Annotated in this window: 21 protein-coding genes (2 of these 21 only partly in view); 15 read left to right on the top strand and 6 right to left on the bottom strand. The window is 70.0% G+C overall.

The annotated features are described in order from the left end of the window. The 8 genes from IG04_RS42330 to IG04_RS0107740 form a co-directional block, all read left to right on the top strand. Window positions 1–26,259, top strand: the 3' portion of a protein-coding gene (locus IG04_RS42330; protein WP_036014069.1) for a non-ribosomal peptide synthase/polyketide synthase. 4,614 nt of this gene lie to the left of the window's left edge; only the last 26,259 of its 30,873 coding nucleotides appear in the window; its start codon lies beyond the left edge, outside the window; the stop codon is at window positions 26,257–26,259. A gap of 212 nt (window positions 26,260–26,471) precedes the next feature. Then, window positions 26,472–38,435: a non-ribosomal peptide synthetase gene (locus tag IG04_RS0107770; protein WP_159460410.1), complete on the top strand. Its 11,964-nt coding sequence runs from the start codon at window positions 26,472–26,474 to the stop codon at window positions 38,433–38,435. A gap of 13 nt (window positions 38,436–38,448) precedes the next feature. Next, a complete protein-coding gene (gene gntD, locus IG04_RS0107765) occupies window positions 38,449–39,459 on the top strand; it encodes a guanitoxin biosynthesis L-enduracididine beta-hydroxylase GntD (RefSeq protein WP_036014068.1) in 1,011 nt (336 codons plus the stop codon). Window positions 39,460–39,473: 14 nt separating this feature from the next. Then, window positions 39,474–41,324, top strand: a complete 1,851-nt coding sequence (locus IG04_RS0107760; RefSeq protein ID WP_051769181.1) for an ABC transporter ATP-binding protein — start codon at window positions 39,474–39,476, stop codon at window positions 41,322–41,324. Continuing rightward, on the top strand, window positions 41,317–43,101 hold the full coding sequence (locus IG04_RS0107755) for an ABC transporter ATP-binding protein (protein ID WP_030475863.1): 1,785 nt from the start codon (window positions 41,317–41,319) through the stop codon (window positions 43,099–43,101). Before IG04_RS0107760 ends, IG04_RS0107755 begins: the two co-directional genes overlap by 8 nt. Before the next feature lie 14 nt (window positions 43,102–43,115). Next, window positions 43,116–44,234, top strand: a complete 1,119-nt coding sequence (gene vioD, locus IG04_RS0107750) for a capreomycidine synthase (RefSeq protein WP_030475862.1) — start codon at window positions 43,116–43,118, stop codon at window positions 44,232–44,234. After that, a complete protein-coding gene (gene gntD, locus IG04_RS0107745) occupies window positions 44,221–45,249 on the top strand; it encodes a guanitoxin biosynthesis L-enduracididine beta-hydroxylase GntD (RefSeq protein ID WP_030475861.1) in 1,029 nt (342 codons plus the stop codon). Before vioD ends, gntD (IG04_RS0107745) begins: the two co-directional genes overlap by 14 nt. 13 nt (window positions 45,250–45,262) lie before the next feature. Then, window positions 45,263–45,493, top strand: a complete 231-nt coding sequence (locus IG04_RS0107740) for an MbtH family protein (RefSeq protein WP_030475860.1) — start codon at window positions 45,263–45,265, stop codon at window positions 45,491–45,493. Between the two features lie 153 nt (window positions 45,494–45,646). Here IG04_RS0107740 and IG04_RS0107735 read toward each other — a convergent pair whose 3' ends face one another. Beyond that, entirely contained in the window at window positions 45,647–46,372 is a 726-nt protein-coding gene (locus IG04_RS0107735) for an SDR family oxidoreductase (RefSeq protein ID WP_030475859.1), read from the bottom strand. Between the two features lie 80 nt (window positions 46,373–46,452). On the opposite strand from IG04_RS0107735, the gene IG04_RS0107730 reads away from it, so the two are divergent. From IG04_RS0107730 to IG04_RS43790, 6 genes are all read left to right on the top strand, one after another. Then, window positions 46,453–47,301, top strand: a complete 849-nt coding sequence (locus IG04_RS0107730; RefSeq protein WP_030475858.1) for a LysR family transcriptional regulator — start codon at window positions 46,453–46,455, stop codon at window positions 47,299–47,301. Between the two features lie 123 nt (window positions 47,302–47,424). Then, entirely contained in the window at window positions 47,425–48,333 is a 909-nt protein-coding gene (locus tag IG04_RS0107725; protein WP_030475857.1) for a DMT family transporter, read from the top strand. Beyond that, a complete protein-coding gene (gene epsC / locus IG04_RS42325; RefSeq protein ID WP_030475856.1) occupies window positions 48,330–48,971 on the top strand; it encodes a serine O-acetyltransferase EpsC in 642 nt (213 codons plus the stop codon). The genes IG04_RS0107725 and epsC overlap by 4 nt, the downstream gene beginning before the upstream one ends. 22 nt (window positions 48,972–48,993) lie before the next feature. Next, the gene (gene cysK, locus IG04_RS0107715; RefSeq protein ID WP_030475855.1) at window positions 48,994–49,965 is read left to right on the top strand and encodes a cysteine synthase A; all 972 of its coding nucleotides are present in this window, start codon (window positions 48,994–48,996) and stop codon (window positions 49,963–49,965) included. 6 nt (window positions 49,966–49,971) lie between these two features. Further along, on the top strand, window positions 49,972–50,466 hold the full coding sequence (locus IG04_RS0107710; protein ID WP_030475854.1) for a cupin domain-containing protein: 495 nt from the start codon (window positions 49,972–49,974) through the stop codon (window positions 50,464–50,466). A gap of 183 nt (window positions 50,467–50,649) precedes the next feature. Then, window positions 50,650–51,828 carry a serine/threonine-protein kinase gene (locus IG04_RS43790; RefSeq protein WP_051769178.1) on the top strand — a complete coding sequence of 393 codons (1,179 nt, stop codon included), beginning with the start codon at window positions 50,650–50,652 and terminating at the stop codon, window positions 51,826–51,828. Between the two features lie 178 nt (window positions 51,829–52,006). Here the strand turns inward: IG04_RS43790 and IG04_RS0107700 are convergent, their stop codons facing one another. The 5 genes from IG04_RS0107700 to IG04_RS0107680 form a co-directional block, all read right to left on the bottom strand. Next, window positions 52,007–52,888, bottom strand: a complete 882-nt coding sequence (locus tag IG04_RS0107700; protein ID WP_030475852.1) for a hypothetical protein — start codon at window positions 52,886–52,888, stop codon at window positions 52,007–52,009. A gap of 63 nt (window positions 52,889–52,951) precedes the next feature. Further along, window positions 52,952–54,181: a vWA domain-containing protein gene (locus tag IG04_RS0107695; RefSeq protein WP_030475851.1), complete on the bottom strand. Its 1,230-nt coding sequence runs from the start codon at window positions 54,179–54,181 to the stop codon at window positions 52,952–52,954. Beyond that, the gene (locus IG04_RS0107690; RefSeq protein ID WP_030475850.1) at window positions 54,181–55,416 is read right to left on the bottom strand and encodes an AAA family ATPase; all 1,236 of its coding nucleotides are present in this window, start codon (window positions 55,414–55,416) and stop codon (window positions 54,181–54,183) included. The genes IG04_RS0107695 and IG04_RS0107690 overlap by 1 nt, the downstream gene beginning before the upstream one ends. Window positions 55,417–55,480: 64 nt before the next feature. Then, complete coding sequence (locus tag IG04_RS0107685) at window positions 55,481–56,812, bottom strand: hypothetical protein (RefSeq protein WP_030475849.1); 1,332 nt, start codon at window positions 56,810–56,812, stop codon at window positions 55,481–55,483. Between the two features lie 115 nt (window positions 56,813–56,927). Next, window positions 56,928–57,419 carry an SRPBCC family protein gene (locus IG04_RS0107680; RefSeq protein ID WP_245815855.1) on the bottom strand — a complete coding sequence of 164 codons (492 nt, stop codon included), beginning with the start codon at window positions 57,417–57,419 and terminating at the stop codon, window positions 56,928–56,930. Window positions 57,420–57,521: 102 nt separating this feature from the next. On the opposite strand from IG04_RS0107680, the gene IG04_RS0107675 reads away from it, so the two are divergent. Further along, window positions 57,522–57,671, top strand: partial view of a helix-turn-helix domain-containing protein gene (locus tag IG04_RS0107675; RefSeq protein WP_030475847.1) — the 5' end (the start) only. The gene runs 690 nt beyond the window's last position; only the first 150 of its 840 coding nucleotides appear in the window; its start codon is at window positions 57,522–57,524; the stop codon falls past the right edge of the window.

Here is a 57,671-nt window from a genome sequence, read left to right as displayed (position 1 = left end):
TTGCGCAGCGGGTTCGTGTGGGAGGGCGTCAGCGAACCGGTGCAGGTGGTGCTGTCCGATGTGGACGTTCCGCTTCAGGTGCGCGACTGGTCAGGACTCGACGTAGACACCCAGCAGGCCCGGTTGCGGGAGTTGCTGGAGGAGGACCGCGCGCTGGGGTTCGACCTCGCCGCGCCGCCGCTGACGCGTCTGTACCTCGTCGATCGGGGTCTCGGGCAGTTCTGGCTCGTCTGGGGCCTGTACCAGGGTCTGTGCGACGGGTGGAGTCTGCCTGTCGTCATGGACGAGGTGCTGGCCGCCTATGACGGCTCGTCGCCAGGTCCGGTGCGGTCGTACCGTGAGTTCATCTCGTGGCTGGACGGGCGTGACCCCGGCGAGGCCGAGGGCTTCTGGCGGTCCTATTTGGACGGCTTCGAGGCGCCGACGCCGTTGGCGGTGGACCGCTTGGCCACCAGCCACTACGCGCAGGACCGGCGGCGCACGCACCTCGACGCGAGAGTGACCGCCGGCCTGGTCGACCTGGCCCGCCGGGAACGCGTGACGTTGTCGGCGGTGGTGCAGGCCGCGTGGGCCAAGGTGTTGTCGGCGTCGTCCGGTGAGGACGAGGTGGTGTTCGGCCTGACCGTGTCGGGCCGTCCGGCCGAACTGGCCGGGGTCGAGTCGACCGTGGGCCTGTTCATCAACACGCTGCCGGTGCGGGTCGCCGTCCCGGCGGACGTGCCGTTCACGTCATGGCTGCGGGAGTTGCGCGACAACCAGGGTGCGGTGCAGCGGTTCGAGTACACGCCGCTGGTCGACGCGCAGCGCTGGTCGTCCGTGCCCGGTGGCCGCGCGTTGTTCGACAGCATCGTGGTGCTGCGCAACTACCCCGGCGGCCAGAGCCGTGTCGCCGACTTCGAGCTGTCGCCGTTGCTCGACTCGGTGGAGCAGGGCAACTACCCGCTGACCTTCGCCGTGGATGTGGAGGCCGAGCTCAAGATCGAGGCCGAGTTCTCCACCGCCGCGTTCGACGCGGTGACGGTCGAACGGATCCTCGACCAGCTCACAGTCGTGCTGACGGCGGTGACCGAACGGCCGGACCTGGCCGTGCAGGACGTGCCCTTGCAGCGGCCGGAGCAGGCGGCGGCGTTGGTGGCGTGGGGCGAGACCCCCGAGCCCGCCGTCGAGCGGCCGGTGCCGGACCTGATCGACGACTGGGCGCGGATCTCGCCCGAGGTCGCGGTGGTCTGCGGTGCGGAGAGCCTGACGTTCGCCGAGCTGGGTTTCCGGGCCGACGCGCTGGCCGGTCGGCTGCAGCGCGCCGGAGTGGTGGTGGGGTCGCGGGTCGCGGTGCTGGTGCCGCGCGGGATCGATCTCGCCGTCGCCTTCCAGGGCGTGCTGCGCTCCGGTGGCGTCTACGTGCCGGTCAACCCGGGGCTTCCCGCGGAACGGCTGGCGTTCCTGCTGGCCGACGCCGGTGCGACGGTCGCGGTCACGACTCCGGCGCTGGCCGGTGAGGTGGCCGGGCTCGCCGAGGTGCTGGTGCTGGACGAGGACTCTCCGGGATTCGGCGCCCTGCCGGTGCGCATCGATCCCGATGCGTTGGCGTACGTGGCTTACACGTCAGGATCGACCGGACGGCCCAAGGGCGTGGCGGTGTCCCACGGCGCCTTGTCGTCCTACGTGGCGGGATGGCGGGAAGGGCTCGCCGATCTGGGCGGTCCTGGCACGGTGCTGTCCATGTCGGGCCCCGGGTTCGACGTGTCCATCGGCGACATGACACGTGCGTTGGCTTTTGGCCGCACGGTGGTGTTCCTGCCGCACGACGAGCACGTGACGGTGGAGTCGCTGCGCGAGACCTTGGTGGATCACGAGGTCGAGGTCGCGGAGATCGTGCCGGGCATGCTGTTGCGCGACCTGGCGGCGCACTGCCGGGAGGCCGGGCCGGTCAAGTCGTTGCGCCTGGTGATCTCCGGTACGGACATGTGGACGCATGACGCGTTGACCACCGCCGTGGCCGAGGTGGCGCCGAATGCGGTGCCGGGCAACGTGTTCGGTGTGACCGAGGCGGCCATCGACTCGATCTTCCACCCGGTCGGCGAGGACCATCCTGCCGCGGTCGTGCCGATCGGTACGCCGCTGGCCGGTGCCCGTGCCGTCGTGGTGGACAGCAGGATGCGGCCGGCGCCGGTGGGTGTTCCTGGTGAGTTGCTGGTCGGTGGTTCCGGTGTGGCCCAGGGGTATGTGGGCCGGCCTGACCTGACCTCGGAGCGGTTCGTTCCCGATGTGTTCGGTGGGTCCGGCGGGCGGTTGTACCGGACCGGCGACCGGGCGCGGTGGCGTGCGGATGGCACGATCGAGTTCCTGGGTCGTGTCGATGAGCAGGTGAAGATTCGTGGCTACCGGGTTGAGCCCGGTGAGGTCGAGGTCGTCATCGGCGATCACCCTGATGTGCGTGATGTTGTTGTGGTGGCGCGAGATGGTGGCCCCCACGGTGGCAAGCGCCTTGTCGCGTACGTGGTTGCGGAGGGCGAGTTCAGCAGCTCGGTGCTGCGGGCGTGGTTGCGCGAGCGGGTGCCGGACTACCTTGTGCCGTCCGTGTTCGTGGCGCTGGACAGGTTGCCGCTGACGCCGAACGGGAAGGTGGACCGGCGCGGTCTGCCCGAGCCGGAGCTGGAGGCGGTCGCCGAGACCTATGTCGCGCCCCGGACCGCTGCGGAGGAAACTCTCGCGGCGGTGTGGAGTGGCGTGCTCGGCGTTGAACGTGTTGGCATGCATGACAACTTCTTCGAGCTGGGCGGCGACTCGATCCTGAGCCTGCAGATCGTGGCGCGTACTCGTGCCGCCGGTCTGGGTGTGGACGTGGCGGACGTGTTCGCCCACCAGACCGTTGCCGAGCTCGCGCTCGCGGTGCGGGAAGCACCTGCGGTCTCGCTGGCGGAGCAGGGAGTCGTCACCGGACCCGTGCCGTTGACGCCGATCCAGCGGTGGTTCCTGGCGCAGGACATTCCGAACCGGGACCACTGGAACTGGTCGGGTGTGTTCGAACTGGCTCCCGGCACTGACCCGGTCCGGCTGGGTCAGGCGCTCGACGTCCTCGTCGCGCACCACGACGCACTGCGGATCCGGTTCGGTCCGGACGGCCAGCACAACGCGCCGGTCGGGACCGGTGGGTTCCTGCGCGTCGTCGAGGGCGACGAGGCCGTGGTCGCGGAGATGACCGCCGCGCAGACGTCGTTGCGTCTGGCCGATGGCCCGCTGGTGGCCGCGGTGTTCTTCGATCGCGGTGATCAGCCTGCGTGGCTTGGTTTGACCGTGCATCACCTGGTGATGGACGGCGTCTCGTGGAACGTGCTGCTGGAGGACCTCGACACCGCGTACCGCTCGGAGGCGTTGGGGCCCAAGACGACGTCGTTCCAGCAGTGGGCCGAGCACCTGCTGGAGCTGGAGGCCGGCGGCGAGCGGGAGCACTGGGCGGCGGCGACGTCGGATGTGGTCGCGCTCCCCGTGGACGGCGACGGCCCGAACACCGAGGCGTCCGGCGCCGTGGTGCGCACCTGGCTGGACGCGGACACGACCGCTGCGCTGTTCGGCGAGGCACACAAGGCTTATCGGACGCAGGCCAACGACCTGCTGCTCGCCGCACTGGCGAACGTCCTGGGGGAGTGGGCGGGCACCGACCACGTCACGGTCGACCTGGAGAGCCACGGCCGTGAGGGCCTGGACTTGTCGCGCACCGTCGGGTGGTTCACGTCGATCTTCCCCGTGCGGCTGAGCCGGTACGAGGGCGTCGGCGCGACGGTGAAGGCCGTCAAGGAGCAGCTGCGGGCGGTGCCGCGCCGCGGTGTCGGCTACGGCGTGCTGCGATGGGCACAGGGCGAGCTGGCCGGTGCGCCGGACCGGCCGGTGCTGTTCAACTACCTCGGTGCGTTCGACGCCGTGGACTCGGCCGGGCTGATCCGCCGCGAACTCGCCGCCGAGCTGGCCGGCCCGATGGAGGGACCTGGCGGGACGCGGGCCTACCCGTTGCAGCTCGAAGTGGTCCGCGCGGAGGACGGGCGGCTGCGGATCGACTGGCTGCACAGCACCAACCTGCACCTCTCCGAGACCGTGGAACGGGTCGCCGCCCACTACGTCGAGGCGTTGCGCGCACTGGTGGCGCACTGCCGGACAGGGGTCACGGGCTTCACGCCGTCGGACTTCCCGTTGGCGTCGTTGACGCAGGACGAGTTCGACGGGCTTGCTGCGCGTTATCCGGTGGCGGACGTCTACCGGCTGGCGCCGGTGCAGTCGGGCATGTTGTTCGGTGTCGTGGGTTCTCCTGTCGACGGCCTTTACTGGGGGCAGAGCGTCTACGACCTGGCCGGTCCGATCGACGCCGACCGGCTGGCCGGTGCCTGGCGTGCGGTGATCTCCCGGCATGCCGCGTTGCGCAGCGGGTTCGTCTGGGAGGGCGTCAGCGAACCGGTGCAGGTCGTACTGTCCGATGTGGACGTTCCGCTTCAGGTGCACGACTGGTCGGGTCTCGACTGGGACGCCCAGCAGGTGCGGCTGCGCGAACTGCTGGCCGAGGACCGTGCGCTGGGCTTCGACCTGGCGGCGCCGCCGTTGATGCGCCTGTACCTGGTGGATCGCGGCGAGGGCCGGTTGTGGCTGGTGTGGGGCCTGTACCAGGGTCTGTGCGACGGGTGGAGCCTGCCCGTCGTCATGGACGAGGTGCTCGCCGCCTACGACGGCTCGCCGCTGGCTCCGGTGCGGTCGTACCGCGAGTTCATCTCGTGGCTGGACGGGCGTGATCCGGACGAGTCGGAGTCGTTCTGGCGCAGGACGCTGGACGGGTTCGAGGCGCCCACGCCGTTGCCGGTGGATCGGCTGGCGGCCAGCCACTACGCGCAGGACCGCCGCAAGACGATGCTGGACGAGCGCGTCACCACGAAGCTGGTGGAGCTGGCGCGCAAGGAGCGCGTGACGCTGTCGACGGTGGTGCAGGCGGCGTGGGCCAAGGTCCTGTCCGCGTCGTCCGGTGAGGATGACGTGCTGTTCGGGCTCACCGTGTCCGGCCGGCCGGCTGATCTGGCCGGCGTCGAGTCGATCGTCGGCCTGTTCATCAACACGCTGCCGGTGCGGGCCGTCGTGCCCGCGGACGTGCCGTTCACGTCGTGGCTGCGCGAGTTGCAGGACAACCAGGTCGCGGTGCAACGGTTCGAGTACACGCCGTTGGTGGACGTGCAGCGCTGGTCGGCTGTTCCCGGCGGCCGCGCGCTGTTCGACTCCATCGTGGTGTTCGGCAACTACCCCCACCGGGAACTGCCGGACGACCTCGCCGAGATCCCGGACGGGTACGCCTCCGTCGACTCGGTGGAGCAGGGCAACTACCCGCTGACCTTCGCGGTCGACCTGGAACGCTCGCTGCGCATCGAGGCCGAGTTCTCCACGGCCGCGTTCGACGCCGTGACGGTCGAACGCGTCCTCGACCAGCTGGTGGTCGTGCTCACCGCCGTCGCGGAACGGCCTTCGCTGGTCGTCGCGGACGTGCCGTTGCAGCGGCCGGAGCAGGCCGCGGAACTGGTGGCGTGGGGCGAGACCCCTGTGCCGGAGGCCGAGCCGTCCGTGCCCGAGTTGATCCACAGCTGGGCGGACACCGACGCCGTTGCCGTGGTGTGCGGCGATGAGCAGCTCACGTTCGCCGAGCTGGGTGCTCGCGCCGATGGCCTCGCCGTCCGGCTCCAGCAGGCCGGTGTGACGGTGGAGTCGCCGGTCGCCGTGCTGGTGCCGCGTGGTCTTGAGCTGGCCGTGGCGTTCCAGGGCGTGCTGCGCTCCGGTGGCGTGTATTTGCCGATCAACCCTGGGCTTCCCGCCGAACGTCTCGCGTTCCTGCTGGCCGATGCCGGTGCGGACGTGGCGGTCACGACCGCGGCGCTGGCGGGTGAGCTGGATGGGTTCGCCGGGGAAGTGCTGCTGGTGGACGACGTGTCCACAGTCGGCGAGCTTGCCCCGGTCGACCTGAATTCCTTGGCGTACATCGCTTACACGTCGGGCTCCACGGGACGGCCCAAGGGTGTCGCGGTCACGCATGCCGCGCTCTCGTCCTATGTGGCCGGTTGGCGTGACGGGCTGGCCGCGCTGGGCGGACCTGGCCCCGTGCTGTCGATGTCCGGGCCTGGGTTCGACGTGTCGATCGGTGACATGACTCGGGCTTTGGCGTTCGGCCAGACCGTGGTGTTCCTGCCGCACGACGAGCACGTGTCGGTGGAGGCGCTGCACGTGACGTTGGTGGAGCACCGGATCGAGGTCGCCGAGATCGTCCCCGGCATGCTCCTGCGGGATCTGGCGGCACACTGCCGGGTTGCCGGGCCGGTCGAGTCGTTGCGCCTGGTGATCTCCGGTACGGACATGTGGACGCATGACGCGTTGACCGCCGCTGTGCGCGAAGTGGCGCCGAATGCGGTGCCGGGCAACGTTTTCGGTGTGACCGAGGCGGCGATCGACTCGATCTTCCACGCCGTGACGGAAGACCATCCGGCAGCCGTGGTGCCCATCGGCACTCCGCTGGCCGGTGCCCGCGCGGTCGTCGTCGACTCCGCGCTGCGGCCTGTTCCTGTTGGTGTTCCCGGTGAACTGCTGGTCGGTGGCGCCGGTGTGGCGCGTGGCTACCTGGGACGTCCCGACCTGACCTCGGCGCGGTTCGTGCCGGACGTGTTCACCGGTTCTGGCGAGCGTCTTTACCGCACTGGTGACCGGGCTCGGTGGCGTGCGGACGGGACGATCGAGTTCTTGGGTCGTGTCGACGAGCAGGTGAAGATCCGTGGTTACCGGGTCGAGCCTGGTGAGGTCGAGGTCGTCATCGGTGACCACCCGGCTGTGCGTGATGTCGTTGTGGTGGCACGAGATGGTGGGCCTCACGGCGGCAAGCGCCTGGTCGCGTATGTGGTTGCAGAGGGCGAATTCAGTGGTTCGGCTCTGCGGACGTGGTTGCGCGAGCGCGTGCCGGATTACCTTGTGCCGTCCGTGTTCGTGGCGTTGGACCGGTTGCCGCTGACGCCGAACGGGAAGGTGGACCGTCGCGGTCTGCCCGATCCCGAGCCCGAGATGACGGGTGAGGCCTACGTCGCGCCTCGGACCGCGGCCGAGGAGACTCTCGCGGCGGTGTGGAGCGGTGTGCTCGGTGTCGAACGTGTTGGCGTGTATGACAACTTCTTCGAGCTGGGTGGCGACTCGATCCTGAGCCTGCAGATCGTGGCGCGTACTCGTGCCGCTGGTCTTGGTGTGGACGTGGCGGACGTGTTCGCACACCAGACGGTCGCCGCACTGGCCGCCGTCGTGCGTGACACGCCGGCGGTGACCCTGGCCGAGCAGGGCGTGGTCACCGGAGCTGTGCCGCTGACGCCGATCCAGCACTGGTTCCTGGCGCAGGACATCCCGAACCGGGACCACTGGAACTGGTCGGGCATGTTCGAGCTGGCGCCGGGCACCGACCCGGAACGGCTGGGGCGGGCACTCGACGTCCTGGTCTCTCACCACGACGCGCTGCGCATCCGTTTCACGCCGGAACGCCAGTACCAGGCGCCGGTCGACGGCAGCGGGTTGCTGCGGGTGGTCGAGGGCGACGAGGCCGTGGTCGCGGAGATGACCGCCGCGCAGACGTCGTTGCGTCTGGCCGATGGCCCGCTGGTGGCCGCCGTGTTCTTCGACCGTGGTGATCAGCCTGCGTGGCTTGGTTTGACCGTGCATCACCTGGTGATGGACGGCGTGTCGTGGAACGTGTTGCTGGAGGACCTCGACGCGGTCTACGCGGGCCGGGAGCTCGGGCCGAAGACGACGTCGTTCCAGCAGTGGGCCGAGGTGCTGCAGGACCTGGACGCTCAGGGCGAGCGGGAGACCTGGCTGGCGCAGACCGCCGACGTCGTGGAACTGCCGCAGGACCAGGAGGGTCCCAACACCGAGACCTCGGCGGGTGTCGTTCGGTCGTGGCTGGACGCCGCCACGACCGCCGCGTTGCTGGGTGACGCCCACCGCGCCTACCGGACCCAGGCCAACGACCTGCTGCTGACCGCGCTCGCCCAGGCTTTGGGCGAGTGGGCTGGTAGTGGCCACGTGACGGTGGACCTGGAGAGCCACGGCCGCGAGGCGGTGGCGGACGGGGTGGACCTGTCGCGCACCGTCGGGTACTTCACGTCGATCTTCCCGGTGCGGCTCACGCACGAGAGCGATCCGGCGGCGGCGATCAAGGCCGTCAAGGAGGAGCTGCGGGCCGTGCCGCGCCGCGGTGTCGGCTACGGCGCGTTGCGCTGGCTGCAGGGTGATCTGGCCGATGTGCCGGAGCGTCCGGTGTTGTTCAACTACCTGGGTGCGTTCGACGCCGTCGACTCGCTGGGGCTGGTCCGCCGGGAGCTGCCCGCCGAGCTGGCCGGTCCGAGCGAGGGACAGGGCGGGACGCGTTCGCACGTCCTGCAGATCGAGGCGGAGCAGGACGCGGACGGACGCCTGCAGGTCGACTGGCACTTCAGCCACAACCTGCACGACATGGCCACCGTGGAACGTGTCGCCGCGCGCTACGTCGAGGCGTTGCGTCAGCTGGTGGCACACTGCCGGTCCGCCAGTGGGTTCACGCCGTCGGACTTCCCGCTGGCGTCGCTGACCCAGCCCGAGGTCGACCGGCTCGCCGAGCGTTATCCGCTGGTGGACGTGCATCGGCTGGCGCCGGTGCAGTCGGGCATGTTGTTCGGTGTCGCGGGTTCTCCCGTCGACGGCCTCTACTGGGGCCAGGGGGTCTACGACCTGACCGGTCCGCTGGACGCCGACCGGCTGGCTGATGCGTGGCGTCAGGTGATCACCCGGCATGCCGCGTTGCGCAGCGGGTTCGTGTGGGAGGGCGTCAGCGAACCGGTGCAGGTCGTGCTGGCCGATGTCGGCGTTCCGCTCGAGCGGCGGGACTGGTCTCGTCTCGACGACGTCGAGCAGCAGGCGCAGTTGCGGGCGCTGCTGGACGAGGATCGCGCGCTGGGCTTCGACCTCGCCGCGCCGCCGTTGACCCGCCTGTACCTGGTGGACCGCGGCGACGGCCGGTTGTGGCTGGTGTGGGGCCTGTACCAGGGCTTGTGCGACGGGTGGAGTCTGCCTGTCGTCATGGACGAGGTGTCCGCCCTCTACCAGGGCCGGACGCTGGAGCCGGTGCGGTCCTACCGGGACTTCATCGGGTGGCTGGGCCGGCGTGACCCGGCCGAGTCCGAAGGGTTCTGGCGCACGCACCTGAGCGGTTTCGAGGCACCGACGGCACTTCCGGTCGATCGGCTGGCCGCGAGCCACTACGACCAGGACCGGCGTCGCCTGCGCCTCGACGAGACCGTCACGGGCAAGCTGGTCGAGCTGGCCCGTCGCGAGCGCGTGACGTTGTCGACGGTCGTCCAGGCGGCGTGGGCACTGCTGCTGTCGACGTACTCGGGTGACGACGACGTGATCTTCGGCCTGACCGTCTCCGGCCGTCCTGCTGACCTGGCGGGCGTCGAGTCGATGGTCGGCCTGTTCATCAACACGCTGCCGGTCCGGGCCGTGGTGCCGGCGGACACGACGTTCGCCGCGTGGCTGCCCGAGCTGCAGGACAACCAGGTTGCCCTGCAACGGTTCGAGTACACGCCGTTGGTGGACGTGCAGCGGTGGTCTGCAGTGCCGCACGGTCGTGCGTTGTTCGACTCCATCGTGGTGTTCGGCAACTACCCGCAGGAGGAACTGCCGGAGGATCTCGGCGGGGTGCAGGCCGCCGACTCGGTGGAGCAGGGCAACTACCCGCTCACCTTCGCCGTCGACCTGGAGCGCACGCTGCGCGTCGAGGCGGAGTTCTCGACTGCCGCGTTCGACGCCATCACGATCGAACGGATCCTCGACCAGCTCGCTGTCGTGCTGACCGCGGTGGCGGAGCAGCCGGAGCTGGCCGTCCGGGACGTGCCGGTGCAGCGTCCCGGCCAGGCTGCGGAGTTGGTGGCGTGGGGCGCGACCCCCGTACCCTCCGCCGAACTCCCGGTGCCGGACCTGATCGCCGGATGGGTTTCGTCCGAGATCGCTGTGGTGTGCGGTGACGAGCGGCTGACGTTCGCCGAGCTGAACGCTCGTGCCGATTCCCTTGCCACGCGTCTGCGCCGGGCCGGTGTGACTGTGGGATCGCCGGTCGCCGTGCTGGTGCCGCGCGGGATCGAGCTGGCCGTTGCGTTCCAGGGCGTGCTGCGCTCGGGTGGCGTGTACGTGCCGATCAACCCGGGGCTTCCCGCTGAGCGTCTTGCGTTCCTGCTGGCCGACGCCGGTGTGGTCGCGGCCGTCACGACGTCGGCACTGGACGGGTTCGCCGGGGAAGTGCTGCTGGTGGACGACGTGTCCGCGGTCGGCGAGCTCGCTCCGGTCGACCCGAACTCCTTGGCGTACATCGCCTACACCTCGGGTTCGACGGGACGTCCCAAGGGTGTGGCGGTGACCCATGCCGCGCTCTCGTCGTACGTGGCCGGCTGGCGTGACGGGCTTGGCGCCCTGGGCGGTCCAGGAACCGTGTTGTCGATGTCGGGTCCTGGGTTCGACGTGTCGATCGGTGACATGACGCGTGCGTTGGCGTTCGGTCAGCGCGTGGTGTTCCTCCCGCACGACGAGCACGTGACTGTGGAGTCGTTGCACCGCACGCTGGTCGACCACGACGTCGAGGTCGCGGAGATCGTGCCGGGCATGCTGTTGCGTGACCTGGCGGCTTACTCCCGGACGGCTGGGCCGGTCGAGAGTCTGCGGTTGGTGATCTCGGGTACCGATCTGTGGACGCATGACGCGTTGACTTCGGCGGTGGCCGAGGTGGCGCCGAATGCGGTGCCGGGCAACGTGTTCGGTGTGACCGAGGCGGCGATCGACTCGATCTTCCACGCCGTGACCGAGGATCACCCGGCGGCGGTGGTGCCGATCGGTACTCCGCTGGCGGGTGCTCAGGCTTTCGTGGTGGACGGGTCGTTGCGGCCGGCGCCGGTAGGGGTGCCGGGTGAGTTGCTGGTCGGTGGTCCGGGTGTGGCCCAGGGTTATGTGGGCCGGCCTGACCTGACGGCCGAGCGGTTCGTTCCCGATGTGTTCACCGGTTCTGGTGAGCGTCTTTACCGCACCGGTGACCGGGCTCGGTGGCGTGCGGACGGGACGATCGAGTTCCTGGGTCGTGTCGACGAGCAGGTGAAGATCCGTGGCTATCGGGTTGAACCTGGCGAGGTCGAGGTCGTCATCGGCGACCACCCCGATGTGCGTGATGTCGTTGTGGTGGCCCGTGAAGGTGGGCCTCACGGTGGTAAGCGCCTTGTCGCGTACGTCGTTGCGGAAGGGGAGTTCAGCGGTTCGGTTCTGCGGGCATGGCTGCGGGAGCGGGTGCCGGACTACCTCGTACCGTCGGTGTTCGTCGCGCTGGATCGTCTTCCGCTGACGCCGAACGGGAAGGTCGACCGTCGCGGTCTGCCGGACCCGGAGCCCGAGATGACGGGTGAGGCCTACGTCGCGCCTCGGACCGCTGCCGAGGAGACTCTCGCGGCGGTGTGGAGTGGCGTGCTCGGTGTCGAGCGCGTTGGCGTGCAGGACAACTTCTTCGAGCTGGGTGGCGACTCGATCCTGAGTCTGCAGATCGTGGCTCGGGTTCGTGCGGCCGGCCTGGGTGTGGACGTGGCGGACGTGTTCGCGCATCAGACCATCGCCGAACTCGCACTTGCCGTGCGTGACGCTCCGGTGGAGTCGTCGGCCGAGCAAGGCGTTGTCACCGGGCCGATTCCGTTCACGCCGATCCAGCACTGGTTCCTGGCGCAGGACATCCCGAACCGGGACCACTGGAACTGGTCCGGCATGTTCGAGCTGGCGCCGGGCACCGACCCGGAACGGCTCAGGCGGGCACTCGATGCTCTTGTCGCTCACCACGACGCCCTGCGCATCCGGTTTAGCCCCGACGGCCAGCACAACGCCGGCGTCGAGGTCGCCGACGTTCTTCGTGTCGTTGCTGCGGATGACGTGGTCGCGGAGATGACGGCGGCGCAGAAGTCGTTGCGTCTGGCCGATGGTCCGCTACTCGCCGCTGTCTACTTCGATCGAGGCGACCAGCCCGCGTGGCTTGGTCTGACCGTGCATCACCTGGTGATGGACGGGGTGTCGTGGAACGTTCTGCTGGAGGACCTCGACACCGCTTATCAGGGCGGTTCGCTCGCGCCGAAGACGACATCGTTCAAGGCGTGGGCCGAGCAACTCCAGACCATCGATGCCGCAGAGGAGCGCGATCACTGGGCCGCCGCGACGGCGGATGTCACGGTCGTCCCGGTGGACGGTCATGGGCCGAACTCCGAGGAGTGCGGTGCGGTCGTGCAGTCGTGGCTGGATGCCGAGACGACGGCGGCGTTGCTCGGTGATGCGCACCGGGCGTACCGCACGCAGGGCAATGATCTGCTGCTGACCGCTCTCGGGCAGGCTTTGGGCGAGTGGGCCGGCAGTGACCACGTGACGATCGACTTGGAGAGCCACGGCCGTGAAGGCGCGGACTTGTCGCGCACGGTCGGCTGGTTCACGTCGATCTTCCCGGTGCGGCTCACGCACGAGAGTGATCCGGCGGCGGCGATCAAGGCCGTCAAGGAGGAGCTGCGGTCGGTTCCGCGTCGGGGCGTCGGCTATGGCGCATTGCGTTGGCTGCACGGAGAACTGGCCGATGTGCCGGAGCGTCCGGTGTTGTTCAACTACCTCGGTGCGCACGACTCCGCCGACTCGGCGGGGCTGATCCGCCGGGAACTGCCCGCCGACCTGGCGGGGCCCAGTGAGGGTGAGGGCGGAACGCGCTCGCACCTGTTGCAGCTCGAAGTGCAGCAGACTGCTGACGGCCGGTTGTCCATCGAGTGGTTCCACTCGGCCGCTGTGCACGACACCGCGACCGTCGAACGGGTTGCCGCCCGGTACGTCGAGGCCTTGCGCGAACTGGTCGCGCACTGCCGGACCGCCGGTGGGTTCACGCCTTCGGACTTCCCGTTGGCGGCGCTGGCCCAGCCGGAGGTCGACCTGCTGGCGGAGCGCTATCCGCTGGCGGACGTGTACCGGTTGGCGCCGGTGCAGTCCGGCATGTTGTTCGGTGTCGTCGGTTCTCCCGTGGAGGGCCTTTACTGGGCGCAGAACGTCTACGACCTGGCCGGCCCGATCGACGCCGAGCGGCTGGCGGCGGCGTGGCGTGAAGTGATCGGCCGGCACGCGCCGCTGCGGAGCGGGTTCGTGTGGGAGGGCGTCAGCGAACCGGTGCAGGTCGTGCCGGTCGATGTCGAGGTGCCGTTGACGGCCCACGACTGGTCGGACCTTGACGAAGCCGCACAACAGGTTCGGCTCCAGGAACTCCTGGACCACGACCGCGCGCTCGGGTTCGATCTTGCTCACCCGCCGCTCATCCGGCTTTACCTCGTAGACCGGGGCAACGGGCAGAACTGGCTGGTGTGGGGCCTGTACCAGGGTTTGTGCGACGGGTGGAGCCTGCCTGTCGTCATGGACGAGGTGTCGGCGGCCTACCAGCAGCAGGCGTTGCCGCCGGTGCGTCCGTACCGCGACTACATCGCGTGGCTCGGTCAGCGCGACACTGCTGCGACCGAAGGGTTCTGGCGCACGTACCTCGATGGTTTCGAGGCACCGACGGCACTTCCGGTCGATCGCCTGGCCGCGAGCCACTACGCCCAGGACCGGCGACGCACGCATCTGAGCGAGAGCGTCACGGCCGGGCTGGTGGAGTTGGCTCGACGCGAGCGAGTGACGTTGTCGACAGTCGTGCAGGCGGCGTGGGCCAAGGTGTTGTCCGCATCGTCCGGTGAGGACGACGTGGTGTTCGGCCTGACCGTGTCGGGTCGTCCGGCCGATCTGGCCGGCGTGGAGTCGATGGTCGGCCTGTTCATCAACACGCTGCCCGTGCGGGCCGCGGTGCCTGTCGACACGTCGTTCGCCGCGTGGTTGCCCGCACTGCGGGACAACCAGGTTGCGCTGCAACGGTTCGAGTACACGCCGTTGGTGGATGTTCAGCGGTGGTCGGCAGTGCCGCACGGCCGGGCGTTGTTCGACAGCATCGTGGTGTTCGGCAACTTCCCCCAGGAGGAACTGCCGGAGGACCTGGGCGGGGTGCAGGCCACCGAGTCGGTGGAGCAGGGCAACTACCCGCTCACCTTCGCGGTCGACCTGGAGGCCACGCTCAAGATCGAGGCCGAGTTCTCGACGGCGGCGTTCGACGCGGTCACGGTTGAACGGATCCTCGACCAGCTGGTGGTCGTGCTGACCGTTGTCGCGGAACAGCCGGAACTCGCGGTCGGCGACGTGCCGTTGCAGCGGCCCGAGCAGGCGGCGGAGTTGGTGGCGTGGGGGAGGACGCTGGAACCGGCGGCCGAACGGCCGGTGCCCGACCTCGTCGACGGCTGGGCACACGCGACCCCGGATGCCATGGCGGTGGTGTGCGGCGAGGAGAGCCTCACGTTCGACCGGCTGGGCGCTCGGGCCGACGCGCTGGCCGCCCGGCTTCAGCGGGCCGGCGTGGCGGTGGGGTCGCCGGTGGCGGTCCTGGTGCCGCGCGGAATCGAGCTGGCGGTGGCGTTCCAGGGCGTGTTGCGCTCTGGTGGCGTGTACGTGCCGATCAATCCTGGGCTTCCGGCTGAACGGCTGGCGTTCCTGCTGGCCGACGCCGGTGTGGTCGCCGCTGTCACGACTTCGGCCTTGGATGGTTTCACCGGCGAAGTGCTGCTGGTGGACGACGTGTTTGCAGAGCCTGGTGAACCGCTTGCTCCGGTCGACCCGAATGCCTTGGCGTACATCGCTTACACGTCGGGCTCGACGGGCCGCCCCAAGGGCGTGGCGGTGACCCATGCCGCGCTCTCGTCGTACGTGGCGGGGTGGCGTGCCGGACTCGCCGATCTGGGCGGTCCGGGTGCGGTGCTGTCGATGTCGGGGCCCGGTTTCGACGTGTCGATCGGTGACATGACGCGTGCGTTGGCATTCGGTCAGCGCGTGGTGTTCTTGCCGCACGACGAGCACGTGACTGTGGAGTCGTTGCACCGCACGCTGGTCGACCACGACGTCGAGGTCGCGGAGATCGTGCCGGGCATGCTCCTGCGAGACCTGGCGGCCTACTCCCGGACCGCGGGGCCGGTGGAAAGTCTCCGCCTGGTGATCTCCGGTACCGACCTGTGGACGCATGACGCGTTGACGACCGCGGTGGCCGAGGTGGCGCCGAACGCGGTGCCGGGCAACGTGTTCGGTGTGACCGAGGCGGCCATTGACTCGATCTTCCACCCGGTGGGTGAGGATCATCCTGCTGCCGTGGTGCCGATCGGCAGGCCTTTGGCGGGTGCTCAGGCGTACGTGGTGGACGGGTCGTTGCGGCCGGTTCCGGTGGGTGTGCCGGGTGAGTTGCTGGTCGGTGGTTCCGGTGTGGCCCAGGGATATGTGGGGCGTCCGGATCTGACGGCGGAGCGGTTCGTGCCCGATGCGGACGGTGGGCGGTTGTACCGCACCGGTGACCGTGCTCGGTGGCGTGCGGACGGGACGATCGAGTTCCTGGGTCGTGTCGACGAGCAGGTCAAGATCCGCGGCTACCGGGTCGAGCCGGGTGAGGTCGAAGTAGTCATCGGCGATCACCCTGATGTGCGTGATGTTGTTGTGGTGGCACGGGATGGCGGGCCGCACGGCGGTAAGCGCCTCGTTGCGTATGTCGTGGCTGAGGGTGAGTTCAGCGGTTCGGTCCTGCGGGCATGGCTGCGGGAGCGGGTGCCGGATTACCTTGTGCCGTCGGTGTTCGTCGCGCTGGATCGCCTTCCGCTGACGCCGAACGGCAAGGTCGATCGACGTGGTCTGCCCGACCCGGAGCCCGAGACCTCTGGCGAGGCTTACGTCGCGCCCAGGACCGCGGCTGAGGAAGCCCTGGCCGCGGTCTGGTCGAAGGTGCTCGGTGCGGAACGCGTTGGCGTGCATGACAACTTCTTCGAGCTGGGTGGCGACTCGATTCTGAGCCTGCAGATCGTGGCTCGGGTTCGTGCGGCCGGCCTGGGTGTGGACGTGGCGGACGTGTTCGCCCATCAGACCATCGCCGAACTCGCTCTCGCCGTGCGCGACACCCCGGCGGAGTCGTTGGCCGAACAGGGTGTTGTCACGGGCCCGATTCCGTTCACGCCGATCCAGCGCTGGTTCCTGGCGCAGGACATCCCTGACCGGGACCACTGGAACTGGTCGGGCATGTTCGAGCTGGCACCGGGCACCGATCCGGGGCGCCTCGCATTGGCGTTGGACGCGGTGCTGGCGCACCACGACGCGTTGCGCATCCGATTCACCCCCGACGGCCAGTACAACGCGCCGGTGGAGACCGGGTTCCTGCGTGTGGTCGAGGGCGACGATGACGTGGTCGCGGAGATGACCGTGGCGCAGAAGTCGTTGCGACTGGCTGATGGCCCGCTGGTGGCGGCTGTGTTCTTCGATCGTGGTTCGCGGCCTGCGTGGCTCGGGTTGACGGTGCACCACCTGGTGATGGACGGGGTGTCGTGGAACATCCTGTTGGAGGACCTGGACATCGCCTACCGGGGTGGTGTGCCGGCGCCGAAGACGACGTCGTTCAAGGCGTGGGCCGAACAGCTCCAGACCATCGACAACGCCGGCGAACGTGAGCACTGGGTTGCGGCGACCGCGGACGTGGTCACGCTTCCGGCTGACGGCGACGGGACGAACACGGATGCGTCCGAGGCGATCGTGCAGTCGTGGCTGGATGCCGAGACGACGGCGACTCTGCTCGGTGATGCGCACAAGGCATATCGGACGCAGGGCAACGACCTGCTGCTGGCGGCTCTTGCCCAGGCTTTGGGTGAGTGGGCCGGCAGCGATCACGTCACGATCGATCTGGAGAGCCACGGTCGTGAGGGTGCGGATCTGTCGCGCACGGTCGGCTGGTTCACGTCGATCTTCCCTGTGCGGCTGAGCCGTCACGACGAACCTGATGCGGCGATCAAGGCGGTCAAGGAGGAGTTGCGCGCTGTTCCGCGCCTTGGTGTGGGCTTTGGCGCGTTGCAACTGGTTGATGTGCCGGAGCGTCCGGTGTTGTTCAACTACCTCGGCGCGTACGACGGCAACGACGACTCGACTGGCTTGATCCGTCGTGAGCTGGACGGCGATCTCGCCGGCCCGAGCGAAGGTGAGGGTGGAACCCGTTCGCATCTGTTGCAGCTCGAAGTGCAGCAGACTGCCGACGGCCGGTTGTCCATCGAGTGGTTCCACTCGACCAACCGGCACGACACCGCCACCGTCGAACGGGTCGCGGCCCGGTACGTCGAGGCGTTGCGTCAGTTGGCCGAGCACTGCCGTTCGACCGCCGGTGGCTTCACGCCGTCGGACTTCCCGTTGGCGTCGCTGACCCAGCCGGAGGTCGACGGGCTCGCGGTGCGTTATCCGCTGGCCGATGTGTACCGGTTGGCGCCGGTGCAGTCGGGCATGTTGTTCGGTGTCGTGGGTTCACCTGTCGACGGGCTTTACTGGGGACAGAGCGTTTACGACCTCGCGGGCCCGATCGACGTGGAACGGTTCGCGGCGGCGTGGCGTGCGGTGATCGCCCGGCACGCGTCCCTGCGGAGTGGCTTCGTGTGGGAGGGCGTGGCGGAGCCGGTTCAGGTGGTGCTCGGCGATGTCGAGGTGCCGCTGACGACCCGTGACTGGTCGGGTCTTGATGAGGCCGCACAACAGGTGCGGCTGGAGGAGTTGCTGGCCGACGACCGTGCGCTCGGCTTCGACCTGGCCCGGCCGCCGTTGATGCGGCTCTACGTCGTGGACAGGGGCGACGGGCAGAACTGGCTCATCTGGGGTCTGTACCAGGGTTTGTGCGACGGGTGGAGTCTGCCCGTCGTGATGGACGAGGTGTCCGCCGCCTATCAGGGCAGCGCCCTCGAACCGACCCGGCCCTACCGGGACTTCATCGCGTGGCTCGACGGGCGCGACCCGGCCGAGCCGGAAGCGTTCTGGCGCGAGTACCTGGGCGGGTTCGAGGCGCCGACTCCGCTGCCCGCCGATCGGCTGGCCGCGAGCCACTACGCCCAGGACCGCCGGCGCACGCACCTGGACGAGGGCGTGACCGCCGAACTGGTGGCGCTGGCACGACGCGAACGCGTCACGCTGTCGACCGTCGTGCAAGCCGCGTGGGCCAAGGTCCTCGCGGACACCTCGGGTGAGGACGACGTGGTGTTCGGCCTGACCGTGTCGGGTCGTCCGGCCGATCTGGCCGGGGTGGAGTCGATCGTCGGCCTGTTCATCAACACGCTGCCGGTCCGGACGGTCGTGCCCGCGGACGTGCCGTTCACGTCGTGGCTGCACGACCTGCGGGACAACCAGGTCGCGGTGCAACGGTTCGAGTTCACGCCGTTGGTGGACGTGCAGCGGTGGTCCGCCGTGCCGCACGGCCGTGCGTTGTTCGACAGCATCGTGGTGTTCGGCAACTACCCGCAGGAGGAGCTGCCGGAGGATCTGGGCGAGGACTGGTTGCAGGCCACCGAGTCGGTGGAGCAGGGCAACTACCCGCTGACCTTCGCGGTCGACCTGGAGGCCACGCTCAAGATCGAGGCCGAGTTCTCGACGGCGGCGTTCGACGCGGTCACGATCGAACGGATCCTCGACCAGCTGGTGGTCGTGCTGACCGCCGTGGCGCAGCGGCCGGGCCTGCGGGTGCAGGACATTCCGTTGCACCGCCCGGCGCAGGCTGCCGAGATCGTCGAGTGGGGGAGCACGACTCCGCCCGCGGCTGAGCTGCCGGTGCCGGATCTGATCGCCGGGTGGTCCTCTGCCGAGGTCGCGGTGATCTGCGGCGACGAACGGCTCACGTTCGCTGAGCTGGGCGCTCGGGCCGATGCCCTGGCAGCCCGCCTCCAGCGGGCCGGCGTGACAGTCGGATCGCCGGTCGCAGTGGCGGTGCCGCGTGGGATCGACCTCGCGGTGGCCTTCCAGGGCGTGCTGCGTGCCGGTGGTGTCTACGTACCGATCAACCCTGGTCTGCCGGCGGACCGCGTCGCGTTCCTGCTGGCCGACGTCGGCGCCGTTGTCGCCGTCACGACCGGGGCACTGGCCGGGTTCACCGGCGAGGTGCTGGTGCTGGACGACGCGTCGCCGGTCTTCGCCGCGGTGCCGGTCCGCATTGACCCCGGCGCGTTGGCCTACGTGGCTTACACCTCTGGCTCGACGGGCCGCCCGAAGGGGGTGGCGGTGACCCATGGCGCGCTCTCGTCGTACGTGGCCGGGTGGCGTGACGGGCTGCGCGCGTTGGGTGGCCCGGGCCCGGTGTTGTCGATGTCGGGTCCTGGGTTCGACGTGTCCATTGGGGACATGACTCGGGCGTTGGCGTTCGGTCAGACCGTGGTCTTCCTGCCGCACGACGAGCACGTTTCGGTCGAGTCGTTGCACCACACCCTGCGCACGTACGATGTCGCGATCGCCGAGATCGTGCCGGGCATGCTCCTGCGCGACCTGGCGGCGCACTGCCGGACGGCTGGTCCCGTCGGCAGTCTGCGGCTGGTGATCTCGGGTACGGACATGTGGACGCATGACGCGTTGACCACGGCCGTGGCCGAGGTGGCGCCGAATGCGGTGCCGGGCAACGTGTTCGGTGTGACCGAGGCGGCCATCGACTCGATCTTCCACCCGGTGGGTGAGGATCACCCCGCGGCGGTCGTGCCGATCGGCACGCCGTTGGCCGGTGCTCAGGCAATCGTGGTGGACGGGGCGTTGCGGCCGGCGGCCGTGGGTGTGCCGGGTGAGCTGCTGATCGGTGGCGCCGGTGTGGCCCAGGGTTATGTGGGGCGACCGGATCTGACCGCCGAGCGGTTCGTTCCCGATGTGTTCGGTGCCGGTGGCCGGTTGTACCGGACCGGTGACCGGGCGCGGTGGCGTGCGGACGGGACGATCGAGTTCCTGGGTCGTGTCGACGAGCAGGTCAAGATCCGTGGCTACCGGGTCGAGCCCGGTGAGGTCGAGGTCGTCATCGGCGACCACCCCGACGTGCGTGATGTCGTTGTGGTGGCTCGTGATGGCGGGCCGCACGGCGGCAAGCGCCTGGTCGCGTACGTGGTCGCGGAGGGCGAGTTCAGCGGTTCGGTTCTGCGTGCCTGGCTGCGGGAGCGGGTGCCGGATTATCTGGTCCCGTCGGTGTTCGTGGCGCTGGATCGCTTGCCGCTGACGCCGAACGGCAAGGTCGACCGGCGCGGGCTGCCTGATCCGGAACCTGAGTCGGCCGGCGAGCAGTACGTCGCGCCCCGGACCGCGGCCGAGGAAACTCTCGCGGCGGTGTGGAGCGGTGTGCTGGGCGTCGAGCGTGTCGGCGTGCACGACAACTTCTTCGAACTGGGCGGCGACTCGATCCTGAGCCTGCAGATCGTGGCGCGTACTCGTGCCGCCGGACTCGGCATCGACGTGGCGGACGTGTTCGCGCACCAGTCGGTGGCGGAGCTGGCGTCAGCAGTGCGGGACGCTCCGGCGGAGTCGTTGGCCGAGCAGGGCGTGGTGACCGGGCCTGTTCCGTTCACGCCGATTCAGCGGTGGTTCCTGGCTCAGGACATTCCTGACCGCGATCACTGGAACTGGTCGGGGATGTTCGAACTGGCACCCGGTACCGATCCTGAACGGCTGGGCCGGGCGCTCGACGTCCTCGTCGCGCACCACGACGCGCTCCGGATCCGCTTCAGCGCGGATGACCAGTTCAACGCTCCGGTCGACGGCGGCGGGTTCCTGCGCGTCGCCGACGGAGCTGTGGTCGCGGAGATGACCGCGGCGCAGAAGTCGTTGCGACTGGCCGATGGTCCGCTTCTCGCCGCTGTCTACTTCGACCGTGGTGATCAGCCCGCGTGGCTTGGTCTGACCGTGCATCACCTGGTGATGGACGGAGTGTCGTGGAACGTCCTGCTGGAGGATCTGGAAACTGCTTATCAGGGCGGTTCGCTCCCGCCGAAGACGATCTCGTTCCAGCAGTGGGCGCTCCAGTTGCAGGAGGACGATCCCAGCGGTGAACGTGACCACTGGGTTGCGGCGACCGCGGACGTGGTCACCCTTCCGACTGACGCTGATGGCCCGAACAACGATGCGTCCGAGGCGATCGTGCAGTCGTGGCTCGATGCCGAGACGACGGCGGCGCTGCTCGGCGAGGCGCACAAGGCGTACCGCACGCAGGGCAACGACCTGCTGCTGACCGCTCTGGCGCAGGCTTTGGGTGAATGGGCCGGCAGCGATCACGTGACGATCGACTTGGAGAGCCACGGCCGTGAAGGCGCGGACCTGTCTCGCACGGTCGGATGGTTCACGTCGATCTTCCCGGTGCGACTCACGAACCAGGACGATCCGTCGTCGGCGATCAAGGCGGTCAAGGAAGAGCTCCGTGCGGTTCCACGTCGTGGTGTGGGCTATGGCGTGTTGCGCTGGCTGCGGGACGAACTGGCCGGTGTGCCGGATCGTCCGGTGCTGTTCAACTACCTCGGCGCGTACGACGGCAACGACGACTCGGCTGGACTGATCCGTCGTGAGCTGGACGGCGACCTCGCCGGCCCGAGCGAAGGTGAGGGCGGAACCCGGTCGCACCTGTTGCAGCTCGAAGTGCAGCAGACCGCCGACGGACGGTTGTCCATCGAGTGGTTCCACTCGGCCGCTGTGCACGACACCGCGACCGTCGAACGGGTCGCGGCCCGGTACGTCGAGGCATTGCGTGAACTGGTCGCGCACTGCCGTTCGGCCGTCGGTGGGTTCACGCCGTCGGACTTCCCGCTGGCCACCCTCACCCAGGACGAGGTTGACGGGCTCGCCGGACGCTGTCCGTCGCTTGTGGACGTTCATCGGCTCGCGCCGGTGCAGTCGGGCATGTTGTTCGGTGTCGTCGGCGCTCCCGACGAAGGGGACGGGCTCTACTGGGGTCAGGGCGTCTACGACCTGGCCGGCCCGATCGACGCCGAACGGCTGGCCGGTGCCTGGCGTCAGGTGATCTCCCGGCATGCCGCGTTGCGCAGCGGGTTCGTGTGGGAGGGCGTCAGCGAGCCGGTGCAGATCGTGCTGGCCGGCGTCGACGTCCCGCTGACCACCCATGACTGGTCGGATCTCGACGAGGCAGCACAACAGGAGCGGCTGCAGGAGTTGCTGGCCGACGACCGTGCGCTCGGCTTCGACCTGGCCCGGCCGCCGTTGACGCGCCTGTACCTCGTCGACCGGGGCAACGGGCAGAACTGGCTCGTCTGGGGTCTGTACCAAGGACTGTGCGACGGGTGGAGCCTGCCCGTCGTCATGGACGAGGTGTCCGTCGCGTACCAGCGGCAGGCGTTGCCGCCGGTGCGGCCGTACCGCGACTACATCGCGTGGCTCGGTCAGCGCGATCCCGCTGCCACCGAAGGGTTCTGGCGCACCTACCTCAACGGTTTCGAGGCGCCCACCGCACTGCCGGTGGACCGCCTGGCCGCGAGCCACTACGCCCAGGACCGGCGGCGCACGCACCTCGAGGAGAACGTCACCACCAGGCTCGTCGAGCTGGCGCGACGTGAGCGCGTGACGTTGTCGACGGTCGTGCAGGCGGCGTGGGCCAAGGTGTTGTCCGCGTCTTCCGGTGAGGACGACGTGGTGTTCGGCCTGACCGTGTCGGGTCGTCCGGCTGACCTGGCCGGGGTCGAGTCGATGGTCGGCCTGTTCATCAACACGCTGCCCGTGCGGGCCGAGATCCCCGGCCGGACGCCGTTCTCCGCCTGGTTGCACGAGTTGCAGGACAACCAGGTCGCGCTGCAACGGTTCGAGTTCACGCCGCTGGTCGACGTGCAGCGGTGGTCCGCGGTGCCGCACGGCCGCGGGTTGTTCGACAGCATGGTGGTGTTCGGCAACTACCCGCAGGAGGAAGCACCCGCCGACAGCGGCGAGGAGTGGGCGGACGCGGTCGAATCCGTGGAGCAGGGCAACTACCCGCTCACCTTCGCGGTCGACCTGGAGGCCACGCTCAAGATCGAGGCCGAGTTCTCCACGGCGGCCTTCGACGCCGCCACCGTCGAACGTGTTCTCGACCAGCTCGTCGTCGTCCTCACCGCCGTCGCCCACGAGCCGGAACTGGCCGTCGCCGACCTGCCGTTGCAGCGTCCGGAACAGGCCGCGCGGCTCGTGGCGCAGGGTGAGACGGCGGTGCCGATCGCCGAACTGCCGGTGCCCGAGCTGATCCACGGCTGGGCGCACACCGAGGCCGTGGCCGCGAAGTGCGGCGACGAGCGCCTGACGTTCGCCGAACTGGACGCCCGTTCCGCCGGACTGGCGGCACGGCTCCAGCGCGCCGGTGTGACGTCGGAGTCCCCGGTGGCGGTGCTGGTGCCGCGCGGGATCGACCTGGCGATCGCCTTCCAGGGCGTGCTGCGCAGCGGTGGTGTGTACGTGCCCGTCAACCCCGGCCTGCCGCAGGAACGTCTCGCGTTCCTGCTCGCGGACGCCGGTGTGGTCGCGGCGGTCACCACCGAAGGCCTCGCGGGCGAGCTCGCCGGGTTCGCCGGCGAGGTGCTCGTGCTGGACGGCACGGTCGCCGCCGGTCCGCCGGTGCGGATCGACTCGGACGCGTTGGCGTACATCGCCTACACGTCGGGGTCGACCGGGCGGCCGAAGGGTGTGGCCGTGACCCATGGCGCACTCTCGTCGTACGTGGCGGGATGGCGTGACGGACTCGCCGAACTGGGCGGTCCTGGCGCGGTGTTGTCGATGTCGGGCCCCGGTTTCGACGTGTCGATCGGCGACATGACCCGCGCGCTGGCGTTCGGGCAGACGGTGGTGTTCCTGCCGCACGACGAACACGTGTCCGTGGAGTCGTTGCACAGCACGCTTTCCGGTGACGGTGTGGCGATCGCCGAGATCGTCCCGGGCATGCTGCTGCGCGACCTGGCGGCGCACTGCCGGACGGCCGGCCCCGTCGACAGCCTGCGGCTGGTGATCTCGGGTACGGACATGTGGACGCACGACGCGCTCACCACCGCCGTGGCCGAGGTGGCGCCGAACGCGGTGGCGGGCAACGTCTTCGGAGTGACCGAGGCGGCGATCGACTCGATCTTCCACCCGGTCGGCGACGATCATCCGCAGGCCGTGGTGCCCATCGGCACTCCGCTGGCCGGTGCCCGCGCCGTCATCGTCGACGACGCGCTGCGACCGGCTCCCGTCGGCGTTCCCGGTGAGCTGCTGGTCGGTGGTCCGGGTGTGGCCCGTGGCTACGTGAACCGGCCCGACCTGACCGCGGAACGGTTCGTGCCGGACCTCTTCGGCACGGCCGGCGGCCGGCTCTACCGCACCGGCGACCGGGCGCGGTGGCGTGCGGACGGCACGATCGAGTTCCTGGGTCGTGTCGACGAGCAGGTCAAGATCCGCGGCTACCGGGTTGAGCCCGGTGAGGTCGAGGTCGTCATCGGCGACCACCCCGACGTGCGTGATGTCGTCGTGGTGGCACGGGATGGCGGCCCGCACGGCGGCAAGCGCCTGGTCGCGTACGTCGTCGCGGAAGGCGAGTTCAGCTCGAAGGAACTGAGGACCTGGCTGCGCGAGCGCGTGCCGGACTACCTCGTCCCGTCGGTGTTCGTGGCGCTGGAGTCGGTGCCGCTCACGCCGAACGGCAAGGTCGACCGCAAGGGCCTGCCCGACCCCGAGCCGGAGACGACGGCCGAGGTCTTCGAGGCACCGCGGACGTCCGTCGAGGACGTGCTGGCCGAGGTGTGGTCGCAGGTACTGGGCCTCGAACGCGTTGGCGTACACGACAACTTCTTCGAGCTCGGCGGCGACTCGATCCTGAGTCTGCAGATCGTGGCACGCACGCGTGCCGCCGGTCTGGGTGTCGACGTGGCGGACGTGTTCGAACACCAGACCATCGCCGAGCTGGCCCCTGTCGTGCGGGACACCCCGACCGCCATGCTGGCAGAGCAGGGTGTCGTCACCGGTCCCGTCCCGCTCACCCCGATCCAGCACTGGTTCGTCGAGCAGGACATCCCGGACCGCGATCACTGGAACTGGTCCGGTGTGTACGAACTGGCCTCCGGCACCGACCCGGAGAAGCTCGCGCGGGCGCTCGACGCCGTCATCGCCCATCACGACGCCCTGCGCATCAGGTTCCGCCAGGACGGGGACACCTGGGTGCAGGACAACGACGGTGAGCTGACGCAGGTCCTGCGCGTCGTCACCGCCCGGGACGACGACGAGGTCGTCGCCCACATGACCGAGGCGCAGACGTCGTTGAGCCTGGCGGACGGTCCGCTCGTGGCAGCGCTCTACTTCGACCGCGGCGCGGAACCGGCCTGGCTGGGACTCACCGCGCACCACTTCGTCATGGACGGCGTGGCGTGGAACGTCCTGCTGGAGGACCTGGACACCGCTTACCAGGGCGGTCTGCTCGGGCCGAAGACGACGTCGTACCAGCAGTGGGCCGAAGTGCTGCGCGACGACAACCCGGAAGCCGAACGCGCCCACTGGGCCGCGCAGACCGAGCGGGTCATGACGGTGCCCGTCGACGACCACGGTGCCAACACCGAGGCGTCGGGCGACACCGTCCGCACCTGGCTCGACGCGAAGTCCACCGAGGTGTTGCTCGGTGAGGCCCACAAGGCCTACCGCACGCAGATCAACGACCTGCTGCTGGCCGCGCTGGTCAGAACGCTGGGCGAGTGGGCGGGCACCGGCGACGTCACGATCGACCTCGAGAGCCACGGCCGTGAGGCGATCGCCGACGGAGTCGACCTGTCCCGCACCGTCGGGTGGTTCACGTCGATCTTCCCGGTGCGCCTGCGTCACCAGCGTTTCGGTGACGACGGTGAGCTGATCAAGACGGTCAAGGAGCAGCTGCGCACCGTGCCGCGCCGTGGCGTCGGCTACGGAATCCTCCGCTATCTGGAACGCGACGACAATGTTGTCGAAGCGCCTGCGCGGCCTGTTCTGTTCAACTACCTTGGAGCGTTTGACGCAGCAGGCGACGACGCGGTCGGCCTGATTCGCGAAGAACTCTTCGCTGACCTGTGCGGACCGACGGAGAACGAACAAGGGAACCGTTCGCACCTTCTGCACATCGAAGCCGAGCAGACGCCGGACGGACGCCTGCTGGTCGAGTGGTATTTCAGTACCAATGTGCACCGGGAGGCGACCGTGCAGCGGCTCGCGACCCGCTACGTGACCGTGCTGAGGGAGCTGGTCGAGCACTGCCAGTCGGGCGCCGGCGGCGTGACGCCATCCGACTTCCCGCTGGCCAACATCGATCAAGCAAGTCTCGCCGCCGTGCTCAAGCAGATGGGAGGGTGATCAACTCAAGCTGGGCGGCATCCAGCGCACCGCGGTCTGCGCATCTGGGGGAATGAATTACACGGTGATGAACGGTTCTATTCGGCGTGCCGTTTTTAATTGATGACGGCCGCCGAACGACCCTCATGCAAATGTTCTGCGACTCGTCTCGCGAATCGCTTGACCCAGCAAATGACGATTGTGTAAAAATGACGTCAGGGGAGGGCTTATCTGTGATCGAAGATATGTATCCGTTGGCGCCAGTTCAGCAGGGCATGCTGTTCCACGTCCTGGAGGCGCAATCGGACAAGGGCGTCTACTGGGCGCAGGGGCTCTACGAGTTCGACGGGGTGCTTGACCTCGACGCCATGCGGCGCTCGTGGGAACTGGTGGTCGCCCGCCACGCCGTGCTGCGCACCGGATTCGTGTGGGAGGGCGTGCCCGAGCCGCTCCAGGTCGTCATGAGTGATCTCCAGGTGCCGTTCCAGGTGCACGACTGGACCGCCGTGACCGACCAGCAGGCCGCGCTCGACGAGCTGCTCGCCCACGACCGCGCCCAGGGCTTCGACCTCACCAAGCCACCGCTCATGCGCGTGCACGTCATCAACGACGGCACCAGCCACCACCGGATGGTGTGGGCCCTCTACTCCGGGCTGTGCGACGGCTGGAGCGTGCCCGTCGTCCTCGAAGAGGTCGGCGCCACCTACGACGCCCTGTGCCGCGGCACGACCCCCGATCTCGAACCAGTTCGCCCCTACCGCGACTTCATCGCCTGGCTGGGCAAGCGCGACCGCGCGGAGGCGGAAGCCTTCTGGCGCGACTACCTGGCCGGCTTCGACGCCCCGACGGCGTTGCCCGTCGACCACTCGGTCCGCGACCACTGGGCCCAGGGACGCCGCCGCGCCGAGCTGCCGGAGGACCTGACCACCTCGATCATGGACCTCGCCCGGCGCAGGCGCGTCACGCCGTCCACGGTGATCCAGGCGGCGTGGGCACTTCTGCTGTCCGCCTACTCCGGTGACGACGAGGTCGTCTACGGCCTCACCGTGTCCGGCCGCCCGGCCGACCTGCCCGGCGTCGAGTCCATGGTGGGCGTCTTCATCAACACGCTGCCCGTCCGTGTGCGGGTGTCGTGGGAGCGTTCCTTCGCCGACTGGCTGGGGGAACTGCAGGCGAACCAGGTCGCGGTCCAGCGCTACGAGTTCACCGCGCTCTCGGACATCAAGCGGTGGTCGGAACTGCCGCGCGGCAGCGGTGTCTTCGACAGCATCGTGGTGTTCGGCAACTACCCGCAGGCGCTGCTGTCCGAAGAGGACGAAGAGAGCGACGGCGACGAGGACCGCTTCGGCGCCCTCGACTCGATCGAGCAGGTCAACTACCCGATCGCGTTCGCGGTCGACCTGGAGGACACGCTCAAGATCGAGGCCGAGTTCTCCACCGGCGCGTTCGACGAGGCCACCGTCGCCCGGCTGCTCGACCAGCTGCAGGCCCTGCTGGCCGCCGCGGTCGCCGGTCCTGACCGGCCCGTGCGTGAGATGACGCCGACGCCGGCGACCGGCTGGGGCACGGGCCCCGCGTTCGACGAGCCGTACGTCGGCCTGGCCGAGCGGTTCCGTTCGGCTGTCACCGAGTTCGGCGACCGGCCGGCCGTTCGTGCCGCTGACTCCGTGCTGACCTACGCCGAGCTGGGCGAGCGGGTGGCGCGGGTCGCGTCGGGCCTGCGCGCCGCCGGTGTTGGCGCGGAGACGCGGGTCGGCCTGTGGTTCGAGCGATCGGCTGACCTCGTCGTCGCGATCCTGGCTGTGGCGCAGGCAGGCGGAACGTATGTGCCGCTTGATCCCGCGTTGCCGCACGGCCGGCTTCGCGATGTGCAGACCGCCGCCGGCGTCGAGCTGGTGGTGTCCCGTGGCGACTACGCCCTGGACGGTCCGCGCGTCGTCGAGTTCGCCGACCTGGTGACCGGGGCGGCCGAATGGCCGGAACTCGTTGCCACGCCTGATCGTCTGGTCTACACGATGTTCACGTCGGGTTCGACCGGCGTGCCGAAGGGCGTCGAGGTCACCGAGGAAGGCGTCGTGCGGGTCGTTCTCGACCCGGCGGTGACCGCCGAGCCTGGTGACGTGGTCGCGCACATGGCCGCCGTGTCGTTCGACGCGTCGACCTGGGAGATCTGGACCGCGTTGCTGAGCGGCGCAACGCTCGCCGTGGCCTCCGCGAACCTGGCTGAGCGGCTGGACGTCGCCAAGCTCTTCGCTGAGCACGACGTCACGTTGTCGTTCATGACCACGGGTCTGTTCCACCAGCTCGCCGACACCGATCCAGCCGTGTTCTCGGGACACCGCAAGGTTCTCGCCGGTGGCGAGGCGATGTCGCCTCTCCAGGCGCGCAAGGTGCTCGACGCGAACCCAGCCGTGGCTATTTACAACATGTACGGCCCCACCGAGTCCACTGTGTACGCGTCGTTCCACGACATGCACACCGGACGGCTCGGGCCGTCGTCGGTCCCGATCGGCACCGCTTTGCGGGGCCTGCGTTTCTACGTGCTGGACCGCTGGCTCCAGCCGACGCCCGTCGGTGTGCCGGGAGAGTTGTACATCGGCGGAACCGGCCTCGCACGTGGTTATGCGGGCCGGGCGGACCTGGCCGCGGAACGGTTCGTCGCTGACCCGTACGTGCCCGGTGCGCGGATGTACCGCACTGGTGACCTGGTGCGGTGGGGTGCGGATGGCGCGGTCGATTTTGTTGGCCGCACCGACAACCAGGTGAAGATCCGCGGCTTCCGGGTCGAGCCGGGCGAGGTCGAGCACGTGCTCGTCGGTCACCCGGACGTCGCGAACGCCGCCGTGATCGTGACCGACAAGCGCCTGATCGCCTATGTCGTGAGCACCGCCGAGCAGGCAGACCTCCGGCCCTTCCTCGCCGAACGTCTGCCGGAGTTCCTGGTGCCGTCGGCGATCGTGCTGCTCGACGAGTTGCCGTTGAACACCAACGGAAAGCTCGACGTGCGCGCGCTGCCCGACCCCGGCGCACCCGAGAGCACCACCGCGTACGAACCGCCCAGCACCGATGCCGAACGCACGCTCGCCGAGGTGTGGTCGCAGGTCCTCGGCGTCGAACGGGTCGGCGTCCACGACAACTTCTTCGAACTGGGCGGCGACTCGATCGTCAGCCTCCAGATCGTCTCGCGGTCCCGTGCCGCCGGGCTGCGGCTGGAGATCGCCGACCTCTTCACGCACCAGACCGTCCACGAGCTCGCCGCCCGCGTCGGCACCTCCGAGCCCAGCTCGGTCGACCAGGGCACCGTCAGCGGCCCCGTGGCGTTCACGCCCATCCAGAGCTGGTTCCTGCGCGAGAACCTGCCGCAACGCGACCACTTCAACTGGTCCGGCATGTTCGAGCTGGCACCGGGAACCGACGCGGACACGATGCGCGCCGCGCTCGGCACCGTCGTCGCCCACCACGACGCCCTGCGGCTGCGCCTGAACGGCGACACCCAGGAGAACGCTCCCGCCGAGACCGCCGAGCTCGTGACCGTGCTGAGGACGGACCTCGACGGCGCGGCGCTGGACGAGGCCGTCACCGCGGCCATGACCACGGCGCAGACGTCCCTGAGCCTCACGAACGGGCCGCTGCTGCGTGCCGTGTACGTGGATCGCGGCGACAAGCCCGCGTGGTTCGGCCTCACCGTGCACCACTACGTCGTGGACGCGGTCTCCTGGAACGTCCTGCTGGAAGATCTCGACACCGCGTACTCCGCCGGCGCGCTCGCGCCGAAGACCACGTCGTACCAGGACTGGGCCGCCGCACTGGAGGCGTTCGACCCGCGCGACGAGCTGCCCTGGTGGCGTGAGGTCGTCCGGACGACGACTCCTGTGCCCACCGACCTCGACGGCCCCAACACCGAGGACTCGACCGAGTCCGTTCGCGTCGCCCTCGACGCGGATCGCACTTCAATGCTGCTCACCCACGCCCACCGCGCCTACCGCACCCAGGGCCACGAACTGCTTCTGGCCGCACTGCTCCAGGTACTCGGACGGTGGACCGGCACCGGCGCCGCCGCCATCGACCTGGAGAGCCACGGACGCGAGGCGATCGCCGACGGCATCGACCTCAGCCGCACCGTCGGCTGGTTCACCGCGATCCACCCCGTCGGGCTGCACCACGCCGACCTCGGGGACGTCGCCGGTGTCATCAAGGCGGTCAAGGAACAGCTGCGCGCCGTGCCGCGCCGCGGTGTCGGCTACACCGTCCTGCGCGAGCGGGACGAGCAGCTCCGCAACGCCCTGGCGCGCCCGGTCGTCTTCAACTACCTCGGTGGTGTCGACGCGGCCGAGGACGACGCCGTGGGACTGTTCGCCCGCGAGCTCTCCGAGGACCTGTGCGGCCCCGCCGAAGGTGATGGCGGCCTGCGCTCGCACGTGCTCGGCGTCGAGGTCGTCCAGGCCGCCGACGGAACGCTGTCCGTGGAGCTGCAGTACAGCACCAACCTGCACGAGCGTTCGACGATCGAACGGCTCGCCGAGGCCTACCTGGCCGCGTTGGCCGGCATCGTCGACCACTGCCGGTCCGGCGCGCACGGCCTGACGCCGTCCGACGTCGCGCTGGCGGCCCTCGACCAGTCCTCTTTGGACGCTCTGGTCGCGCGCACGCCCGGACTGACCGACGCCTACCCGTTGTCGCCGTTGCAGCAGGGCATGCTCTTCCACGCCGTCGAGTCACCGGACAGCGGCGTGTACTGGACGCAGGACGTGCGGGAGCTGACCGGCGACCTCGACGTCGACGCCATGCGCGCGGCCTGGCAGCTCGTGCTCGATCGGCACCCCGCGCTGCGCACCGGCTTCGTCTGGTCGGGTGTGCGCGAGCCGCTCCAGGTCGTCATGGGCGATGCCCAGGTGCCGTTCGAGGTGCACGACTGGTCTGACGTCACCGATCCCGACGCCGCCGTCGAGCAGTTGCTCGCTGACGACCGCGCTCGCGGGTGCGATCTCGCCACCGCGCCACTGCTGCGCGTGCACGTCGCCAGCGGACGCGGCCGCCACTGGATCCTGCTGGCGTTCCACCACCTCTACGCCGACGGCTGGAGCATCCCGCTGCTGTGGGACGAGGTCACCGCCGCCTACCAGGGCGAGTCGCTGCCGCCGGTGCGGCCGTACCGGGACTTCATCGCGTGGCTGGCACAGCGTGACTCCGCCGAGGCCGAGGCGTTCTGGCGCGAGTACCTCGCCGGGTTCGACTCGGCGACGCCGTTGCCGGTCGACCGGGTGGTGCGCGAGCACTGGGCCCAGGACCGGCGCGAACTGGCGCTGCCCCGCGACGTCACGACGGCACTCGTCGCCCTGGCCCGCGACCGGCGCGTCACCCTGTCGACCGTCGTGCAGGCGGCGTGGGCCGTGCTGCTGTCGGCCTACTCGGGCGAGGACGACGTCGTGTTCGGCCTGACCGTGTCCGGGCGTCCCGCCGACCTGGCCGGGGTGGAGTCGATCGTCGGCCTGTTCATCAACACCCTGCCCGTGCGGGTGAAGGTGGCGTGGGAGCGGTCGTTCGCGGACTGGCTCGGCGAACTGCAGGAGAACCAGGTCGCCGTGCAGCGGCACGAGCACACGCCGCTCGCCGACATCCAGCGCGTGGCCACCGGTGGCCTGTTCGACAGCATGCTCGTCTTCGGCAACTACCCGCAGGGCGAGGCGCCGGAGGAGGGCGAGGAGGACCCCGAGGAGCTGTTCGCCTCGACCGACTCGGTCGAGCAGATGCACTACCCGATGATCCTCGCCGTCGACCTCGAGGCGACCCTGAAGGTCGAGGCCAACTTCTCCACCGGCGCCTTCGACCCGTCCACTGTGGAGCGTCTGCTCGGTCAGCTGGCCGAGGTGCTCACCGCCGCCGCCCGGCAGCCTGCCGCCGCCGTGCGCGAGGTGACTCCCGCGCCCGTCACCGGGTGGGGCCTGGGTCCTGTGGTGGACGAACCCTTCGTCGGGCTGGCCGAGCGGTTCCGTCTTGCAGTCGGCCGCTTCGCCGACGAGGTGGCTGTTCGTGATGGTGACCGTGAACTGACCTATGCCGAACTGGGCGAGCGGGTGACTCGGGTTGCTTCGGGTCTGCGCGCCGCCGGAGTCGGTGCGGAGACGCGGGTCGGGCTGTGGTTCGAGCGGTCCGCGGATCTCGTCATCGCGATTCTCGGTGTGGTGCAGGCGGGTGGCACGTATGTGCCGCTTGATCCCGCGTTGCCGCACGGCCGGTTGCGTGACGTGCAGACCGCCGCCGGCGTCGAACTTGTGGTGTCCCGTGGCGACTACGCCCTGGACGCACCGAGTCTTGGCGTGATCGATCTGGCCGATCTCGACGGCGAACCCGGCGGCCTGCTGGAGTCGTTGCCTGAGCGGCTCGTCTACACGATGTTCACGTCGGGCTCGACCGGTGTGCCCAAGGGCGTCGAGGTCACCGAGGAAGGTGTCGTGCGGGTCGTGCTCGACCCAGCGGTCGCCGCTCGCCCCGGCGATGTCGTGGCGCACATGGCCGCGGTGTCGTTCGACGCCTCCACCTGGGAGATCTGGACGGCGTTGCTGAGCGGTGCGACGCTCGCCGTGGCTCCCGCGAACCTCGCCGAGCGACTGGACGTCGCCACGTTCTACCCGGCGCACGGCGTCACGTTGTCGTTCATGACCACCGGTCTGTTCCACCAGCTTGCGGACACCGACCCCGGCGTTTTCTCCGGGCACCGCAAGGTCCTCGCCGGTGGCGAGGGCATGTCTCCGGTCCAGGCGCGCAAGGTCCTCGACGCGAACCCGTCCGTGGCGATCTACAACATGTACGGCCCGACTGAGTCCACTGTGTACGCGTCGTTCCACGACATGCACACCGGACGGCTGGGCCCGGCCACCGTGCCCATCGGCGATGCCCTGCGCGGCTTGCGCTTCTCCGTGCTCGACCGCTGGCTCCAGCCGACGCCGGTCGGCATGCCGGGAGAGCTGTACATCGGTGGCACCGGTCTGGCGCGCGGTTACGCGGGTCGAGCGGACCTGGCCGCCGAGCGGTTCGTTCCCGACCCGTACGCGCCTGGTACGCGGATGTACCGCACCGGTGACCTGGTGCGGTGGGGTGCCGACGGTGCGGTGGACTTCGTCGGTCGCACCGACGACCAGGTCAAGATCCGCGGCTTCCGGGTGGAACCGGGCGAGGTCGAGCACGTGCTCGCCGGCCACCCGGACATCGCCAACGCCGCCGTGGTCGTTCGCGAGCTGCCGCAAGGCAAGCGGCTCGTCGCCTACGTCGTGGGCACCGCTGAACCGGCGGACCTGCGCGCGTTCCTCGGCGAACGGCTGCCCGAGTTCCTGGTGCCGTCGGCGATCGTGCCGCTCGACGAGTTGCCGTTGAACAGCAACGGAAAGCTCGACAAGCGCGCACTGCCGCTGCCTGAGGCGCCGGACTCCGCGAGCCACGAGGCGCCCAGCACCGACGTCGAACGCGCGCTCGCCGCGGTGTGGTCGGAAGTGCTCGGCGTCGAACGCGTCGGCGTCCACGACAACTACTTCGAACTGGGCGGCGACTCGATCGTCAGCCTCAAGATCGTCGCCAGGGCCCGGGAGGCGGGCCTGGAGCTGAAGATCGCCGACATCTTCACGCACCAGACCATCCAGCAGATCGCCGCCCACACGGGCGTCGCCACCGCCACGTCGGTCACCGTGAAGCCGCTGGCCGACCTGGAGCCCCTGCGGGCACGGGTGCCGGACCTGGTCGACGCGTACCCGTTGTCGCCCATGCAACAGGGCATGCTCTTCCACGTCCTGGAGGCGCCCGCCGACACCGCCGTGTACTGGGCGCAGGACGTGCGCGAGCTGCGCGGGCCGCTCGACGCGGCGGCGCTCCGGGAAGCCTGGCGCACCGTCGTCGGCCGCCATCCCGCGTTGCGCAGCGCGTTCGTGTGGGAGGGCGTCGAGGAACCGCTGCAGGTGGTCATCGGCGGGGTCGACGTCCCGTTCGAGGTGCTCGACTGGACCTCCGTCGCCGACCCTGCCGCCGCTCTGGACGACCTGCTCGACGCCGACCAGCGGCGCGGGTTCGACGTCACGACGGCGCCGTTGCTGCGGGTGTACGTGGCCGACCGGGGCGACCGCCAGTGGGTCGTGTTCACGTTCCACCACCTGTACCTCGACGGCTGGAGCATCCCGCTGGTCTGGGACGAGGTGTTCGCGGCCTACCGGGGACAGTCCCTGCCCCCGGTGCGGCCCTACCGCGACTACATCGCCTGGCTTCAGGAACAGCCCTCCGCCGACGACTTCTGGCGCGAGTACCTCGACGGCTTCACCTCGCCCACGGCGCTGCCGGTCGACCGCACCACCCGTGTGCACTGGGAGCAGGGCAGGCGCCACCGCGAACTGCCCGAGAGCGTCGCTCTCGCCCTTGAGGGACTCGCACGGCGCGAGCGCGTCACGATCAGCGCCGTCGTGCAGGCCGCGTGGGCGTTGTTGTTGGCGTCGCACAGCGGTGACGACGACGTCGTCTTCGGCCTCACCGTCTCGGGACGCCCGGCCGCGCTGGCCGGTGTCGAGTCCATCGTCGGACTGTTCATCAACACGCTGCCCGTGCGGATCAAGGTCCCTGGCGACCGCACCCCGTTCGACCAGTGGCTGCGGACCGTCCAGGACGGCCAGGTCGCCGCGCAGCGGTTCGAGCACTCGCCGCTGGTCGACATCCAGCGCGTGGCCGGTGTGCCGAGGCTGTTCGAGAGCATCGTCGCGGTCCAGAACCTGCCCGGCGGGTTCGACGACGGCGATGACGGTGACGACGCGGACGAGTTCGACTCACCCGCGTTGCTGGAGCAGGGGCGCTACCCGCTGAAGCTCGTCGTCGACGTCGACGGCCAGCTGGCTCTGCTGTGCGAGTACTCCACCGGCGCGTTCGACGACGCCACCGTGGAGGCGCTGCTGGACCAGCTCGAACGCATCCTCACCACAGTCGCCGCGCTGCCCGGCACGTCCGTGCGGGAGATCGCACTGCTCGACGCCGCCCAGCGCGCCGAGGTGCTCGGGTGGAGCTCGTCGGAGTCCCGCGAGATGCCGGCTGCCCACCTGGCCGAGCTGTTCGGGCGTCAGGTCGTGGCACACCCGGACCGTCCCGCACTACGCGGCGGCACCGAGCTCACCTACGCGCAGCTCGACCGCAGGGCCTCGGGTGTGGCCGAATGGTTGCGCGCCAACGGTGTCGGCAAGGGCACCAGGGTCGGACTCCACCTGGACCGCGGCGCCGAGCTGATCATCGCCATGCTCGGCGTGATCGGCGCGGGCGGCAGCTACGTCCCGCTGGACCCCGCCCAGGGCACCGCCCGGCTCGCCCAGATGATCGGCACGGCCGGAGTCGGACTCGTTGTCACGGCAGGGGAGTGGCCTCTCGACATCCCTCGGGTGCGCGTGCTCGACGCGAGCGTGCTCGACCTGCCCGAGGCCAGGGGATCACTGCCCGTCGCCGGCGGGCCGGGCAGCGAGCTGTACGTGCTGTTCACGTCGGGTTCGACGGGCGTGCCCAAGGGCGTGTCGCTGACCCACGAGGGCGTGGCCAGGGTCTGCACCGACCCCGCCGTGCGCGTCGAGCCCGGCGACGTCGTCTCGCACCTCGCCGGCATCGGCTTCGACACCGGCGCGTTCGAGATCTGGCTGGCACTGCTCAACGGCGCCACCCTCGTCGTCGGCCCCGCGGACCTCGCCGAACGGATGGACGTCGGCAAGTTCCTGCGAGAGCACGGAATCACCGCCTCCCTGCTCACCACCGGCCTCTTCCACCAGCTGGTCGAGACCTCACCCGACGTCCTCGACGGCCTGCGCCTGCTCGTGGTCGGCGGTGACGCCCTGCAGGCCCAGCACGCCCGCACGGCTCGCGAACGCCGTCCGGACCTGCGCATCGTGAACGCCTACGGCCCCACCGAGACCACCATGACATGCACGATCCACACGCTCGACGACATCGGCGCGCAGGTGCCCATCGGCACGCCGTTCGCGGGCATGCGGGCCTACGTCCTCGACCCGTGGCTGCAGATCGTGCCGGCGGGCGTGGCGGGCGAGCTGTTCGTCGGCGGCCCCGGTGTGGCCCGTGGCTACGTCGGCCGCGCGGATCTCACGGCGGAGCGGTTCGTCCCCGACCCCACGGGATCCGGGGAACGCCTGTACCGCACCGGTGACCGTGCTCGCTGGCGGTCCGACGGCACGCTGGAGTTCCTCGGCAGGGCCGACGAGCAGGTCAAGATCCGGGGCTTCCGGGTCGAGCCCGGCGAGGTCGAGGCACTGCTGGGCACGCACGAGGACGTGCGGGCCGCGGCTGTCGTGGCCACGTCGTCCGGAACCGGGAAGCGACTGGTGGCCTATGTGGTCACGAGCGCCGGCACGGCCGAACTGCGTACGTTCCTGCGCGAACGGCTGCCCGACTACCTGGTGCCGTCGGCGTTCGTCGAACTCGACGCCCTGCCCCTGACGCCCAACGGCAAGCTCGACCGCCGAGCCCTGCCGGAACCGGCGGCGCCGGAGTCGGACGGCGCGTACGTCGCGCCGCGCACCGACGCGGAACGGGCGCTGGCGGGCATCTGGACGAAGCTGCTGGGCGCCGACCGCGTCGGCGTGCACGACAACTTCTTCGACCTGGGCGGCGACTCGATCGCCTGCCTGCAGGTGGTGGCACGGGCCCGTGCCGCAGGCCTCGGCCTCGCGGTCGCCGACCTGTTCACGCACCAGACAGTCGCCGAACTGGCCGCCGTGACCACCGCCCCGGTGCTGATCGACGAGGGCCCGGTCACCGGACCGGTGCCGCTGACGCCCATCCAGCGGTGGTTCACCAAGGCCACCATCGACGACCGGAACCACTGGAACTGGTCGGGGCTCTTCGAGCTCGCGCCGGGCGTCGACGCCGGCAGGCTTTCCGCCGCGCTCGACACCCTGGTCACCCATCACGACGCCCTGCGCACCCGCCTGCACCACGGGCCCGACGGCTGGCAGCAGCACGTCGCCGAGCCGGGTGAGGCGGCGGCGTTCACGGTCGTCCAGGGCGATGTCCAGGAGCACATGGACGCGCTGCAACGTTCGCTGAACCTCGCGAACGGTCCGCTGGTGGCCGCCGTTCTGTTCGACCGCGGCGAGGAACCGTCGTGGCTCGGCCTCGTCGTGCACCACCTGGTGGTCGACGGCGTCTCCTGGAACATCCTGCTGGAGGACCTCGACGCGGCCTACCAGGGCGAACCCCTCGGGGCCAAGACGACGTCGTTCCGGCGGTGGGCCGAGTCCGTCACGGCCTTCGCGGACAGCACCGAGGTCCGCGACGAGCTGCCGTACTGGCTGGAGCAGGCGGAGACCGCGTTCACGCTGCCGGTCGACGCCACCGGTGCCAACACCGAGGACTCCGCCGCCGTCGAAGAGGTCACCGTCGGCGCCGCGGGGCTGCCGAACGCGAAGGTCCTCGACGTGGTCCTGGCCGCACTCCTGCAGACGCTGGGGGAGTGGGCCGGCACCGACACCGTCGTCGTCGACCTCGAACACCACGGCCGCGAAAGCCTGGCACCGGGCACGGACCTGTCCCGCACGGTCGGCTGGTTCACGTCGGTGCACCCGGTGGTGCTCCGGCACGACGACCTGGGCGACGCCACCGGAGTCGTCGCCGCAGTGGGCGAAAGCCTGAAAGCCGTGCCACGGCACGGAGTCGGCTACGGCGCGCTGCGCCACCTGACGGCCGACGACGCGGAGGTGCTTCGCCTGCGCGCCGCACCAGACCGTCAGATCAACATCAACTTCACGGGCGGACAAGTGCCGCGGCCGTCAACCTTCACCGCGTCTTCCGACGCTCAGCAGGCCACCTCGCGGCACCTGCCCCACGCCCCTGTACAACCAGTACAGGAACGTGGTGCAGGCACCGCGATGCGGCCGTCTGACCATCGAAATACGGGGCAAAGGCTGACGGCCGCGGCACTGGACGCCGCCGTGAACGACGACGAGGTCAGGGGCCTCATCGTCGACGAACTACCGGGTGACCTGTGCGGCGAGAGCACCAGCGGCGGACTGCGTCCGTACGCGCTGCACCTCGAGATCGAGCGCACCGACGAGGGAGAGCTCCTCGTCGAATGGCACCACAGCACCAACCTGCACCGCACCGAGACCGTGCGACGGGTCGCGTCCCGTTTCCGGGAGGCCGCAGAGGCCCTGATCGCACACCTGAACTGGAATTAGGGGGAGCAGTCCTTTGTCCACACCCAAGCGGATCTACGTCCTGTCGGCCGACGAAGCCGCCGAGGCCGAGAACCTGACACTGCGCATCGCCAAGGAGTACTCGGGCCCGGCGGACGAGCAGCTGCTGCGCGACCTGCCGTTGCTCGCCGCCGAGCTGCCCGTGGGCCAGCGCCGCTTCATGCGTGACTTCGCGCTGGAGGACGAGCTGGGCTACGCCGTGGTCCGCGGTCACAACATCGACGACGCGCGCATCGGCCCGACGCCGCAGCACTGGCGGGGCCGGCCGACGCCGACGCCGGAGTTCGCCGAGGAGATCCTCCTGCTGCTGCACGGCTCCCTGCTCGGTGAGCCGTTCGGCTGGAAGACCCAGCAGGACGCCCGGCTCGTGCACGACATCTTCCCCATCCAGGGTTTCGAGACCGAGCAGATGGGGATCGGCAGCACCGACACGCTCACGCTGCACACCGAGGACGCGTTCCACCCGTGGCGCGCGGACTACCTGCTGCTGGAGTGCCTGCGCAACCCCGACAAGGTCGCGACGATCGTCTCCGAGCCCGACCTGCGGTCGCTCGACGCGAAGTACCTCGAGCTCCTGCACGAGCCGAACTTCCTGATCCGGCCGGACGACTCGCACCTGGCCAAGCACAACGAGACCAAGGGCGTCGACGCCGAGTTCTCGGAGATCGACGAGATGAAGGCCGACGACAACCGTGTCGCCGTCCTTTATGGATCGCGCGAGCACCCGTACATCCGCATCGACCCGTACTTCATGGAGACGCCCAAGGACCCCGCAGCACGCGAGGCCCTGCAGGCGGTCAGCGACCTCCTGGAGGCGTCCTGCCTGGACGTCGCACTGGTGCCGGGTGACGTCCTCATCATCAACAACCACCGCCTTGCGCACGGCCGGCAGGCGTTCCAGGCCCGCTACGACGGCACGGACCGCTGGCTCAAGCGGGTCAGCATCACCACCGACCTGCGCAAGTCCCACGAGCGGCGCGCCTCGGCGACCGCACGCCTGATCTGACGGATACGGAAGTCATGCCGAACCCGCTCCACAACCTCCCGCCCACCGCCAAGGGCATCCTCGCCGTCCTCCGGGTCCTGCCACGGGTCAGCCGGCCGCGCACGGTGCTCCTGGCGGGCGGCGTGGTGGTGGGCGCGGTCCTGCCCATCGGGATCGCCGTCCTCACCGGTCTGCTGATCGGTGCCATTCCCGCCGCCGCGCGCGACGGCGCGGACTCGGCCGCCGCCGGCCGGGTGGGCACCCTGCTGGTCGCGGTCGCGATCACGATCCTCCTCGAGCGCCTGACGTCCCCGCTGCTGCGGGCCGCGGTGTCCACGCTCGGCCGCGACCTCGACCGGTACCTGCAGGAGATCGTGCTCACGGCGCTGGGCAAGCCCAGGGGCATCGCTCACCTCGAGGACTCCGACGTGCTCGACGAGGTCCGCATCGTGCGGGGTCTCGGCATGAGCGCGCACCGGCCGGGCCAGACCGTCGAGGCCCTGCCCGAGGTGCTCACGTCGTGGCTGCGGGCCATCGGCTCGGCGGCCGTGCTCACCTGGTTCCACTGGTGGCTCGGCCTGGCGTGGCTCGTGATCTGGCCGATCATCGTCTACCGGATGCAGCGCGACTACCTGCGGGTCGGCGAGGAGGGGTTCGGGCAGAGCGCCCAGCTCCGCCAGGCCGAGTACGCCAGGGACCTCGCGCTCGATCCGGGCCCTGCCAAGGAGGTGCGCCTCTGGGGCGCCCTCGACTGGCTCGTCACCCGGTTCGACACGTTGTGGCAGGCGGGGATCGGCCCGATCCGCAAGGCGCGCCGCCCCCGGCCCGGCATGGTGCTCGGCTCCGCGTCCGCGATCCTGGTCATCAACGTGCTCTCCTACGGCCTGCTCGCTTACGCGGCGGTGCAGGGCAACCTGACGCTCGCCGCCCTCGCCGTGTTCGTGGAGGCACTGGCCAACGCCAACGAGTACGCCGTCGGTGACGAGCATCTGTACCTGTCGAACGCCGCCGTCACGGTGCCGAAGCTCCTCTCGCTGGAGAAGCGGCTCGCCGACGGTGCGCCACCGCAGTCCGGACTCCCGGTCGGTGCGGAGGTTCCGTCGCAGGAGATCCGCTACGAAGGGGTGTCGTTCCGATATCCCAGCGGGGAACGAGATGTCCTGACAGGACTGGACCTGGTGATCCCGGCCGGGCAGTCGCTGGCGATCGTCGGTGACAACGGCGCGGGCAAGACCTCGCTCGTGAAGCTGCTCGCCGGTTTCTACGAACCCACCGGCGGCAAGATCAGCGTCGACGGCGCGGACCTCGCCAGCCTCGATCCCGAGGAGTGGCGCAGGCGGGTGGCGGTGCTGTTCCAGGACTTCACCCGCTACCACCTGCCGGTGCGCGACAACATCGGACTCGGTGCCGTCGAGCACGCCGGTGACGAGGACATGCTGCGCCGCGCCGCCGAACGGGCCGGGATCGGCGACCTGATCGAGTCGTTGCCGAACGGCTGGGACACGGTCCTGTCGCAGACCTACTCCGACGGCGTCGACCTCTCCGGCGGTCAGTGGCAGCGCGTCGCACTCGCCCGCGCGATGTTCGCCGTCGAGGCCGGCGCCAAGGTCCTCGTGCTCGACGAGCCCGCGGCGGCACTCGACGTGCGGGCGGAAGCCGAGCTGTACGAACGGTTCCTGGACCTCACCCAGGGACTCACCACGATCATCATCTCGCACCGCTTCTCCACCGTGCGGCGCGCGGACCGGATCGTGGTCGTGTCCGACGGCCGCGTCATCGAGGCCGGCGGCCACGACGAGCTGATCGATCGAGACGGCCGCTACGCCCACCTGTTCCGCCTGCAGGCGGAGCGTTTCCAGCCGACGGGAGGAGGCACCGATGCGTGACACCTGGCGGGCTTTCCTCACCACCATCAGCTTCGGGTTCCGCGCGGCGCGCTGGCACGCGGTCTTCCAGATCCTGACCGAGATCGCGCTCGCGCTCACCGGGCCCCTCATCGCCTACAGCGCCGGCGTTCTCGTCGACGCCGCCAGCGATCGCGATCTGGACCGGGCGCTCACCGCCGGGTTCGGCATCGCCGCCGCGACCGGGCTGCTCATCGTGGCCCAGTACTACAACGCCCACTGCGTGTTCGCGGTGCTCGAACGCACCCAGGCGTTGTCCGACCGGACGCTGATGCGCCTGCTCGGCGGGATCGGAAGCCTTGCCCCGCATGAGAACCCGAAGTACCTCGACCAGATCCAGCTCCTTCGCGAGGAGCGCGAGAGCCTCGCCGAGATGACCAACGCGACGGCCGGTCTGATCAGCGCGTTCGTCGGCTTCGGCGCGACGGCGCTGTTGCTCGCCGACGTCCACCCCGCGCTCATCTCGCTGGCGCTGCTGGCGTTCATCTCGCTGTGGATCACCAGCCGGGCCAACGACCTCGCGGTCGACGCCCAGGAGGACACCGGCGAACCCGAGCGGCTGCGCCGCCACCTGTTCGACATCGGCACGACCGCCGGTGCGGGCAAGGAGCTGCGCGTCTTCGGGCTCACCCGCGAACTGGTCCGCCGTCACCACGCGGTCTCCGACGAGGTGCTCGACACCCGCAACCGCGCAGCCTGGCGCGGCGCCGTGCTCAAGAGCATCGACGCGGTGATCAACGCGGCGGGGTTCTTCGGCGCCATCGCACTGGTGGTCTGGCTCGCGATCGAGGGCAGGGCCACCCCCGGCGACGTCGTCATGGTCGTCGCGCTCACCATCGAGATGGCCGCGGTCGTCGCCTCCTCCGTGGGCTACAGCGGCGACTTCCTGTGGTGTCTCAAGCAAGCCCGGCGCTACGTCTGGCTCGAGCGGTTCGCCGAGACCTCCGTCAAGCGCACCGACGAGCCGGTCCAGCCGCCCGCCTCGCTGAGCCACGGTATCGACCTCGTCGACGTCACCTACCGCTACCCGGCCAGCGAGCGCACCGTCCTCGACGGCGTGTCCCTGCACCTGCCGGCCGGGTCCGTGGTCGCGCTGGTCGGCGAGAATGGTGCCGGCAAGTCGACACTCGTGAAGCTGCTGTGCGACTTCTACGAACCGGACGGCGGCGAGATCCAGGTCGACGGCGTCGACCTGCGCCGCATTCCCAGTGCCGACTGGCGGACCCGGCTCACCGGCGCGTTCCAGGACTTCGTGGAGCTGCAGTTCGCGGCCCGCGAAACCGTTGGCGTGGCGGACATCGGCCGGATCGACGACGACGCCGCGCTGCACGGGGCTCTCGAACGGGCCGGGGCGAGGTCCGTTGTGGACGGTCTGCCGCGCGGCCTCGACACCCAGCTCGGCCGGTCGTGGGAGGGCGGCGTCGAGCTGTCGGGAGGCCAGTGGCAGAAGCTGGCACTCGCCCGCGGACTGCTGCGCACCGACCCGTTGCTCGCGGTCTTCGACGAGCCCACCGCCGCGCTCGACCCGCAGACCGAGCACGCGCTGTTCGAGCGCTTCGCCCAGGCCGCCCGGGAAGGGAAGCAACGCGGAACGGTGACTCTTCTTGTGTCGCACCGTTTTTCGACCGTGCGCATGGCCGACCTGATCGTCGTCCTCGACGGTGGCCGCATCCGCGAGATCGGCAGTCACGAGCACCTCATGGCCCACCCCGACCTCTACGCCGAGCTGTACGACCTGCAGTCCTCGGCCTACCGCTGAAAGGAGTCGCCCTTATGAAGTTCGAACCAGCGCCGCTCGAGGACTGGATGCGCCTGTACTACTTCGCGGTCGACGACGACATCGGCAGCAGCGGGGTCGAGGACTACTCGCTCGCGGAGCTGCGCGCGTTGCTCGGCATCGGGAGCGACGAGCTCGACGCCGTCGTGTTCCGCGACAGCACGTCGTTCGGCAGCGAGGAAGTACGCACCGCCATTGCCGCGCAGTGGGGGACCGGTGACCCCGACAAGGTCATGGTCACGCACGGCGGCAGCGAGGCGATCTACCTCGTGCTCAGCACGTTGCTCGAACCGACCGACGCCATCGTCGTCACCGAGCCGACCTATCACACGCACACGTCGATCGCCCGGTCCATGGGCTGCGACCTGCGCGTGTGGCCGCTGCGCCCGGAGAACGGCTTCCGCCCGGACCTGGACGACCTGCGTGCGGTGATCGACGGAGCCAAGGCCGTCGTCGTGAACTTCCCGCACAACCCGACCGGCGCGTCGCTCACCCCGGAGCAGCGCGACGAGTTCGTCGCCATCTGCGCCGAGGCGGGCGCGTACCTGGTGTGGGACCAGGCTTTCCGCGAGATGGTCATCGAGGGCGAGCCGCTCGTGGACCCCGTGCACGACTACGACAAGGCCATCTCCATCGGCACGCTGTCGAAGGGCTACGGCCTGCCGGGTCTGCGCGTCGGCTGGGCGATCGGGCCTGAGGACGTCCTGCGCGGCACCCTCGACCTGCGCGACCGCATGACGTTGCACCTCTCGCCGCTGGTCGAGCTGCTCGCCACCCGCGTCGCCCGGCACGCCGGCCTGCTGGTCGGCCCGCGCATGGAGCAGGCCCGCCGCAACCTGGGGCTGCTGCGCCAGTGGGCCGCCGACCACCCCGACCTGATCGACCTGCCGGAACCGATGGGCAGCGCCAGCACGTTCCCGCAGCTGCTCGGCCACACCGACACCACCGGGTTCTGCCACGACCTGGCCCGGGAACACCGCACGCTCCTCGTCCCGGGGTCGTGCTTCGGGGACCCGACCCGTGTCCGGCTGGGCTACGGCGGCCCCACCGCCTCGTTCACCCGAGGCCTCGAAACGCTCGCACTCGCAGGGGAGAAGGCCCGTGTTCAGAATTGACCTGTCCGAATCCGACATCGCCGAGGCCGGTGTCCTCGTGGCCGCGCTGGCCGAGCGCTACCGCACGGTCGAGGACCCCGCGTTCGTGCGCGAGGCCACGATCATCGCCCACGAACTGCCGCGCGCCCTGCGTGCCGGCCTGCTGGAGTTCCGCCTCACCGAGCCCCACCCGTTGTGTGTCATCGGCGGCTACCCGATCGACGACGACCGTATCGGCCTCACCCCGGGGCACTGGAAGGACTGCGGCGGCGAGGGCAGGCCGACCCTGGCGGAGGACCTGTTCTTCTACCTCTGCGCGTCACTGCTCGGCGACCCGATCGCCTGGTCCACCCAGCAGGACGGCCGGCTGCTGCACGACGTGTTCCCCATCAAGGAACACCAGTTCGAGCAGCTCGGCTCGGGCAGCGAGGAGCTGCTCACGTGGCACATCGAGGACGCGTTCCACCCGATGCGCACGGACTACGTGGGCCTCATGTGCCTGCGCAACCCCGACGGCGTCAACACCACGTACGGCTCGCTGGAAGGCATCGACCTGCCGGCCGACGTGGTCGAGGTGCTGCGCCAGGAGCGTTTCCCGATCCGCCCGGACCGCTCGCACCTCGCCGCCAACCGCCAGAACGACGGCGACGAGCAGCTGCGCCGCCTGCGCGACCGCAGCTACGAGTGGATCTCCGGCCTGGACGCGAACCCGGAACCCATCGCGGTGCTGTTCGGCCCGCAGGAGAACCCTTACCTGCGCCTCGACCCGTACTTCATGGAGGTCCCGGCCTCCGACCCCGAGGCAGCCGCCGCGCTGGACACGATCGTCAAGGCGATCGACGCGAACATCGCGGGCTACGCCCTGAAGCCCGGCGAGGTCCTGTTCCTGGACAACTACCGCGGCACGCACGGCCGTGAGCCGTTCACGGCCCGTTTCGACGGCACCGACCGCTGGTTGACCCGCCTGAACGTCGCCCGCGACCTCCGCAAGTCGCGTGCCCACCGCCGTAGTGCCGACGACCGCACCATCTACTAGTCAGGAATCTCCAATGCGCACAAGCCCTTTTGACGATGAGGACGGCCGCTTCTTCGTGGTCGTGAACGACGAGGGCCAGCACGCCCTCTGGCCGGCCACGCTGGCCGCCGTGCCCGACGGCTGGACCGTCGCCCACGGCGAGGACACCCGCCAGGCCTGCCTCGACTACGTGAACCAGAACTGGACGGACATGCGCCCGCGCAGCGTCCGGGACCAGCTGGACCGGCAGGCCGCCGGGAGGTGACGGGACGGCGCAGCCCCGCCGGATCCCGGTGAGGCTGCGCCTGACGTGGCTGAGCGCGCGCCGGGGCTGTCCCCGGCGCGGTGCTGGTCTCGCACCGGCTGAACCTGCGGAAGGTCGCCGACGTGGAGCGGCTCGCCGGGTTGTGACGGGAGATCACCAGGGAACGACGCCCTCGTCGTCGAAGAAGCCGCCGCGTGGCCCGTCGTCCGGCAGCGTGGCGAGCCGGACGGCGATCGCGGCACCCTGCTCCGCCGTGCGCGGCGAGGCGAAGCCGGTGAAGTCGGTGGCGACGTAGCCGGGGCAGGCGGCGTTCACGATGACGTTCGTGTCCGCGAGTTCGCGGGCGTACTGCGCGGTGATGCTGTTGAGCAACGATTTCGACGGCGCGTAGGCGGCCAGCTGCGGTCCGGTCTGCAGTGCCAGCGAACCCATGTCGCTCGACATGTTGACGATGCGCGGTGATTCCGCCGCGCGCAGCAGCGGCAGCATCGCGTTCGTCACGCGCACGACACCGAACACGTTGGTGTCCAAGACGGTGCGAAAGACATCAAGGTCCAATGTGGACGGAGTTTGGGCGCCGCCGTCGGTGCGCCCCGCAATGCCCGCGTTGTTGACGAGCACGTCGAGCCGGCCCGTCGTCTGCTCGATGGTCTTCGCCGCCGCGGCGGCGCTGTCGTCGGAGGTGACGTCGAGCGCGACCCCGAACGCGTCGATGCCGTTGGCGCGCAGGCGTTCGACGGCGTCCGCCCGCCGGGCGTCGTCCCGTGCGCCCACCGCCACCGTGAAGCCGATCGCCCCGAGGCCCTGGGCGATGGCGAAACCGATTCCCTTGTTCGCGCCGGTGATCAGCGCGGTCTTCTTGTCGCTCACGTGATCCATGCTCGACGCAGAGGGCACCGGCTGTCCAAGATCGATTCAGTACCCTGTGATACTCCACAGGTATCAGTACGCTGAAGTGCGTGCATGATCTCGAAACCCGCGAACTCCGCTACTTCGTCGCAGTCGCGGAAGAACTGCATTTCGGCCGCGCCGCCGAACGGCTCGGGATCGCCCAGCCGCCACTGTCCCGCGCGATCCGGCAGCTGGAGCACCGGCTCGGCGTCCAGCTCCTCGACCGCGACCGCCGGGGCGTGGCGCTCACCGACGCGGGCCGGGTGCTGCTGCACGAGGCACGCCTGGCGCTCGCCGCGGTCGCGGCCGCCGCGCGCCGGACGCGCCGCGCGGGAGACCCCCGCCGGCCACTGGTGCTCGTGACCAAGGCGGGGGCGTCCCACGAACTGCTGCAACGGCTGCTCGGCGCGGTCGAGGCCGAGACGCCGGTCGAGGTGCTGCTGTGCGAGGTCGGCGAGCAGGCGGGGCTGCTGCGTGACGGGAGTGCCGACGTGGCGCTCATGCACCGGCCGTTCGACGACCTCGCCGGGTTCGACACCGAGGACCTGCTGACGGAGGGCCAGGTCGCGATCCTTCCCGCGGCGCACCCCCTCGCGGCACGTGATCAGCTCACGTTCGCCGAGGCCCGCGACGTGCCGGGCCTGCCGATCGCCCGGTGGCCGCAGCTGGACGGGTCCTATCCGGACGGACCGGGCCCGGAGGTGCGCACGCAGTCGAAGCTCGCACAGCTCGTGGCGCTCGGCAGGACGTTGCTCGTCATCCCCGCCTCCAGCCGCGCCTGGCAGTGGCCGGAGCACGTCGCCGTGCCCGTCGTCGACGCTCCCGACGTCACCACGGTGCTCGCGTGGCAGCCGGGCACCCGGTCGCAGGCGGTCGCCTCGCTCGTCCGCACGGCGGCGGCAGCGCTCCGGCCGTGACGGTCACTCCGTTTCCTCGAAGGTCACCGCCGAGGCACGCGTGCGGCTCGCTCTAGTACGCCCCGAGCCCCCTCTGCTGAAGTATCCAAACGACTACTGACTGATGATCCGAATCGAGAAGCAATGGACAAGGCATCCGTCGCGCGCTTCCTGCTGCTGGCGCTGCTGTGGGGAAGCAGCTTCACGTTCATCAAGGTGTCCCTGGAGGGTTTGACACCGGGACAGCTCGTGCTGAGCAGACTCGTTCTGGGCGCGGCCGTGCTCCTCTCGATCGCGGCCGTCCGCAAGGTCGCCCTCCCGAGGTCCGTCCAGGTCTGGGGTCACATCGCGGCCGCCGGCCTGTTCGGCAACGTGATCCCGTTCCTGTTGTTGTCCTACGGCGAGAAGACCACCGGCGCCGGCATCGCGGGCGTCCTGATCGGCGCCACCCCGCTGCTGACGCTGGCGCTCGCCACGGCCGCGTTGCCGACCGAGCGGGCGACCTCGCGCAAGGCCGTCGGGCTGGCACTGGGGTTCGTCGGCGTGGTGCTGCTGATCGGCCCGTGGCACGAGTCGCTGGGCTCGCTCAGCGGGCGGCTGGCCTGCTTCGGCGCGGCCGTCAGCTACGCGATCGGCTTCGTGTACGTGCGGAAGTACCTCTCGCCGCTGGGCCTGGCCCCGTTGTCGCTGGCCGCGTCGCAGCTCGTGTCTGCGGCCGTGCTGCAGGCGGTCGTCACGCCGTTCCTGGCCTGGCGGACGCCCGACTTCACCGGGCCGGTGACGCTGAGCATCGTGCTGCTCGGACTCTTCAGCACCGGCTTGGCCTACGTGCTCTACTTCCGCCTCATCGGTGACGTCGGTGCCACGACGGCATCCGCGGTGAACTACGTCGTGCCGGTGTTCGCGGTGCTCGTCAGCGTGCTGTTCCTCGGTGAGCACGTGACGTGGAACCTCCTGGCCGGTGGCCTGGTCGTGCTCGTCGGCGTGGCCTACGCGGAGAACAGGATGGGGCAGTTCCGCAAGGACAAGGAAGCCGCGGGAGCGGTGCGGTGAACGCGAGGGCGCTGCTCCGTGTGATCACCGCCGACCTGGACATGGTCATGGACCGCGACCCGTCGATCCTGTCGCGCAGCGAGGCGTTGCTGCATCCGACGGTCATCGCGATCTGGGGACATCGCGTGTCGCACTGGTTGCACCTGCGGGGACACCGGCGCGGCGCCCGGCTGGTCATGGTCGTCGCGAGGCTGCTGACCGGGGGGATCGAGATCCACCCCGGCGCGACGATCGGCCGTGGTTTCTTCATCGACCACGGTGCGGGCGTGGTGATCGGCGAGACCGTCGTCATCGGTGACGACGTCACGATCTTCCATCAGGTGACGCTCGGCGCGGTCGGGTGGTGGCACGACAACCAGCGGCCCGAGGGCTCGCGGCGGCACCCGAAGCTCGGCGACCGGGTCGTCGTCGGGGCCAACGCGACGATCCTCGGCCCGGTCACCATCGGCCACGACTCCGTGGTGGGCGCGCAGGCGCTCGTCATCCGGGACGTGCCGGCGGACTCCCGCGTCCTGGCGCCGTTCTCCATCCCGAACCTGAGGTCGAGCCGCAGTGTCGCGAAGGCGGCCAGGCCTCGCCAGTCCGTCGTGGTCGCGGGGCAGAAGCACAAGGGTGCGGCCGTGTTCCCCAGCTGGTGACACCGAACCGATCGGAGTGCACGTGAACACCCGACTCAGCCAGCCGCTCACCAAACGACCACCCGCCGAGTCGCTTGTGGACCTGATCGGCGGCACGCCCACCGTGAAGCTCGACCTCGGCGTGACGACCGCGCACCTCTACGCCAAGCTGGAAATGGCCAACCCCCTGTCCAGCGTGAAGGACCGCGCCGCGCTCTACATGATCAACGGCGCGGAGGAGCGCGGGCAGCTCACCAGGGGCTCGGGCACCATCGTCGAGGCGACGTCCGGCAACACCGGCATCTCCATGGCGGCGATCGCCGCCGCACGTGGCTACCGGTGCGTGATCGTGCTGCCGGACAGCGCGACCAGCGAGCGCATCCAGCTGCTGCGGGCGTTCGGCGCGGAGATCGTGCTGACGCCGTACCAGGAGGGCTACGTCGCGGCGATCGCCAAGGCCGAGGAGATCTATCGCGAACGGCCGGGGTCGTGGTTCGCCTGCCAGCACGAGAACCCCGACAACGTGGCCGCGCACCACGCGACCACCGGCCCGGAGATCTGGAACGACACCGACGGCGAGGTGGACGTCTTCGTCTGCGGTGTGGGCACCGGCGGAACGCTCAGCGGCACCGCGAAGTACCTGAAGGAACGCAACCCCGCGATCCGCGTGGTCGCGGTGGAGCCCGAGGGATCACCGGTGCTCAGCCAGGGATGGGGCGGCCTGCACCGCATTCCCGGCCTCAACGGCGGTTTCGTCGCGGCGACGACCGACGTCGATCTGATCGACGAGGTCCTGGCGGTGTCCAATGAGGACGCTTACGCCACGGCGCGGGAACTGGCCAGGACGGCGGGACTCCTGGTCGGCGTCTCCTCCGGCGCGGCGGCGCACGCCTGCCGCGTGCTGGCCGCACGGCCCGAGTACGCGGGCAAGAACTTGATCACCGTGTTCCCGGACACGGGCGAGCGTTACCTCTCGTGGTTCAACCAGGACGACATCGCCAGCAACGAGGAGTGAACAGACATGACGCAAGTCTCCAACATCCTGCTTCCCGGCGAAGGCGAGTCGGTGCAGATCGGCACGACCACCCACACGACCTTCAAGGCCAGGGGCAGCGAGACGGACGGCAAGCTCGGTCTGTACGAGCACCGGATGGCCCCCGGAGCGCCCGGCGCCTCGCCGCACGTCCACAACGAGCAGCTCGAAGCGTTCTACGTCCTGCACGGCATGGTGGAGCTCCACCTCGACGGCAAGTCGTTCGCCGCACCACCCGGCACGTACGTCAACGTGCCGATGGGGGTCTCGCACGGGTTCCACAACCCGTACCAGGACCAGGCGACGATGCTGATCATCTTCACTCCCGCGCTCAACCGCGAGGAGTACTTCAGGGGACTCGCCGAGATGTACGCGGACGGCAACCAGCCCTCCGAGGACGAGTTGCTGACCCTGATGGCGAAGTACGACCAGTTCGAGGTGACGATGAACGGCTACGACGTCCCCAACTGGGGCCGGCACTGAGGTGGGTGACGGGCGCCCGGACCGGGCGCCCGTCCGCCCGTTCCAGGGTCTCGCCGCGTCTCAACTGGTGGTTTGACGGTTGACAGTCTGGTCAGGGGTGGAATATTTCACCCCTGACCAGAGTGTCCGGCGCGGTCTGGTGGGCGGGGCCACCCGACCGCGCCGCCGGCTACGAGGTGGCGAATGACAGAGGAGTTACCGGAGATCCCCGGCTTCCGGTACGCCCGACCGCTCGGCAGGAACGTTCACCTGTACCGCGCCGCGGACGGTGAGATCGCGGTGAAGCTGCTCGTCGACCCGCCGCGGGTGGCCGACATCAGGGCGGTGGCCGATCTGCGGCATCCCGGCATCGCGAGCGTCGACCGCGCCGGACGGACCCGCGCGGGGCTGCCGTACCTGGTGATGAGGTACTTCCCGGATGGCGACCTGGCCGCGGCGGCACCGTTGCCCTTCGCGCGCGTGCTGGAGATCGGGATCGACGTCGCGGACGCCCTGCACGCCGCGCACCAGGCAGGCGTCCTGCACCGTGACGTGAAGCCCGCCAACGTGCTGCGCGACGAGCACGGGCAGGCGTACCTGACCGACTTCGGCACCACCGGCGGAGACCACCTGCTGTGGACGGCGCCCGAGGTGCTCAGCAGCGGTGCGCACAGCGTCCGCGCGGACGTCTTCTCACTAGGCGCGACGCTGTGGCACCTGCTCGCGGGCCACTCGCCGTTCGTGGTGCCGCGCGGCGACAACTCCCGCGTGGCGATCGCACAGCGCATCCTGCTCAGCGCCGCGCCGCCGTCGGGCAGGGCACCGCTTTCCCTGGAAGCAGTGCTGCGCCAGGCGATGTCCGCCGATCCGTCCGCACGACCGGCGTCGTCAGGCGAGTTCGCCGAGCGGCTCCGGCAGATCCACGACGAGTCGGCTCCGACCGCCGCGCTGGCAGCGGTCGTCGTCCCGGCCGGCCCGCCCGAGCGCCGGAAGGCTCGCTGGCCGCTCTACGCGGGAGTGGCCGGGGCCGTCGCCGCGGTCGGCATCGCCAGTGCGCTTCTCTTGCAGGACAGGGGTTCCCTCCAGATTTCGGCCGGGGCGCAACCGGAGAGCACGGCCGAGGGTGGATCCTCCGGCAAGGCCGTGGTCACCGTGACCCGCATGAACCCGCAGACGCTCCGCTTCTCGTGGACCTACCCGTCACCGCAGCCCGGCGACACGTTCGTCTGGCGCACCAACGACGAGCTGAAGACGGGCACCGTCAGCGAGCCGTCGGTCGAGCTGACCGCGTCCGGCACGCTGTGCGTCGAGGTGCGGATCGTTCGGGCCGACGGCAGCAGCGCGAACGTGCGGGACTGGTCACCGGAGGGCTGTGGCTTCTGACCCGGGTTGTCGTGGCTAGTGGCGCGACCCGGAACGTTGGCGAGGTAATCCACGCTCAGCAGGGCGCCTCGCGGCGCCGCCCCCACGCCCCCGTACAACCAGTACGAGAACGTGGGGGCGACACCACGACGCACCCGTCTGACCGCGGATTCCCCCGGCAACGTTCCGGGCCACACCACTAGCGCCGGAGAACCCAGCCGCCGTCGTTCTCGTCGTCGGTGCCGAGGAGCACGTCACCGCCGCGCAGCAGGGTCACCGCCTCGATCTTGCGCCCGCCGAACGTGCCGAGCAGGTGCGGCCGCCGGGCCAGGCCGACTCCGACGGTGTCCTTGCGCGGCACCAGGCGGCCGATCTCGCGCAGCGACGACGAGAACGGGCCGTCGTCGCCGGGGTCGACCGCGGAGGACACCAGCACCGAACCGTCCGTCCTGATCGCGATGTCCGACGCGTGCCGGACGGTCTCCTCGTGCGCGCCGGTGTCGTACTCGACGGTGGTGACGGGGCCGAACGTGTGGTCCTGCAACGAGAAGTACGCCGAGTAGAGGGTCGACGTCCGGACGCCCGCGCCGCGGTCGGCCCACACCGCGGCGAGCCGGGAGCCGACGGCCCGCAGCGCGAAGCTCTCCATGTTGTCCTGCGGATCGTGCGGCGGCAGGTCGAACGCGGCGACGACGGTGACGACGTCGCGCCGCACCCGCACGTGGAAGGCGCGGCTGCCACTGGTCACCGCGACGTACTCGCCGGGCCGGTGCGGCACACCGGCGACCGCCTCCAGGTCCACCGGGGTCTCGCCCTGCCACGTCATCGGCCGCACGGCGGTGACGCGTCCGTCGTCGAGGACGATCCTGCGGACGCGTTCCTGGCCCGGCTTCTTGTTGTCGATCACCGAAAGCGCCTCGACGTGGTCGCCGCGGCTGCTCAGCACGGCGAGGCCGCTGACACCTTCGGTGATGCCGGTGCCGACCCGTTGCCACTGGCCGGTGTGTGCGGAGGCGGGCAACGGGACGAGCGACGCGGTGACCGCGAGCACGCTCGCGACCAGCAGGGTTCGGGATGACATCTGCCCAACGTGGCACAGAACCTGAAGCGGGCCAACGAGACGAGCGCTGCTTTGCCTGAACGGTCAGCCGATGGCGACCACCCGCGCCCAGTCGGGCGGAATGTCCGGAACGTAGTCGGGATCGTCCTCATCGTCCCTTCCGGACGGACGTGGTCGCGGGAACAGGCCCACCACCGTGCGGCACGGTGGCGCCGCGGCGGGCCAGGGGGTCTGGCCGTCGGTCAGGGCCACGATCACGTCCGGGCGGGTGCGCAGGGCCTTGGCGAAGCCCTCGCGCAGATCGGTGCCACCGCCGCCCACCAACGGGATTCCCTCCGCCTGGCACAGCGGACCGGTGACGTGGGCGGCGGCGTCGCAGGACAGCACCGAGACGAGATCACGGCGGCCGCCCACCGCGCGGACGATCGCGGCGATCTCGACGAGCGCGCTGCCCAGTTCCGCGTCGCTCACGGACCCGGACGTGTCGACGATGACGACGACCTTGGGCGGCCTGCGCCGCAGGCTCGGCAGGACGACCTTCGGCACGCCGGCCGACCTGCGCGCGGGCCTGCCGTAGGTGTAGTCCTCACCCACGCCGGGGCCGGAGACGGCGGAACGCACCGCCGCTCCCAGCAGGTCGCGCCACGGTTGCGGCGGGTGGAACGCCTCCTCCGCCCACCGTCGCCACCCCTGCGGGAGAGAGCCTGGGTGTCCCGTGATGCTCTGCGCCACGCGGAACCGGACGGCGTCCTGCTCCTGCGCGGTGAGCCCGTGCGCGCCGCCCGCCCCGAGGTCCCACTCCCGTTCCAGGCCGTCCGCGCCGCTGCCGCAGTCGAGCCAGGTGAACGCGTTGGTGTGCGGGCCGAGCCGGAACTGCCGCAGGTAGTCCTCCATCAGCTGGCCCGGCGGCAACCGGAGTGCCGCCGGCAGCACGGCGTCGTCCGGGCACACCAGGCCGTCGCCGAAGACGTCGTCGTTGATCTCGCAGTCCGCCGCGATGTTCATCCGCAGCCGTTCGCCCGGTCCGGTCAGTTCGTGGCGTGCCGCGAACCGGTCGCCGCGCCCGTGGTGGTCACGGATCAGGTGGGACACCTCGTGCACCCAGATCCCGGCGAGTTCCTCCACCGGTCTGCTGTCGACGAACGCCGGCGAGACGTAGCAACGCCAGTGCCGGTCCACCGCCATCGTCGGCACCTGCTGTGACTCCACGACTTTCAGGGCGAACAACGCCGTCGCCAGGTACGGGCGGCAGCGCACCGCGTACAACCGGGCGGCGAACAGCTTCTCCTCGTCCAGGGTTCGCGTCGTCGTCATCAGTGGGCACCCGCGACGGTCTTGGTGCGGGCCCTGGCCCGGTCCGCCCGCTGCGACAGCGACACCGCTCCGGCCAGCTGCTCGATCGCCGCCGGAACCTGCCAGTCGTCGTGCCGCAGCGTCGCGAGCGTGGCCGCCGGGACGACCACCAGGTCCGGCGCACCGGTCTCGACCGCCAGCGTCAGCAGTGCCCACGCCGCGTTCCAGCGGGCCTCGTCCGGCCGGTTGCGCACTGCCGCGACGACTCCGTCGAGCACCACCTGCCGCAGGTCGCCGCGCTCGGGCAGCACGGCCGCGGCCGGATCCGCGAGCAACTCCTCGGGGTCCGGCAGGTCCAACCGGTCGAGGCTCGCCAGCAACTCGAGGCCGGGGCCGTCTCCCACGGTGCCCCGCACCAGCATGGACAGCACCTCCCGTGAGGTACCGGCCGCCGTCGCGAAGGCGATCAGGCGCAACGCCATCTCCCAGCTGCGTGGTGAGGGCCAGGCACCGCCGCGGAGCGTCTCGTTCTTGGGCAGCTGGTGCACGAGGTTCGGCCGGCCGGTCAGGAGTCCGCACACCGCCCGGCGGGCGAACGCCACCGCGTCGGGCAGCAGTTCCGTGGCGAGTCGCGGAAGTGAGGCGGTCGGCCAGGTCCCGCCCAGCCCGCGCACCACGACCTCGTGGTCGAACGTCCACTTGAGATGGACGAACCGGTTGGCCAGCGGCGGGCTGAGCTCCCAGCCGTCGGCGGCCGAGGAACGAGGGTTGGCGGCCGCGACGATCCGGACGCCCGGCGGCAGGCGCAGGGCGCCGACCCGGCGTTCCAGCACGACCCGCAGCAACGCGGCCTGCACGGCGGGCGGCGCGGTGGACAGCTCGTCGAGGAACAGCAGTCCGCGCCCGGCCCTGACCAGCCGCACCGCCCAGTCGGGCGGCGCCATCGGCACGCCCTGCGTCGCCGGGTCGTCACCGACCACCGGCAGGCCGGAGAAGTCCGAGGGCTCGTGCACGCTGGCGATCACCGTGGTCAGCGGCAGCCCGAGGGAGTCGGCGAGCTGGGTGAGGGCCGCGGTCTTGCCGATCCCGGGCTCACCCCACAGCAGCACCGGCAGGTCGGCGGACACGGCCAGCGTCAGGGCTTCCAGTTGCGGGTTGGCCCGCCACTCGGTGGACGTGTCGCCGAGCAGGGCGAGCAGGTCGGCGGCCACATCCAGCTGCCGGGTGCTTCCATTGTGGACATTCTGGGCAGACATGTGTCGATCACCTTGGTTCAAGTCGGAGGCCGTGCGCCGGCCGGGCGAGGAGAGGGTGAGTGAGTCAGGGGCGGCGGAAAGCCGCGTGCCGCGGGCGAGAGCGGTTGCCCGGCCGGGGATAGTCCTTAGTGGACGGAAGTGGCCGGACGTCGTGGAGTTCCGCCCGGTACAGCCCGTGCAGGACCTTGCGCCGCGCAGCCGTTTCCAGCTCGTCGCGCAACGCTCCGCTGAGCAGCAGCGCGTCCGGTCCGAGCAGGCCTTCGACGACGGCGAGGGCACCGGCGACGTCGCCGTGGTCCAGCCGTGCGCGGATGTCCACGAGATCTTCCGGGTGCCGGTGCGTCGTGTCGATCGCGTGCAGGCACGGCAGGCTCCGGCCGCCCAACGCGGCCAGCAGCTCTTCCCGGCGGATCTCGTCGGGTTCGTGGTCGAGCGCGACGAGCGCCCCGTTCACCACGCCGATCCGATGCAGCGCACCACGACAGTCGACGAGGCGCGAACTCCCTGTGCTGTCAGGACTTCGCGGCGCACTCGCCGGTCGATACCCCGGTATCAGCGCCGGCCTGACGAGGGGGTGCAGCCGGTCGGCGTCGATCGCGCCGGCGTGCCACAGCTCCAGGTCGGGCGGCACCCAGGTGGCCGCGTCCGGCAGGACCGGCAACGCGCAGCCACGCGAGGGAGTCGCGGTGATGCCCGGCGCGTCCAGGTCGAGCACGACCCGCTGCCGGGAACCGAGCCGGACCACGACGGCGCTGCCCGCCCGCCCCTCCGCGCGGAGCAGCAGCGCGGCCTCGGCCGCCCACCGGTGCGTGGCACGGGCGTCCGATCGTCCGGGATCGTCGGGCCACTGCGTTGCCCCGCAACGTTCTCGCAGCTCGGAGGTTCTGCGCGCGTCCCACAGGTGGCGGTGCAGATCGAGCCGGAAACGCCGATCCGGCCGGGGATGCGGATGACCGCCGGCCCTGCTCAAGGCCCCGGACCGCTCCCACAGCGCGAGGCTGATCCGTTGCCCCGCATCGGCCCAGGCAGGCGGTGTGCGTGCGACGAGGTGCACCTCGTCGCCACCGTCGGGTGGTCGATACCGGGCGAGGGAGACGGTGAGGCCGGGCCGCAGCACGCCGTCCGGCCTGATCCTCGGGAAGTGCCACCGAAGCAGGTCGGGCGCCAGATGACGCAGATCGGCGCGAACCAGGTCCGCGAACTGCTTACCGCGTGTGCGACTCAGGACACGCAGGGTGAAATCGACATCGACCCGCGCGGTGGCACAGGCTCCGGACCAGTCACCGGCCAGACGGCGGGCGGTCGCGGACTCGATCATCGACGCCGGCACGGCGAACTCGCGCACGTGCGACCAGAAGGTGAGGCGGGAGGATCCATTCACGGTCGAGTGGTGCATCAGCACTCACCTTTGGTGAACGGGACCCCCGATCTGCTCGAGTTGGTGATCATCGCGAACACCGTAGCAGAGCCCGCAGGACAACCGTGGCGGGATTTCCGGCTCCGCTGGGCGATCAGGGCGTGTCCGGCCTGGAACCCTGACCGGTGACCCACTCGGCGAGTGCGGTGAGCGTGGTCTCGGCGCTGACGGCCATGTAGTCGCGCAACGCGACCAGGTCGGCTCGGGTGCGGCCGAGGACGGGGTCCGTGCGGAGCAGCCGCCACGACTGCTCCGCGACGGTGCCCCGGCCCTGGTCCCGCAGCGTCCAGCTCCACTCGACGATGCCGTCCTCGGCGCCGCCGACCACGAAGGCGAAAGCGGCGCCGGGGTCGGCTTTCACGACCTGCGAGCGGGTGGTCCACTCCTTGCCGTCCTTGCGGTTGTGGCCGCTGAACCACGCGCCGACCTCGGGGCCGGCGCCGTCGTCGTAGGCGACGGCGCTCGCGTTGAGGCTCCAGCGGCTGATCGCGGACACGTCGCTGACGAGCCGGTAGACGTCGGCGGGAGAGGCGTCGACCCACGCCTGGCGGGTGAAGGTGAGTTCGGTCAGATCGATGTCGTTCATGAGACCCATCTGACCGGCCGTCGCGCCGCCGGACCAGTCCCAGCTCTGCGTATCCCTGGCTGGGACAGGTAAGGCACGCGGACGGGGCACATACTCGACAACATGAACGACACCGCACGGCTCGGAGAGTTTCTCAAGACGCGGCGCTCGCAGCTTCGTCCCGAGGACGTAGGCGTGCGGACGTACGACGAACGGCGCCGCGTGCCCGGTCTGCGCCGGGACGAACTGGCCCGGCTGGCCGGGGTCAGCAGC

Source organism: Lentzea albidocapillata, assembly GCF_000719115.1.
GTDB lineage: Bacteria > Actinomycetota > Actinomycetes > Mycobacteriales > Pseudonocardiaceae > Lentzea > Lentzea albidocapillata.
Note: the sequence above shows the minus strand (reverse complement) of the source record. Positions and strands in the feature narration are given on the sequence as shown.

Bases quoted from the DNA above. Each gene is read 5' to 3' on its own strand.
- IG04_RS0107700 (WP_030475852.1), bottom strand. From the start codon at position 52,888: ATGTCATCCCGAACCCTGCTGGTCGCGAGCGTGCTCGCGGTCACCGCG.
- IG04_RS0107680 (WP_245815855.1), bottom strand. From the start codon at position 57,419: ATGAACGACATCGATCTGACCGAACTCACCTTCACCCGCCAGGCGTGG.
- IG04_RS0107760 (WP_051769181.1), top strand. From the start codon at position 39,474: ATGCCGAACCCGCTCCACAACCTCCCGCCCACCGCCAAGGGCATCCTC.
- IG04_RS0107755 (WP_030475863.1), top strand. From the start codon at position 41,317: ATGCGTGACACCTGGCGGGCTTTCCTCACCACCATCAGCTTCGGGTTC.
- IG04_RS0107685 (WP_030475849.1), bottom strand. From the start codon at position 56,812: ATGCACCACTCGACCGTGAATGGATCCTCCCGCCTCACCTTCTGGTCG.
- IG04_RS0107690 (WP_030475850.1), bottom strand. From the start codon at position 55,416: ATGTCTGCCCAGAATGTCCACAATGGAAGCACCCGGCAGCTGGATGTG.
- IG04_RS0107740 (WP_030475860.1), top strand. From the start codon at position 45,263: ATGCGCACAAGCCCTTTTGACGATGAGGACGGCCGCTTCTTCGTGGTC.
- IG04_RS0107725 (WP_030475857.1), top strand. From the start codon at position 47,425: ATGGACAAGGCATCCGTCGCGCGCTTCCTGCTGCTGGCGCTGCTGTGG.
- IG04_RS43790 (WP_051769178.1), top strand. From the start codon at position 50,650: ATGACAGAGGAGTTACCGGAGATCCCCGGCTTCCGGTACGCCCGACCG.
- IG04_RS0107710 (WP_030475854.1), top strand. From the start codon at position 49,972: ATGACGCAAGTCTCCAACATCCTGCTTCCCGGCGAAGGCGAGTCGGTG.
- IG04_RS0107735 (WP_030475859.1), bottom strand. From the start codon at position 46,372: ATGGATCACGTGAGCGACAAGAAGACCGCGCTGATCACCGGCGCGAAC.
- vioD (WP_030475862.1), top strand. From the start codon at position 43,116: ATGAAGTTCGAACCAGCGCCGCTCGAGGACTGGATGCGCCTGTACTAC.
- IG04_RS0107695 (WP_030475851.1), bottom strand. From the start codon at position 54,181: ATGACGACGACGCGAACCCTGGACGAGGAGAAGCTGTTCGCCGCCCGG.